A 56,282-nucleotide genomic window follows, 5' to 3' on the forward strand; every position below is an offset into this window, starting at 1 on the left:
GTTAGTAATACCTTTCTGATTGTGTCCACCTCATTTCTAAGTCATGAGGTTCTATTATAATATATGAACTACTAATTGGGACATAATCATTTGTGATACACTAGGACATTATCATAAATGAATCATACAAATTTATGTAAAATTTAAAACTATTTGACTTGTATTTTGATTTGACTTATAATGGATGGTATCTATGGCGAAAGAGAGGCATTTGTAATGATTAAGAGCATGACAGGTTTCGGTAGATACGAAACCGTCACGGAAGAGTATAAAATTTCCGTCGAGATGAAAGCTGTAAATCACAGATATTTGGATTTGAGCATAAAGATGCCGAAGAAATTTAGTTTTTTTGAAGCAGGAATTCGAACTTTATTAAAGAATGATATCCAGCGTGGAAAAGTTGACGTTTTTATCAGCTATGAAGATTATACTGAGAATAAATTATGTTTAAAGTATAACAGTGCGTTGGCTGCTGAATACATGGAATATTTCGCAAGTATGGAGAAACAATTCGGAATTCAGAATGACATTACCGTATCGGCACTTGCTAATTGTCCCGAAGTACTTAAAATGGCGGAAGAACCAGAAGATGAAGATCAGATGTGGATACTACTTTCTAAAACAGTGGAAGAAGCTGCGAAACGTTTTGTGGAAACACGAAAGACAGAAGGGGAAACTTTAAAGGTCGATCTTCTTTTGAAATTGAATTACATGTCTGAAATTTTAGATTTTATAGAAGAAAGATCTCCCAAAATACTGGCAGAATACCGGACAAAGCTAGAAGATAAGGTAAGAGAGATGTTGGAGAGTGCTTCCATTGATGATGGAAGAATTGCAACAGAAGTTACGATATTTGCTGATAAAATCTGTGTAGATGAAGAAACGGTCCGTTTAAGAAGCCATATTGAGAACACAATGACGGAACTAAAAAACGGTGGTATAGTAGGGAGAAAACTGGATTTTATTGCTCAGGAGATGAATCGGGAAGCCAACACAATCCTTTCTAAGGCAAACGACTTAGAGATCTCTGACAAGGCAATTATATTAAAAACTGAGATTGAGAAAGTTCGGGAACAGATTCAGAATATCGAGTAGGGAGAACGCAGAATGAATGAGCAAGGCATGCTGGTAGTTGTATCCGGCTTTTCGGGTGCCGGTAAGGGTACATTAATGAAAGAATTATTGAACCGGTATGAGAATTATGCGCTGTCTATTTCCGCAACCACCAGAACCCCAAGACAAGGGGAAGTGGATGGGAAGGAATATTTTTTCGTGACAGACAGATATTTTAAGGATATGATCGAACATAATGCGTTAATCGAATATGCTCAATATGTAAGTCATTTCTATGGTACCCCCAAAGAATATGTTTTAAACCAGATGAAAAAAGGGAAAGATGTGATTCTGGAGATTGAGATACAAGGAGCGTTAAAAGTAAAGGAACGTTTTCCAGAGGCGATTCTCGTTTTTGTAATGCCGCCAAGTGCAGAGGAATTAAAAAGACGTCTTGTAGGCAGAGGAACGGAAAGTATGGAAGTTATTAATGCCAGATTGCAAAGAGCAGCGGAAGAAGCTGATGGTATGGAAGCTTATGATTATATCCTGATTAATGACAAGATTGATACCTGTGTGGAACAAATGCATCGAATGATTCAGGTGCAGCACAATCGTGCCTCTAATAATATGGCATTTTTATCCCAGATCCGGGAAGAATTAAAGAATATATAAATTCGATTAAGAAAGGGGAATGGAAGATGTTACATCCATCTTATTCAGATTTGATTAAAATAGTAAATAGTGAGGTAGTGCCTGGTGATGCACCGGTTGTACAGAGCCGTTATTCAATTGTGATTGCCGCAGCCAAGAGAGCAAGACAGATTATTGCCAATTCAGAACTTGAGGGCTCTGAGGCTGGAAGAAAACCGCTTTCTGTTGCCGTAGAAGAATTATGGAACGGCGATGTAAAGATTTTAAGCGAAGCGGATGCTGCTGCAGAAGACGATAATTAGGAAGAGGGCCGTCTCCGTTTTGGTAGATGGCCTTTTCTTTCATTGAAAAAGAGTGACAGGAGTTTAAGGATGAAGTTATTATGCATATCACTGGGATGTGATAAGAATCTCGTTGATACAGAGATGATGTTAGGTCTGCTTAATAAAGACGGATATACGTTTACGGATGATGAATATGAGGCAGATGTGATTGTGATCAATACATGCTGCTTCATTGGTGATGCGAAAGAAGAAAGTGTAAATACGATTTTAGAGATGGCCCAAAGGAAAGTAGATGGGAACTGCAAGGCATTGATTGTAACGGGATGCCTTGCACAAAGATATAAGCAGGAAATTGTTGATGAAATTCCAGAAGTAGACGGAATATTAGGAACTTCTACCTACGACGAAATATCCAGTGTGTTAAAAGAAGCACTGGGAGGAAAAGAGCATGTAAAACGGTTCCATGAATTAGATCAGATTCCTGAGGTGTCTGTGGATCGTGTCCTTACAACTGGTGGGCATTATGCATTTTTAAAGATCGCTGAAGGTTGTGATAAACACTGCACTTATTGCATTATACCGACTTTGAGAGGGAACTATCGAAGTGTTCCGATGGAACGGCTCGTAAAAGAGGCAGAAACCCTAGCTGATAAAGGGGTGAAGGAACTGATCCTAGTTGCTCAGGAGACTACCTTATATGGTATGGATTTATATCAGAAAAAGGCTTTGCCGGAACTATTAAAAAAACTTTGCCGGATATCCGGGATTCAGTGGATTCGGGTCCAGTATTGCTATCCTGAGGAGATAACAGAAGAACTGATAGCCACCATTAAGGCGGAAGAAAAAATATGTCATTATTTAGATCTTCCCATTCAGCATGCCAGTGACCGTATCTTAAAACGGATGGGGCGTAAGACTACGAAATCGCAGCTGCGTCAAATAGTAAAAGCACTAAAAACTGAAATCCCAGATATGGCTCTTAGAACAACTCTAATTTCAGGATTTCCGGGAGAGACAGAGGAAGATCACGAAGAATTGATGGAATTTGTCAATGAAATGGAGTTTGAACGTCTTGGTGTATTTGCCTATTCGGCAGAAGAAGACACTCCGGCGGCTGAATTTGAAAATCAGGTTCCTGAAGAAGTGAAGGCAGAACGACGTGATGCTATTATGGAACTTCAGCAGGAAGTTTCAATGGAACATTCTCAGTCTATGATTGGTAAGACGCTGTTTGTTATGATAGAAGGAAAAGTTGCAGATGAGAATGCGTATGTAGGAAGAACTTATATGGATGGGCCCCGTGTGGATGGAATGATTTTCGTACAAACAGGGGAAGAACTGATGTCAGGTGATTTTGCCAAAGTCCGTGTAATTGGGGCGATGGAATATGATTTGATTGGAGAGTTAGAAGATGAATCTGCCAAATAAACTTACTATTTTAAGGGTTATTATGATTCCGTTCTTTGTTTTTTTCCTTTTAATGGAGGGCGGAAATAATCAGTTTTACCGTTTGATCGCAGCAGCTGTTTTTACCGCAGCAAGCTTTACGGATTTATTGGATGGAAAAATAGCCAGAAAATATGGACTGGTTACTAATTTTGGTAAATTTATGGATCCTCTGGCAGATAAGCTGCTTGTTAGCGCTGGACTAATCTGTTTTACTGCGTTGAATCAGCTTCCTGCTTGGATCGTGATCGTGATTATTAGCAGAGAGTTTATTATCAGCGGGTTTCGCCTGGTAGCCTCTGACAATGGTGTTGTGATCGCAGCAAGCTATTGGGGGAAATTTAAAACCGTTTCCCAGATGATTATGTCTGTACTTCTCATAGTTCATATTAATGTTTTATCTATTGTTACAACTGCTTTTGTCTGGATCGCTGTTGTCCTGACCATAATTTCACTTGTTGATTACATCGCGAAAAATTATCGCGTGCTTATAGAGGGGAGTATATAGCATGATTGTAGAACTGATATCAGTAGGAACCGAGCTTCTTTTGGGGAATATCGTTAATACCAATACGCAGTACCTGGCAGAACAATGTGCCAAGCTTGGACTTTCGATGTACCATCAAGTAACAGTGGGGGACAACAGAGAGCGCCTAAAGGATGCCTTTCAAATCGCTCTCAAACGTTCCGATGTAGTGATTCTTACAGGTGGACTTGGTCCAACAGAGGATGATTTGACCAAGGAAGTCTGTGCAGAAGTGTTGGACTGTTCCTTGGAAAAAGATGCTCACACCAAAGACCGGATCAAACAATATTTTGAAAACAGTATTTACAAAGAAATTCCAGAGAATAACTGGAAACAGGCAATGGTTCCACATGGAGCAAAGGTTCTTGACAATGACAACGGTACGGCACCTGGAATTATCATGGAAAAAGACGGAAAAGCTGCTATTTTACTTCCTGGGCCTCCCAATGAGTTAGAACCTCTTTTTCGTGATCAGGTATTTCCGTTTCTAAAAGAGAAGCAGCCAGAGGTGATTCGTTCCCAGATGATAAAAATCTGTGGACATGGGGAGAGCCAGGTGGAAGATAAACTGCTTGATCTAATTAATGGACAAACCAATCCAACCATTGCAACCTATGCAAAAACTGCGGAAGTTCATTTAAGAGTTACTGCAAAAGCGAAGAATGAAGAGGAAGCAAAGAACCTGTTAAAGCCACTTGTAAAAGAGATTAAAAGCCGGTTTGGTGATGATATATATACGACGAAAGAAGTAGATTCCTTGGAGATGACTTTGGTACGTCTGTTAAAGAAATACAATCTGACTGTAACCACAGCAGAATCTTGCACCGGAGGTCTGATTGCAGGTAGACTGGTGAATGTTTCTGGTGCGTCTGAGGTGTTTCGGGAAGGCTTTATTACTTATTCCAATAAGTCCAAAAGGAAACTTTTAGGTGTAAGCAAAAGCACTTTAAAAAAGCATGGTGCAGTTAGTGTGCAGACGGCAAAAGAGATGGCAACTGGAGGTGTTTTTGCAACGGATGCAGATGCTTGCCTTGCCGTTACTGGAATTGCAGGACCTGAATCAGAAGGAGAAAAACCCGTAGGACTTGTTTATATTGCTTGTTATATGAAAGATAAGGTAAAAGTAGAAGAATTCTTATTTAAAGGGGATCGGCAGAAGATCAGAGAGCAGACTGTAATAAAGGCTTTGGATCTGCTTCGTCGTTCCATTCTTTTAAACTATCATTCGTAACATTTGAGAGGGGGAGAGAAATGGATACTCGTTTACGAAAAAAGCAGATGACCGCTGCATATCAGTATTCTTATGTGAAACTTATATTGAATTACTATATGCTGCTTGAATCTACAAAAGAGGAAACCGTTGTTTCTGATCAGGGTATGCAATACATTCAAAGACTGAATAGCTTGATGAAGAAACGGTTTTGTGGAGACGATGTAACAGAAGATTTGTTAGAGCTGCGGCAGGATTTGACTCATGAAGTGGAAGTTCTAACCTCTTATACCGATTGCTTTCAAATTTACGAATATGTGATAAACAGGATAGAAAAAAAGTTTAATCCTAGTTTTGAAGTAGAGAATGAGGATGAAAAGCGAATCAAACAATTGATGGAATTTATAACTCAATCCGATGATTCTGCCATTATGAATGGGAGAATCAAAGAGATTATAGGACAGTTACCTATCCGACTGACGAAGCAGAAGTTTTTTAGTCTGGTGCTGGAAGGGCTATCGGTATACATCGGATCCCCAAAAGAAAATTTAAAGGATATGATGTATATTCTGCGAACGGAATCCATGGCAAAGCTGCCAGATGGGATGGGTGCAACGCAGAAAGAGCTTTTTGAAATACTAGAACAGTTTCGTCATGCAGACTATATTAATATAACCGCTCAAGGATATGAGGAAGCGGTGGCAAAACTTGCTTATGTCAGTGATAAGTTGATGGAAGAATCAGGATTATATGTGATGATTCAGGATATTATAAATGATTTTTGTGTTTTGGTGTTTGCTGGACCTGATGCCGTGATGGAAATAAGGGAAGAAGAACTTTATCGATCAATGATAGAAGGAGTACTACATCAATTTGATGCCGATGGAGATTCGTTTGAAAAAGACGGTGGTTATAATCAATTGGCTCAACTTGAAGGAAGACAAGAAGCATATTATGAGAAATATATTAGAGTAGAACTGCCTCAGAACGAAATTGATTGGGAAAAAGATCCAGATTATGTAAGAGCGCTTAATGTGGATCGGTTGTTATCTGGAAGTGGTTTTGTCCAATTGTTTGAAGTGCCATGTATCAAAAAGGAAGAAGAGACTGGTTTGGTAGATCGTATCTATCTAGAAAAAGAGACGGAACTCTTTTTTAAAGAACTTGAAGGCGTGTTTTCTCATGAATCCAAACTAGTTGTTCGGGCTGTTATGGCTAAAGTGTTATCGGATCTCCCTGTTTATTTTAATAACATCGATGAGATACAAAATTATATTAGAAAAAATTTGGAGAGTTGTCTAGATCTAGCAGAAAAAGTGACTTGTATGGAATTATTGGAAGAGCTGATGGATTATGAAAATAAATTGGTATAATCATCTCTACGTTGGTGAAAAAGCGAGAAAGAAACGGTACCGTATCATTCAGGAAATCAGAAAGGAAAAGTCTCATTCGAATATTTATGTGATTACACCAGCGACGAATGGGAATAATATACTTGATATCTATCCGACTACGTTTTTTGAATTCCCGTTTTTAAAAGAAGAAACGTTTCTGATTTTGGGAATTGCGGCCGATTATTTTGAAGCGCTTGAAGTAGCCGGACGTGTGATTCATGACTTGTACCGAAAAACAGGTGGCTTCGATCTGAAAATTTTTTTGGAAGAAGAGGCCGGTAAGGTGTGAGGTGTTCATGCTACCTATTATTTTATTACTATTAAAACTATTGGGGCTGTTGATTCTGATCGTTCTAGGTTTGCTTATTGCGGTTATACTGCTTGTATCTTTCGTTCCGGTAAGGTACCGGGCGGAAGGATCTTATATGGAAATGATAAAAGGGGATTTATGTCTATCCTGGTTGCTACATATCCTTTCCGTTAAGGTTTCCTATGCCGACGATGTAAGTATCAGGATCCGGTTGTTTGGCATTCGTATTTTAAAGCCAAAAAAGATAGATGAAGAATTAAAAGAAGCAAAAGAAATCCTGGTCCAGACCATGGAAGTGAAAGAACCGGAATCCGTGAAAGAAATACGGGAATTAAAGTCTGATATTAAAAAAGAGTTTAAAGACCAATCAAAGTACCAGCCGTCATCTGATAAAGAAGAAAATAAAGAAAAAGAATCTTGGCTGAAAAGAATCTGGAATAAAATCAGGAAAAAGATTAAGACTCTATTAAAGAAACTTCGGTTTATTTCTCGCAAAATTTGTGATACACTGAAACAGATAAAAGAGAAAAAAGAAGAGATTCAGTCATGGATTACGAACAAAGAAAACCAAAAAACATGGAAGCTTTTCATACGGCAGGGAAAAAAGCTTTTGATTCATATACTCCCGAGAAAAGGAACCTGCAATGTGACATTTGGTTTTGAAGACCCTTATTATACCGGACAAGTTCTTATGGCTGCTGGTTTATTTTATCCATTCTGCCATAAATACTTAAATCTTTATCCGGCTTTTGACCGGACGGTATTTACGATTGAGGGTAAATTACAAGGAAGAATTCGTTTGGGTACCGTGTTAATCATTGGAATCCGAATGTTCTTTGATCGGAATTTCAGAGTACTGTTAAAAAAATGGCTTCGATAAAGGAGGATTGGCTTTCGATGGCAGATAATTATTTTACATCTACGGTGGAAGCACTGTTTAAAGGGATGGATTCGTTTGTAGCAACAAAAACGGTAGTCGGAGAAGCGGTAAAGGTGGATGACACCATAATCCTGCCTCTCGTGGATGTAACCTGCGGGATGGCATCTGGTTCTTTTGCTGAGAATGCAAAGGAAAAAGGGGCTGGCGGGATGCATGCGAAGATGAGCCCGAGTGCTGTATTGATTATACAAAATGGTGTTACAAAGTTGGTAAATGTAAAACAACAGGATGCAGTCACTAAGATCCTTGATATGGTTCCCGATTTTGTAAATAAATTCGCAGGTGGAAACAAAGAGGTATCACCAGAAGCCATAAAAATGGCAGAAGAGATGGCAGCATCAAAAGAGAAAGAGCAAAAGGAAGACAATGGGGAAGAATAAGAAAGGGATAAGCCGCATAGGATGTCATATAGTCGAATGGATAGAGGGATGATATGAGAAGAGTATGCGGACTTATGCTGTTCTGTTTCGGAACAGGTATGGCAATCCTGTTATTTATCCCGGCAACAATTGTTACAATCCTATTTATAATTGGCTGTCTGGTACTGGGATATAATTTATTTTGTTGCTAGCGGAGCTTGCCGTTGTTATAGATGAGGTCCGGTTTTATTAACCGGATCTCTAATTTTGACATAAAAAATACTCCCAACTAATATCAGTCAGGAGTTTCCAGTGATTAAGCTCTTTCAACTAATCCGGATCTCAAACAGGAAGTACATACGTACATCTTTTTAGAGCCGCCTGTTACTTTAACTTTAACGGACTTTACATTTGCTTTCCACATCTTATTGGATCTTCTATGGGAATGGCTCACTGCATTGCCGAAGTGAGCAGCCTTTTCACAAATTGCACATTTAGCCATGATTGCACCTCCTTAAAAACTACTTGGATTTTTTGTTGATATAAAAACCCACAACAAGTGTATAATACCAGAAAATAAAATGCTTTGCAAGTGAAAAATAAAATTTTGTTTCTTTTTTTGGTAAAATAATGTATAATCAAATCAGACAGAAAGAATGGAGGTATAGATTATGAAGGGTTATATAAATAATAAACTGGGCGAAATCCAGGTAAGCCCCGATGTTATCGCCATGTATGCCGGTACTACGGCAGTAGAATGCTTTGGTATTGTCGGTATGGCGGCTGTCAGTATGAAAGATGGACTCGTAAAGCTCTTAAAACGGGAAGGACTGACTCACGGAATTAATGTGAACATACAGGACAACCATATCATTATTGATTTCCATGTGATTGTAGCATATGGGATTAGTATTTCTGCAGTAGCTGATAATTTGATTGAGAATGTAAAATACAAGGTAGAAGAATTCACAGGCATGACGGTAGATAAAATTAACATCTTTGTCGAAGGCGTAAGAGTGATTGATTAAGGAGGACATTACCCGTGGGTATGAAGTATATAGATGCTGAAAATCTGCAAAAAGCATTTTTGGCAGGTGCAAAAGGACTGGAAGCAAAAAAAGAATGGATTAATGAACTGAATGTGTTTCCCGTTCCGGATGGAGATACTGGAACCAATATGACGATGACCATCATGTCAGCAGCAAAAGAAGTTGCTGCAATTGAAGTTCCAACCATGGAGAATCTGGCGAAAGCAATTTCCTCTGGTTCATTGAGAGGTGCCAGAGGAAATTCTGGTGTAATCCTATCTCAATTATTCCGGGGATTCACAAAAGAAATCGAAGCGCACGAAAAAGTGACGGTTACCATATTGGCAAACTCATTTGTCAGAGCTACAGAGACAGCCTATAAGGCGGTTATGAAGCCCAAAGAGGGTACAATTCTTACGGTAGCTAAGGGAATGGCAGAAAAAGCGACGGAACTAGTTACAGAGATAGACGATATCATCGAATTTTCAAAGCAGGTGATCGAATACGGAGACTATGTATTAAGTCAGACCCCAGAGATGCTTCCAGTTTTAAAACAGGCAGGTGTGGTTGATTCCGGTGGTCAGGGACTGATGCAGGTTATGAAAGGCGCATTTGATGCTTTGACAGGAAAAAAAGTGAATTTTACCGTAGAAGCTGCTGGTGGATTCGTTCATTCTGGTCTGGAAGGCATAAAGCTGGAAGATATAGAGATTAAATTTGGTTATTGTACTGAATTTATTGTTAATCTTGAGAATTCGTATAATGAAAAGATGGAGCAGGAATTTAAAGGCTTTTTAGAATCCATTGGGGATTCCATTGTAGTGGTTTCCGATGAAGATCTGATTAAAGTTCATGTTCATACCAATGATCCGGGATTAGCAATTCAGAAGGCACTTACGTATGGTTCTCTTTCTCGTATGAAGATTGATAATATGAGGGAAGAACATCAGGAAAAACTAATCAAAGAGTCCGAGAAACTAGCTGCGCAGCAAAAGGCTGAAAGGGACCAAGAGAATATAAATGAGCAAGAACCAAGAAAAACATGTGGTTTTATTTCCGTTTCAGCAGGGGAAGGCCTTGATGAAATTTTCCGTGGAATCGGTGCAGATTACCTTATAGAAGGCGGTCAGACCATGAACCCTAGTACGGAGGATATGTTAAATGCCATTGAACGGGTGAATGCTGATACCATATACATCTTCCCGAATAATAAAAATATTATACTAGCTGCAGAACAAGCTAGAAGCTTGGTGGAAGATAAAAAGGTTATTGTCATACCTTCCAAAACAATCCCCCAGGGAATTACCGCTATTATTAACTTTACTCCTGATTTATCACCGGAGGACAACGAAACTTTTATGACACAAGAGATGTCACGGGTAAAGACAGGTCAAGTTACGTATGCGGTTCGCAATACCATGATTGATGATCATAAGATCCAGGAAGGCAACATCATGGTTTTAGGAGATGATGGAATTCTTGCGGTTGGTGATGAACTGGAAGCCACCGTAATAAAATCTCTGGAATCTATGATAGAAGAAGACTCTGAATTAATCACGATCTATTATGGAAAAGATGTAAGTGAAGAAGATGCTGTGAAGGTGAAAGAGAAGGCAGAAGAGAAATTTCAGGATTGTGAGATTGAACTTCATGCTGGAGGACAGCCGATTTATTATTATTTAATATCGGTAGAATAATAAGAAGCCAGATGGTTTCTTTGTTCCGGGCAGACAGTACTTCGTTTGCCCGGTTTTTATATAACAGGGGGTAAAGTCGATTGATGAATCAGGAACCCATAGAAACCTTAAAAGGAATTGGAGAGAAAACAGGAAAACTCTTAGGAAAGTTGGGGATCCGGACCGTAGATGATCTTCTGGAGTATTATCCAAGGGCATATGATATCTATGAAGAACCCTCTCTAATTGGAGATTTGAATCCCGAAACGATTATGTCGGTAGCAGGTCTGCTTCTTAAAACTCCATCTGTCAAACGATACAATCGAATTCAGGTTATAACAACGTCGTTAAAGGACACGACTGGGACATTGCAGCTTACTTGGTACAACATGCCATATCTTCATTCTACCTTAAAAGCCGGTACGCGTTTGGTATTTCGAGGTAAGGTTGTGAAAAAGAGCGGCCGGCTTTTGATGGAACAACCAGAAGTTTATACGGTGGAGGCTTATGAGCAGCTTGTTGATTCCATGCAGCCGATTTATGGACAAACAAAAGGATTAAGTAACAAAACCATTGTACGTGCCCAGAAGCAGGCGTTAAGCATTCGTCGTTTGAAAAAAGAATATCTGCCTCCTGAGTTAAGAAAAAAGCTAGAATTATCTGAGTATAATTTTGCAATGGACCATATCCATTTTCCAGAAAATAAAGAACAACTTTTGTTTGCAAGAAAACGGCTTGTATTTGATGAATTTTTCTTTTTTCTACTTGCCGTTAAATATTTAAAAGAGAAAAAAGAAGACCATCTAAGCACTTATAGAATCCAGCCTTCCCCAGAGGTGGAATCCTTAAAAAATCATCTGCCGTATAAGCTTACCACTGCTCAGGAAAAGGTTTATGGTGAAATTAACTCGGATCTGTTCCATGGACAGATTATGAACCGGCTGATTCAGGGAGACGTAGGTTCCGGTAAAACGATTCTAGCCATTCTTGCTCTTTTGCAGGTTGCATATAATGGATATCAAGGAGCATTGATGGTACCAACAGAGGTGTTGGCAAAGCAGCATTTCGAATCATTGTTTGAACTTTTTAAACAACAAGACATAAACAAAACTGCAATTTTATTAACTGGTTCCATGACAGCAAAGGAAAAAAGAATTGCTTATGAGAAAATCGGCTCTCACGAAGTGGATATCATTATAGGAACCCATGCGCTGATTCAGGAAAAGGTTGTATATGATAATCTGGCACTTATTATTACAGATGAGCAGCACCGGTTTGGTGTTGGGCAGAGGGAGATGCTTTCAAAGAAAGGGAAGGAACCTCATGTTTTAGTTATGAGTGCGACTCCTATCCCAAGAACCCTAGCCATTATTTTGTATGGTGATTTGGACATATCCGTCATTGATGAGATGCCAGCCAACCGACTTCCCATAAAAAATTGCGTTGTAGATACTGCATACCGGAAAAAGGCATATGAATTTATTCAAAAAGAGGTCTACGATGGTCGTCAGGCATATGTGATCTGTCCTATGGTGGAAGCCAGTGAGATGATTGAGGCAGAGAACGTAACGGATTATACAAAAAAACTAAAAAAAGAACTTCCGGATTGTTTGGTAGAATCACTTCATGGCAGAATGAAAGCAAAAGAAAAAAACCGCATTATGGAGCGATTTGCATCGGGAGAAATCGATGTACTTGTTTCCACGACTGTAATCGAAGTAGGGGTCAATGTACCAAATGCCACCGTAATGATGATTGAAAATGCAGAACGGTTTGGTTTAGCACAGCTACATCAGTTAAGGGGAAGGGTCGGCAGAGGGAAACATCAGTCGTACTGTATCATGGTCAATGGTTCTGCTCAAGATGCAACCATGAAACGGTTGGATATTCTAAACAAATCCAATGATGGTTTCTTTATCGCTTCCGAGGATCTAAAGCTGCGAGGTCCAGGCGATATTTTCGGGATTCGTCAAAGTGGAGACTTAGAGTTTAAACTTGGAGATATTTTCACGGATGCGAAATTGCTTCAGACAGCATCGGAGGAAACAAAACAGATATTTGCAGAAGATCCCTTCTTGAAAAAAGAGGATTATAAAGAACTTAGTAAAAAGCTTCAGGAATATTTAACGAAAAGTTATGATAAATTAAGTCTGTAAACCATGCAAGCAACAGCGATAGGGAGGTTATAATGAGTCGAGAAGTTTTGAAAATGGATGCAAAAGTAGCGATGAGTGCTGCACCTGTAAGTCCGTATATGGTGGCGATTATTCTTGGTGTGATTAATCTTGTTTTTTCCTCAATTCAGTTTTTTCTAGATACATGGGAAAGAATACTGACAAACAGCAACGCAGATTTAGCAGAATACAATCAATATTTCATTAGTTTTCTCGTATATATTCTTATTTATTTTATTGTTGAAAGTATTCTGCAGTATGGATTTCATGTTTTTTGCCTAAAGGTAGCGAACCGAGATGCATCGATGTCGTATGGAGATATATTTTCCGGCGTAAAGTATTTTTTTAAAGTTATTGGTCTGGCTTTTATGTCTGGTCTGTTTATTGCATTATGGACGCTTCTTTTAATTGTTCCGGGGATTATTGCTACATACCGATATTCACAGATATTTTTTATTTTAGCTGAAAACCCAGAAAAAGGAATTTTACAGTGCATTCGAGAAAGCAAGGAAATGATGGTTGGACACAAGTGGGAATACTTTGTATTGGAGATGTCATTTATCCTGTGGCATCTGCTGGCACTTGTTACTTGCTTTCTGTCCTACATCTATGTATATCCTTATACGATGGTTACGTTTGCCAATTACTACAATCGGATCAAACCTCAAAATAATAGAAAAGAAGAATCTGTGATTTTTGAATCATGAATTTTTTCAAGGAAGGCATGATATCTAGAAAATAAGTAACAATAAAAAGGGAGCAAAAGATGAATTGTATCATAATAGGAATTGCTGGAGGTACTGGATCCGGAAAATCAACCTTCACAAATCGGTTAAAGGAAGCTTTTTGCGATGATATCGCAGTCCTTTACCACGATAATTATTATAAAAAACAAGATGGAGTTCCATTTGAGGAAAGAAAGAAAATGAATTATGACCATCCGGAAGCTTTTGAGTCAGAACTTTTGTTGAAGCAGTTAGAGCAATTAAGAGCTGGCAAGTCAGTGGAATGTCCTGTGTATGATTATTCAAATCATAACCGTTCCGATCAAGTGGTTAAAGTGGAGCCTAAAAAAGTAATACTGGTAGAAGGGATTCTGGTTTTTTTAGATGATCGATTACGAAATATGTTTGATATAAAAATTTTTGTAGAGGCAGATGCAGATGAAAGAATCTTGCGCCGCGTGATTCGTGACGTAAAAGAAAGAGGCAGAGATATTGAAGGCGTTGTGGAACAATATTTGACAACTGTGAAACCGATGCACTACTTATATGTGGAACCCACGAAGCCTTTGGCAGACGTAATCATTAACAGTGGTATGAATGAAGTGGCATTTCAACTTGTAAAAACAAACATTGAAAAGATACTAAATATGCCTGAAACTTGATGTTGGTTAAGAATCTTTATTATGCAGTTAAAGAATTACCTGAATATGACATTTTGAGAAAAACCTTCTAGTGTATTTCGCTCTGATAATGCCATAATAGGAGTGTAGCACAAAACAAACCATGTAAAAGAAACACAAACACAAACATGGTGAATTGAAAAAAGGAGGTATTTGATTATGTCAGGAAATACTAACAGCACTAATGTACCAGAGGCAAAAGAGGCATTGAGCCGTTTTAAAATGGAAGTAGCAAATGAAATTGGTGTTCCGTTAACAAATGGTTACAACGGAAACTTAACTTCCGCACAGAATGGTTCCGTAGGCGGCTATATGGTTAAAAAGATGATTGAAGCACAGGAAAGACAGATGGCAGGTAAATAATCTGTAAAAGAAAAAGTGGCTGCAGCTCATAATCAGAAATGATTAGAAAGGGCTGCAGCCCTTTTTTTATGTAGGGAAACGTATCATGGAAAATGTAATTTACATAGATTTTTAAGATAATGTTGTGTAATTGAAAGATTCATACTATAATAATATGGAATAATAATGTGAGGAAACTATTTATGAGAGTAATTGCCGGTAAAGCCAAAAGGCTTATTTTAAAGACAATAGAAGGACATGAAACCAGACCTACAACAGATCGGGTAAAAGAAACGTTATTTAATATGATTGATGCACAGATGCCTGGTTGTAATTTTTTAGACCTGTTTTCTGGGAGTGGAGGAATTGGGATTGAAGCTTTAAGCCGTGGGGCGGAGCTTGCGGTTTTGATTGAACAAAATCCAAAAGCAGCAGAATGCATTCGGAAAAATCTAGAAACCACCAGACTTGCGGACGATGCAATCGTTCTAAATTGCGATGTATTGACCGGTCTAAAGAGATTAGAAGAAAAAAAATATGTGTTTGATGTGATATTTATGGATCCTCCGTATCGCATGGAATGGGAGAAACGCATCCTTGAACATCTGGTTCTTTCTTCTATTATGAATGAACATACGATGATAATCATAGAAGCGTCTCTTGATACAGATTTTTCCTATCTGGAGTCAATGGGATTTTCGATCCAAAGAGAAAAAAAATATAAGACAAATAAACATATTTTTGTGAAACAATAGAGAAGAAAGAAGATGATTCATATGAAAAAAGCGGTATATCCAGGAAGTTTTGATCCAGTGACATTTGGACATTTGGATATTATTGAACGATCTGCTCAGATGTCGGATCATTTGATCTTAGCAGTTTTAAATAATAATTCTAAAACTCCGTTGTTTTCTGTAGAAGAACGTGTTAATATGTTAAAGAACATAACCAGAGAATGGCCCAACGTGGAAGTGAAATCGTTTGGTGGTTTGCTGGTGGATTTTGTACGAGCCAATCAGGCAGATGTTGTGATACGCGGGCTTCGCGCTGTGACAGATTTTGAATATGAGATGCAGATTGCACAGACGAATCGGGTGATTGCACCAGAAGTCGATACTGTGTTTTTGACGACGAATTTGAAATATTCTTACTTGAGTTCCAGTATTGTGAAGGAAATAGCCGCTTATGGCGGAGAGATAAACGCATTTGTACCAGAGGTCATTGCGGAAATTATACAAAAAAAAATGGAAGATAGAAAGAAAGAAGAGTAAGGAGTGTTCGTATTATGATGAGCAGAATTGAACAGTTAATCGGTGAAATCGAAGAATATATTGACAGTTGTAAGTACCAGCCTCTTTCTAACAGTAAGATTGTGGTTAACCGAGATGAACTGGAAGAATTATTGGTGGAGTTAAGACTTCGTATACCAGATGAGATTAAGCAGTATCAGAAGATTATCAGCAACCGGGATGCGATATTAAATGAAGCACGCCAGCAGGCGGATTCTATTCTTGTACAGGCTAATGCGCAGACCAACGAATTGGTGAATGAGCATGAAATCATGCAAAAAGCATATGCCCAAGCCAATGAAATCGTGGAGCAGGCAGGTATTCAGGGACAGCAAATTGTAGAAAAAGCAGTAGCGGATGCCAATGGAATCAGACAGAGTTCGGTGCAATATACCGATGAGATGTTAAAAAGTCTTCAAACCATAGTGAGTCATTCGATGGAAGGAGCGCAAGGACGGTTTGATGCATTTATGACTTCTATGCAATCGAGTTATGATATTGTTTCCTCCAATCGTCAGGAGTTAACGGGCGCGGTTATGCAGCAGCAAGGAGTGCCTGAAAACGGGCCAACAGAATAAACAGGATGATTGTCAGGAGGGTGTGAAACACTTTCCATGCTACATAGTGCCGGATGGATAATCCGGCATTTTTTATAACACTCTTTGTCTGAAAGATTCCGGACAATCCGCCAAAGGCAGCTGCGGCACAAATCCAAAGTCCGCCAGCTAGATCAGGCAGGGTTTTGGAGATCGCTTTGATTCCCGTTGTAATTTCTACAAATCCAAGAAGAATTCCCTTGACTCTAGGTAGGTTTAAAGGAAGTTTTGTAATGGATAAAGCAAGAATGGAAAAAAGCATAATATAGCCGCCGATTTTGACCATAACTTCACAGGAATCCATAAGACTGTCATCAAAAGATGGAACGCTCTCTTTTTTGACAGACAGAGAATGAAATGGTTTATCGATTCCATAAAAAGCTCTGGCGGCTATAGAAATCAGAAAGATAGGCATATATAAGCTAAAAAATAGAACCCAGACTGGTACGGATTTCGGAAGGGCGACAGCAGCATAGCCTAAGAGAAACATAGGGCTTGGATGATTACAGATCGCCAGCAGATAATTTCCTTCTTTTTCAGAGATTCGTTCGCTGTCTAGAAAGTTGTTACAAGTTTTTGCACCCATCGGATAACCACAGAGTAGTCCGGAGATAAAAGTATAACTGCCGGCATCCGATAAAAAGAAAAAGCGACGAAGAATTATTTGAAATGGAAAAATTAAAAGATGAATGGCATCTAACGAAACAATGGCACTAGAACAGACCATAAAGGGCAAAAGTGTGGGGATGATAACGGATCCCCATAGAACCAGTCCATTTTTCGCACCCTCATATGCTGTTTTGTGAAAAAGCAACAGTAGAAGTAACGTGACGATGGAAAGCAGTCGGAATAAGGATTTTTTCATGTGCACCTGAATAGATTGTTTTATACAATTATATGAAAAGGGTGGATTGATATGTTGATGATTGTTTTTTTTATTCTCATTCTTTCTGTCTTCCACGTAACAATGATCGATTATCTCTACAATAATCCAACCTACTATCAGCTGAATGCCTATACGATAGAAAGCAGGGATTTTAGAAGTATGCAGCTGGGGAATCTAGTTGCAAACTGGAATGAAATTGATTATGAATCATTGACTTCTCTCATGGTAGACAATAATTATGACTTAAGAAAGGTAAAAGACACGAAGGCTCATACGCCTGGACTGAAAAAAGTAAAACCAGTGGAATACAAAAAATTGAAACAGTCGTATCAGGTAATTCTTGAAGATCTGAAGTTTTTTCCTATTCCAGATAATATCAATCAAGAGGCTCCAGATGTTTCGTTTGAGAATGGATGGATGCAGCCTCGTACTTATGGAGGAGAGCGAAAACATGAGGGCTGTGATATTATGGGGAACTTACGTCCAAGAGGTTATTATCCGGTGGTAAGCATGAGCGATGGCGTCATTGAAAAAGTTGGCTGGCTGGAAAAGGGGGGCTGGCGGATTGGAATTCGGGCGCCGAAAGGAGCCTATCTTTATTATGCTCATCTATATGGTTACAGCAAACCATGGAAAGAAGGAGAAACGGTACGTGCCGGGGAGTTATTGGGATTCATGGGAGATACCGGTTATAGTAAAGTGGAAGGAACAACAGGAAACTTTGATGTTCACCTTCATGTGGGAATTTATATCCGAACCGATCACAACGATGAAATGAGTGTAAATCCTTACTGGATTTTAAAATATCTGGAGAAATACCGGTTAAACTACCTTTATTAGAAGATTAGGATTTCTTACTTCGATAGAAACAGGAGCTCAAAACGTGAGAAAAACAAAAATATCAGAAGAATTTTTAAACAATATGAAAAACTTATTAGGAGAAGAAGACTATGTGGCTTACCGAAATAGTTTTGAGGAAGAACGGCTTTATGGACTTCGGGTCAATACTCAAAAAACTTCTCCAGATGAGTTTTTAAAAAAGACGAATTTAACGTTGCATTCGATCCCATGGATTAAGAACGGCTTTTATTATAATGGGGAAGAACGTCCAGCAAAAGACCCCTATTATTATGCAGGACTCTACTATTTACAAGAACCAAGTGCAATGACACCAGCAAACTTACTCCCCATTGTCCCGGGGGATCATGTTCTTGATCTTTGTGCTGCCCCTGGAGGGAAAAGCACAGAATTAGGAGTGAAATTAAAAGGGGAAGGAATACTTATCTCCAATGATATCAGCAGTTCAAGAGCCAAAGCACTTTTAAAGAATCTTGAGTTATGGGGAATTGAAAATATATGTGTCACCAGTGAAGAACCGGAAAAATTAAAAGATACGTTTGGATCTTATTTTAATAAAATTTTAGTGGATGCCCCCTGCTCCGGAGAGGGTATGTTCCGCAAAGATGAGGATATGGTTAAAAGTTATGAAATACATGGTCCAGAATACTATGCCCCCATCCAGAAAAACATTATGGAACAGGCAGTGGACATGCTGGTTCCTGGCGGGCTTATTTTGTATTCAACCTGTACGTTTTCCGTGTGTGAAAATGAAGAAGTGATACAAGGAATCCTTAACCGTCATGAGGACATGGAACTTCTTAAGCTGCCTTTATTTAAAGGCGCTTCCGGGGGGATAGGGCTATCTGGCTGCCTTCGGCTTTTTCCCCATAAGATAAAAGGGGAAGGACACTTCATGGCTTTGCTGCAAAAAAAGCAGTCTAAAAATGCAATTTCAGTCTCTTCCTCTTCGCAACAAAAAAAGCCTGCGCTGCCACCTTCGCTCTCTGAGTTTCTACTTCTGGTATCCAAGTCGTTTTCCGAATCTAGAATTCGGATCAAAAATGACTGTGTCTATTATTTACCGGAAGGATTTCCCGAGCAAGCAGGAAAACTACGCTTTTTAAGAACTGGGTTGTTGATTGGGGAACTGAAGAAAAACCGAATGGAACCTTCCCAGGCATTTGCTATGTCTTTAAAATTTGGAGAGTTTAAACAGACCCTTTCCTGGAAGAAAGAGGATGAACGGGTAATTCGGTATTTAAAGGGAGAAACCATATCACTAACGGAAGAAGAAGGAGAGATCAAAGGCTGGTGTCTCATATGCGTGGATGAATTTCCTCTTGGTTTTGCAAAAGGAGATGGAACTCGTTTGAAAAATAAATATTACCCAGGATGGCGGTGGCAATAATGAAAGAAATGCGGTTGGATAAATTTCTGGCTGAAATGGGAGAAGGTTCCCGAAGTCAGTTGAAAGTAATGGCTCGAAAAGGCCGGATTACAGTGGATGGAATTGTAGAAAAAAAGACAGACCGTAAGATCAAACCGGGAATGCAAGAGGTTACGGTTGATGATAGACCGATCGCTTATGCTGCGTATGAATATTATATGCTAAATAAACCAAGGGGGGTCGTGTCAGCAACAGAAGATTCCCGCTATCAAACAGTCATTGAATTGATTGAAGATAGAAAGCGAAAGGATTTATTCCCCGTAGGACGCCTGGATATCGACACCGAAGGACTTCTTTTAATCACCAATGACGGGGACCTTGCCCATCAGCTGCTTTCACCCAAAAAGCATGTGGATAAAGTGTATTATGCAAAGGTGGAGGGAAGTCTTCCTACGGATGCCGAGAAACAGTTTTTACAGGGGATAGTCCTATCAGATGGAACGAAAACCATGCCAGCGCAGTTAAAAGTGTTGGAGACAGAGGAACTTACGTCTGTTCAGCTGACCATTCATGAAGGAAAATTTCATCAGGTAAAACGGATGTTTGAAGTGATTGGTTGTGGTGTGGTATACTTAAAAAGGTTATCCATGGGGAGTCTGACCCTGGATGAGTCTTTAAAACCTGGAGAGTATCGTTGCTTAAGCGGGGAAGAAATTCAGAAGTTGCAGCATCATGGAAAGGAAGTTAAACATTAATATGCTAAATAAGAAAAAAGCGGTGATTTTTGATTTAGATGGAACACTAGTGGATTCCATGTGGATGTGGAAAACCATTGATATACAGTTTTTGGGTGATAGAGGGCTGGATTGTCCAGAGGATGTACAGATAGATATTGAAGGAATGAGTTTTACAGAAACTGCATTTTATTTTAAGGAACGCTTTAAGCTAACAGAATCCCTGGATGAGATAAAGAAGATCTGGACCAGCATGGCACTGGATAAATACAAGTGCGAAGTTCCTCTAAAGCCAGGAGTTGGCGAATTCCTGACTTATTTGTCCGATCAAGGAATAAAGGCAGGAATTGCAACTAGCAATGGAAGAGAGATGGTGGAAGGGGTGATTGAAGCCCTGCAAATCGGAAAATACTTTCAAGTAATTGCCACATCTTGTGAGGTGCCCGCAGGAAAACCTGCCCCTGATATTTATTTAAAAGTTGCAAATGAACTATCGGTATCTCCGGAACAGTGTCTGGTATTTGAAGATGTCCCTGCTGGAATTCTAGCAGGAAAAAGAGCTGGCATGACGGTTTGTGCCATTGATGACGAATTCTCTAGAGAGAGAGAAACGGAAAAGAGAGAACTGGCAGATTATTTCATCTATGATTATTATCAGTTATTAAACGGGAACGGAGCGATATCATGATACACGATTTTCTTCCCATCAGCCGGACGGATATGAAGATCCGGGGATGGAAACAATGTGATTTTATTTATGTGAATGGAGATGCCTATGTGGATCATCCTTCCTTTGGACATGCAATTATCAGCCGTCTGTTAGAAGCTCACGGATATAAGGTTGGGATTATCGCCCAGCCGGACTGGAAAGATCCAAAAAGTATTCAGATTTTAGGAGAACCGAAACTTGGTTTTCTGGTTTCTGGCGGAAATATGGATTCCATGGTGAATCATTATTCGGTTTCAAAGAAACGAAGAAAGCAGGATTCCTATACACCAGGAGGGATCATGGGCAAGCGTCCGGATTATGCGACTACGGTATACTGTAACTTGATTCGTTCTGTCTATAAGAAAGCACCGATTATTATTGGCGGCATTGAGGCAAGCTTAAGACGATTTGCTCATTATGATTACTGGTCGGATCGATTAAAACATTCCATCCTGATTGACTCTCAGGCGGATTTGATTTCTTATGGTATGGGAGAAAAATCAATCATAGAGATTGCAGATGCGCTTAAGAGCGGGATCGATATTAAAGATATTACGTTTATTGATGGGACTGTATTTAAGACCACCAGTTTAGACTCCGTCTATGATGCAACAACCCTTCCATCTTACGAAAGTATGAAAAAAGATCGTATGGAATATGCCAAAAGTTACTTTGTCCAGTATAACAATACGGATCCTTATTTGGGAAAACGTTTGGTGGAACCGTACAATGAACATTTATATGTTGTTCAAAATCCCCCTTCAAAGCCTCTTACTATGGACGAGATGGATGAAGTGTATGCGCTTCCCTATATGAGAAATTACCATCCGTCTTATGAGGAGCTGGGAGGAGTACCGGCGATTCGGGAGATAAAATTTAGTTTAATCAGCAACCGGGGGTGCTTTGGAGCTTGCAGTTTTTGTGCACTTACGTTTCATCAGGGACGAATCATACAGGCTAGAAGCCATGATTCTCTGATTGAAGAGGCCAAATGGCTGATCGAGGAGCCTGATTTTAAAGGATATATTCATGACGTAGGTGGCCCTACCGCAGACTTTCGTTCACCAGCATGTGAAAAACAGATCGGAAAAGGTGCCTGTCCAAATAAACAGTGTCTATTCCCAGAACCGTGTAAAAATTTACGTGCAGATCATACGGATTATATTCAATTATTAAGAAAATTACGCAACCTTCCAAAAGTGAAGAAAGTATTTATCCGTTCCGGAATCCGGTTTGATTATGTTCTTGCGGATAAGGGAGGCAAATTTTTAAAAGAACTTTGTGAGTTTCATGTAAGTGGCCAGTTAAAGGTGGCACCAGAGCATGTGGCGGATAACGTACTTACAAAGATGGGAAAACCCCAGAATAAGATTTACAGACAGTTTGTAAAGGAATACAATGAAATGAACGGACGTTTGGGGAAAAAGCAGTATTTGGTTCCTTACTTAATGTCCTCCCACCCAGGTTCTGGATTAAAAGAAGCCATTGAGCTGGCGGAATATTTAAGAGATCTTGGCTATATGCCGGAGCAGGTTCAGGATTTCTATCCTACTCCATCTACCATATCCACTTGTATGTATTATACTGGATATGATCCAAGAACCATGGAGAAGGTTTATGTACCGACTAATCCTCATGAGAAAGCAATGCAGAGAGCTTTGATTCAATATCGCAATCCGAAAAATTATGATTTGGTTTTAGAGGCTCTTTTAAAGGCTGGACGCCCCGATTTGATTGGGTTTGAGAAAAAATGTCTGATACGACCGAGAAATGGAGCAAAACCTGGTTTTACGAACTCCAAAGAGGGTAAAATGTATAAGAGTGGAACCTATTCCGATACCCCGGCAGAGAAACGGACGCATAAGAAAAAAACCATACGGAATGTCCACAAAAAATCAGTGAAAAAATAAAAAATCAAAAAAAAGAAGGGATCGAATATGAAAATTGCGATTGTAACAGGTGCTTCTTCTGGATTGGGAAGGGAATTCGTTCTTCAGATTGCGGATCGTTTTAGTGGAATCGAAGAGATTTGGGCGATTGCTCGAAGAAAAGAGAGGATCGAGGAATTATCTCCGTTGGTTCCAGTAAAGGTGCGGTCCTTTGCCATAGACTTAACGGATAAAAACAAACTGTTGAAGTTACAGGAAACATTGTCTCAGGAAAAACCGGAAGTGAAATGGTTAATCAATGCAGCAGGATATGGAAAAATAGGTGCAGTAGGGTCCGTCAATTTAGAAGACGAGATGGGAATGGTGGATTTAAATAATAGAGGATTGGTTGCAATGACCCATTTGGTGCTTCCGTACATGTCAAAGAACAGCAGGATCATTCAATTCTCATCGGCGGCTTCCTTTTTACCCCAGCCGGATTTTGCCATTTACGCAGCCTCAAAATCCTTTGTTTTAAGTTATAGCAGAGCATTGAATGAAGAGCTGAAACCAAAGGGGATCTATGTAACAGCAGTATGTCCTGGACCGGTGAGAACGGAATTTTTTAAGATCGCAGAGACTACGGGGCACATATCCCTCTATAAAAAAATTCTCATGGCGGATCCCAAAAAGGTAGTTCGCCTGGCCATTCGTGACAGTATGATGGGACGTCCGGTTTCGGTATACGGATCAACGATGAAGGCGTTTCGATTTATAACCAAGCTATTGCCTCATACGTTGCTTTTACAATTTGTAATTGGACTTATGAAAACCGAATAAACACTACTGATGCGGGAAGAAGGATACAAAAGTGAAACGATATACCAAGGGACAGTATGGATACCGGGACTACCATAGAAACAAAGAGCTGATTAAGATTATCATCGGTGCTTTTCTGATTGCTATTCAGTTACTGCTTCGTGAATTTACAAACAACGATTCGGCAAAAAACATTTTAACCGTTATGGCGGTACTTTCCGTTCTTCCGGTTGCCAATATAGCGGTTCCTATATTGGCTGCTTTTAAGTACCGCACCTCATCGAAGGATTTTTATAACCAAGTCACTGCTTTTAACAATCGGGGAGAGTTTTTATATGACCTGGTTCTTACATCTAAAGAGCAAGTAATCCCTCTTGAGGCAGTTGTGATTCATGAAACTGGAATTTATGCCTATTGCGCTTACAAAAAGACAGATACGGTAAAAGCAGAACGTTTCCTGACCCAGATGTTACTGCGTCATAAGTTGGATCGAGAAATAAAAATCTTTTTGGACGAAAAAATCTTTTTTAATCGGATCCGTTCCCTAAAGACAGATGCATGGGATGAAGGAAGCAGCAATTTGGATCAAACGGTAAGTTTGTTAAAAAGTCTGTCCATATAGAGGGCAGAAATAGAAAGGAAATATCATGCAGTCATTGATTGTATCCAACAACGAAGCAGGACAACGTATGGATAAGCTGCTTATAAAATATTTAAACCTTGCAGGAAAAAGTTTTCTCTACAAGATGATGAGAAAAAAGAACATTGTATTAAATGGGAAAAAATGCGATGGTTCGGAAAGGCTGGTTCAAGGGGATGAGATTAAACTATTTCTTTCCGATGAAACAATAGCTAAATTTTCCGAAATAAAGATACCTGTTGTGAAGAAGGTGAGCTTAGACATTATTTATGAGGATGATCATATCATTTTGCTAAATAAGCCGGCTGGTATGCTATCCCAGAAAGCAAAAGACACCGATGAGTCCCTTGTCGAATATATGATAGACAATCTAATTACGAGAGGACAGTTAAAGAAAGAACAGTTAAGGAGTTTTCGTCCCTCTATCTGCAACCGCCTGGATCGGAATACCAGTGGTCTTGTGGTGGGAGGAAAATCTCTGAAAGGACTTCAGGTGATGTCTGCGGTATTTAAGGACAGAAGCATACACAAATATTATCAGTGTGTGGTAAAGGGAAAGGTATTAGAAAAACAGGTCATTCGAGGTTTTTTATTAAAAGACGAGTCCACGAATCAAGTAACGGTTTATACCAATGAATTACCAGGCAGTGTACCGATTATAACAGAGTATGAAGCAAAGGGTTATTTTGAGGGTTACACGTTATTAAATGTGACTTTAGTAACTGGCCGGACACACCAGATCAGAGCCCACCTTGCTTCTATCGGGCATCCAATTGTTGGAGATTATAAATATGGGGATCCGTCCGTCAATGAAGAGGCAAAAAAGCGGTTTTCTATCCACTCACAGCTCCTTCATTCGTTTCAGATCGTATTTCCTGATCTGCCGCACCCCCTTACCTATCTGTCTGGTAAAACCTTTTATGCACCATTGCCAAAATCATTTTCGAATGTATGTGCAGAATGGAGGAAGTAGGGGGATATGGGAACATGGAAAACGAGAGGGCTGCGAGGTTCAACTTTAGAAGAGTTGATTAACCGCAGCAACGAAAGCTATCGGGAAAAGGGGTTGGCTTTGATTCAGAAAATTCCAACTCCGATTACTCCCATTGCCATCGATAAAACCAGCCGCCACATTACCATGGCATATTTTGATCAGAAAAGTACGGTGGATTTTATCGGTGCCGTGCAGGGGATACCTGTATGTTTTGATGCAAAGGAATGTCAGACGAATACATTTCCTTTGCAAAACATCCATGATCATCAGGTTGCTTTTATGGACGCATTTGAAACACAGGGAGGCATTTCTTTTATTCTTTTATCCTATACGCAAAAAAACGAAGTCTATTATCTGCCTTTTGATCAGATCAGGGCTTTTTTTCAAAGGATGAAAGATGGAGGGCGCAAAAGCTTTACTTATGACGAAATAGATAAATCATGGCTGGTTAAAAGTCACAGAGATATACTCGTTCATTATCTTGAGCTGGTTCAAAAAGATTTAGAACGAAGAGATTGACAAGATCCGATTTCTCGCCTATAATTAACTACACGTTATCGTGCTATCGAATTATCACTTTACCTTTAGAAAGTGGATGAGGAAAGTTTTAGGAAGAGAGTAAACCCTTTTAAGGACGGAGGTAGTTATGGCAAATAAACAATTACATACACCGGATGGAGTCCGGGATATTTATGGAGCGGAATGTACTAGAAAATTGATTGTGCAGGATAAAATGTTGAAAATATTCCATTTGTTTGGTTATCAGGACATAGAAACCCCCACTTTTGAATTTTTTGATATCTTTAATGAATCAAAGGGAAGTGTAAAGGCGAAAGAGATGTTTAAATTTTTCGACCGGGATAATCATACTTTGGTATTGCGGCCAGATGTAACTCCAGCCATTGCCAGATGTGCAGCAAAATATTTTCTAGATGAAGCCATGCCCATTCGCCTTTGCTATATGGAAAGAACTTTTATCAATCATTCCAGCTATCAGGGGAGATTAAAAGAAGTCAGCCAGACTGGAAGTGAGTTAATTGGAGATGATTCCCCGGAAGGGGATGCAGAAATTCTTGTTATGACAATTGAAGCATTAAAAGCAGCAGGCCTTACAGAGTTCCAGATTGAACTTGGCGAGGTGGATTTCTTTAAAGGGTTGTTAGAAGAAGCCGGTATGGATGGGGAGATGGAAGAAGCACTCAAGGAGTTAATTGAGAATAAAAATTTCTCTGGTGTGGAAGAACTGGTAACGGCTCAATCGATATCAGAAGAGCTAAAGCAGGTGTTTTTAAAACTGCCGGAGCTGTTTGGTTCACTAGAACAGATTCAGGCGGCGAAAGACCTGACCAATAATCAAAGAGCGCATCGAGCCATTGAACGACTTTTAGAAGTCCACCGGATTTTACAGTGTTACGGCGTAGAGGATTACGTTTCTTATGATCTGGGGATGATTAGCCAGTACCAGTATTACACCGGAATTATCTTTAAGGCCTATACGTATGGAACTGGGGATTATATTGTAAATGGAGGCAGATATGATGGACTTTTAAAGCAGTTTGGAAAAGATGCTCCTGCCGTTGGATTTGGAATTTCTGTTGATGATTTGTTACTTGCACTTAATAGACAAAATATTGAGACTGAAGTGTCTATGGCTCATACTATCATTCTCTATGAACCAGAATCCAGAGATCAGGCAATTGCCCTTGCAGGTCATTTTCGCCACTATAATGAAGCGGTTGAACTCCAGACAAAGATACCGGATCGATCGGTGGATTCCTATGGAGAGTATGCCATACATAGGAATTTAAAGAATCTGCTTTATTTGGATAATACTGGAAATAAGGTCACGGCAATCAATCTTTTGCTTGGAACTACAGATGAACTGCCGTTATCGGAGTATTTACAAGAAACGGGGGGGAATCCATGAGATATTTAACATTTGCACTGGCAAAAGGACGATTGGCGAATCAGACTTTAAGGATGTTTGAACGGATTGGTATCACATGTGAAGAGATGAAAGAAAAAGATTCCAGAAAACTTATATTTACCAATGATAAACTGGGCTTTAAGTTTTTCCTTGCAAAAGCAAGTGACGTGCCTACCTACGTGGAATATGGAGCTGCTGATATAGGGGTGGTGGGAAAAGATACTATTCTGGAAGAAGGAAGAAAGCTTTATGAAGTAATGGACCTGGGAATAGGCAGATGCCGCATGTGCGTATGCGGTCCTCCCTCTGCAAAAAAGTATCTAAAACATCATGAAAGAATTCGTGTGGCGACCAAATATCCAGAGATAGCCAAGGATTATTTTTATAATAAAAAACATCAAACGGTGGAAATTATTAAATTGAATGGTTCCATAGAACTGGCACCCATTGTAGGACTCTCTGAGGTCATTGTGGATATTGTGGAGACAGGTTCTACGTTAAGAGAGAACGGACTAACCGTTTTAGAAGAAATTTGCCCTCTGTCTGCCTGTATGGTAGTCAATCAAATCAGTATGAAGCGGGAGAATGATAGGATCACGAAACTAATCATGGATTTAAGACTTTTGCTGCAGGAGGAGAACCAATGAGAATTGTAAAACTAGAGGAGACATCCAAGAAAAACATTCTTTCTGATTTGTTAAAACGAGATCCCAATCAATACACGGATTATGCGGATGCAGTTCAAAAAATTGTGAATTGTGTTAAGGCAGATGGGGACTCCGCTGTATTTCGTTATACCAAGGAATTTGACAAAGCAGATCTAAATAAAGATACCCTCCGGGTGACGGATGAGGAAATAAAAGAAGCACTTAATCAGGTGGATGAGGCACTTCTTACGGTTATGAAAAAATCTATGAAAAACATCCGGACTTTCCACGAAAAGCAGAGACAGTATAGTTGGTTTGACAGCAAACCAGATGGTACCATACTTGGACAGAAGGTAACGTCTCTTGAACGGGTGGGGGTTTATGTTCCCGGAGGGAAAGCTGCCTATCCGTCTTCGGTTCTTATGAACATTATACCTGCGGAGGTTGCTGGGGTAGATGAGATCGTTATGGTGACGCCTCCGGGAGTGGATGGAACAGTCAATCCGGTTACGTTAGCGGCGGCGCATCTTGCTGGTGTCACTGAAGTCTATAAGGTGGGTGGAGCGCAGGCGATTGCCGCACTTGCATTTGGTACGGAATCCATTCCACGGGTTGATAAGATTGTAGGACCCGGTAATATCTTTGTAGCTTTGGCAAAGAAAGCGGTTTATGGGCATACCAGTATTGATAGTATCGCAGGTCCCAGTGAAATCCTGGTTCTTGCAGACGAAAGTGCCAATCCTCGTTTCGTGGCTGCGGATCTCTTATCTCAGGCAGAACATGACGAACTAGCTTCTGCGATTTTAGTGACTACCAGTATGGAATTGGCTGAAAAAGTTTCAAAAGAAGCAGAGGCATTTGTCGATGAATTATCCCGTTCTCAAATTATAAAAAAATCTCTGACTCATTATGGCTATCTTCTAGTTGTAGATTCGATGAAGGTTGCCATCGAAGTGGTCAATGAAATCGCTCCGGAGCATTTAGAAATCGTGACAAAAAATCCATTTGAAGATATGACTAAAATTCGAAATGCAGGTGCCATATTTCTCGGTGAATACAGTTCAGAACCATTGGGTGATTATTTTGCAGGTCCCAACCATGTTCTTCCTACCAATGGTACTGCTCGCTTTTTCTCGGCTCTCAGTGTGGATGATTTTATCAAAAAATCAAGCATTGTCTATTATTCCAAAGATGCTTTGATGAAAGTACATGAGGACATTGAAACGTTTGCACAGGCGGAGCAGTTAACGGCTCATGCGAATTCTGTGAAGGTACGTTTTTCAGAATAATAGAGAGAAAAGAGGAATAAGATGGGACGTAGCGCAGATATAGTAAGAAACACCAAAGAAACCAAAATTCAGTTAAAATTAGATCTCGACGGAAGTGGAAACGCAAAGGTAAACACAGGAATCGGATTTTTTGACCATATGTTAACCAGCTTCGCTCGTCATGGATTCTTTGATCTTGAATTAGACGTGATCGGGGATCTGGATGTAGATACGCATCATACCATAGAAGACACGGGAATTGTCTTAGGAACGGCAATCAAAGAAGCCCTGGGAGACAAGCAATCCATCCGGCGCTATGGCAATATGATTCTGCCTATGGATGATGCGTTAATTCTTTGTGCAATTGATTTATCCGGCAGACCGTATCTCGGTTATGACGTTTCCTTGTCAGCGGAGCGCGTGGGTGATTTTGAAACCGAAATGTGCAAGGAGTTCTTTTATGCCCTATCTTATGCAGGAGAAATGAACATTCATATCAAAAAACTAGCAGGTGAGAATAACCACCATATTCTGGAAGGGACATTTAAGGCATTTGCAAAAGCTCTTAGTGAAGCGGTGTTAAGAGATTTAAGAATCACCGGAGTTTTATCGACCAAAGGAATATTGTAAAGGAGAAACCATATGCAGCTCTATCCAGCGATTGATTTAAAAGATGGACAATGCGTCCGTTTAAGGCAAGGGGAATTCAAAGACATTACGGTGTATTCCAAACAACCGGAAGAAATTGCCGCACTCTGGCAGTCGAAGGGAGCTACCTATCTCCATCTGGTTGATTTAGACGGAGCCAAGGCCGGTCATTCGGTGAATCGGCCGGTGATTCAAAAAATTGCAGAAACAGTTACCATTCCCATACAAATAGGGGGAGGGATTCGAAGCGTAGAGGGAATTGAGTCCATGCTTTCTCTTGGAATTTCCCGGGTAATTATTGGAACAAAGGCGGTGGAACAGCCCTTGTTTATCAGGGACGTGGTAAAAAGATTCGGAGCGGAAAGAATTGTGGTAGGCGTAGACGCAAAAAATGGCATGGCAGCAGTCGATGGCTGGGAGAAAGTAAGCAGCATAACAGCCTTGGATCTATGCCTCCAATTGAAGGAATATGGAATCCGTCATGTTGTTTATACAGATATAGCGAGAGATGGAATGTTAAGCGGACCCAATGTCGCATATACAAGAATGCTGACCCTTGAGACAAGTCTTGATGTCATTGCTTCTGGAGGAATGTCCTCAGTGGAAGATTTAAGACAGCTTGATGAAGCGGGTGTTAAGGGTGCAATTATTGGAAAAGCTCTTTACGAAGATAAGATTGATCTTTCTGAGGCAATTAATACATTTGAAGGTAAGAACTATGGGAGGGAGAATCCATGAATTATAAAAAAATAATAGCTGGCTTTGGAATCAAGGAAGGCAAAGCGGTCAGACTAGACGACTTTACCACCTATTATGAGGAGTCATTGTTATCTCTTGCTGCTTTTTACGGAGATAGTGGTGCCGATGAACTATTGTTATATGATCTTTCGGAAACAGAGGAGGATCATGAAAAAACCATCGGTCTGATGAAGGAGATTGGGCGGACCTCTGATATTGCTTTTCTTGCTGGTGGAAGAGTCAAACGACTGGAAGATGTGAAAAAGTATTTGTATACAGGAGCAAAAGCCACCTTTCTTACCGTTAACTTAGATGAAAATGTGGATATTATGAAAGAAGCATCCGATCGTTTTGGTGATGATAAGATTTATGCTTATCTTCCTGGTATTTCTTATCTTGCCCAAACAAAAGAGTACTCACAGCTTGGAGCAACGGTTATGATTCTAGGTGGTGAGGTGCTTAAAGAGAAGGAACTGGATGCGGTATCCTCTTGTAGTCAGCCATTTCTGATTATGGGCCAAATGAAAGACAATGGTTTGCTTCTATCGGTATTTAAAAAAGAGAATGTCGCAGGGATTATTGGTATCTTTGATGAAAAAACAAGCTGTATGAATTGGAAGCAGGAATTAAAAGCACAGGGGATTGGAGTAGATACCTTTGAAAGTTCTGTAAATTTTTCTGAATTTCAGTTGAATGAACGGGGACTCATTCCAGTAATCACTCAGGATTACCGTACAGGGGAGGTATTAATGCTTGCCTATATGAATGAAGAGGCATTCAATGAAACTATAAAAACCGGATTGATGACGTATTATAGCAGAAGTAGGAAGTGTCTCTGGATCAAAGGAGAAACCTCTGGGCATCATCAGTATGTAAAGTCCTTGTCTCTGGATTGTGACAATGACACACTGCTTGCAAAAGTAAATCAAGTTGGAGCTGCGTGTCATACAGGAGCAAAAAGTTGCTTTTTTCAGGAACTGGTTAAGAAAGAGTACCAGGAATCCAATCCTTTAAAGGTATTTCTAGAAGTCTTTTCTGTGATCCAGGACCGAAAGGAAAACCCAAAAGAAGGTTCCTATACCAATTACCTTTTTGATAAAGGCATTGATAAAATTCTGAAGAAGCTAGGAGAAGAGGCGACAGAAATTGTGATCGCAGCAAAAAATCCAAATTCTGAAGAAGTTAAATACGAGATATCTGATTTTCTATACCATATGATGGTGCTAATGGCTCAGAAAGGGATTTCATGGGAAGATATTACCAGAGAACTAGCAAATCGGTGAACAAAGGATTTCTAAGAGGTGAATGGCAATGACATTGTTTTCCTGTCAGGTGATGGAACAATTTGGGGAACTGGACTACGAGGTTTATAATTATATATTAAAAAACAGTGAGAAAATACCGTATATGACGATCCGGGAGGTGGCGAAGGAAGCTCATGTGTCCACCACTACCATTACCCGGTTCAGCAGAAAAGTCATGTGCAGCGGTTTTTCCGAATTTAAGGTGCGGTTTAAGCTGGAGAAGGAAAAGAAAGTGTCTGTGAAAAAAAGATATGATTTATCTTCCATCACGGATTTTTTGGAACGGGTCAATACGGAGACCTTTCAAAAACAGCTGGACACAATCGCCGGAGTGATTGCAGGCAAACGGCAGATTATATTTATTGGTACTGGTAATTCGGGGATTATGGCTGAGTACGCAAGCCGCTATTTCTGCAATATTGGAATCTTTTCCACGGGGATTAACGGTCCCATGTTTCCGATTAATCTGGAATTCCCGGAGGAAAGCATCATAATTGTTTTGTCTGTGGAGGGGGAGACGAATCTTCTGATAGAAAATTCTTCTATTCTAAAGGAAAGTAGCAGCACTCTGGTATCTATTACAAACAGCAGGAACAGCACTCTGGCTAGAATTTCAGACTACAACATTTCCTACTACATTCAAAAAGAGAGAAAAGAGACGGATGAGATGAAGGTTGATATCACTTCTCAGATTCCGGCAGTTTATATTGTGGAAGCCTTAGCAAGGCTGACTATGGAAAAGAAACAGGGATAAAACACTCTGTTTTTTTTATGGTACAAATGCCAAAACATCATTGATTGTGCCCAAAGAAGGCGAATTCGTTCCCTTTCAATGTTTTTTGGAGTATGCTTTTTCTATCAAATACCAGGAGGTAAGTAGATGAAAGAGAAAATTAAAATAGTAACCATTGGTGGCGGGTCCAGTTATACCCCCGAATTAATAGAAGGATTTATTAAGCGAAAGGGTCAGCTTCCCATCGGGGAGATCTGGCTGGTGGATATTGAAGAAGGAAGAGAGAAGCTGGAAATTGTAGGGAACCTTGCAAAGCGGATGGTGAAAGCGGCAGGTCTTGACTGGGAAGTACATTTAACTCTGGATCGGAGAGCGGCTTTAAAGGATGCAGATTTTGTTTCCACTCAGTTTCGGGTAGGACTTTTGGAGGCACGGATTAAGGATGAACGGATTCCTTTATCACATGGCGTGATCGGTCAGGAGACCAACGGTGCAGGCGGTATGCTTAAGGCACTGCGTACAGTTCCAGTCATTCTGGAAATTGTGGAAGATATGAAGGAGCTTTGTCCCGATGCCTGGCTTGTAAACTTTACCAATCCGTCCGGTATGGTAACGGAAGCGGTAATGCGTTACGGCAAATGGAATAAGGTAGTGGGACTGTGCAATGTTCCTATCATGTGCAGAAAGATTGCAGCAGGTGCCTTAAAGGAAAAGGAAGAAGACTTGTTTTTCCGGTTTGGAGGCTTAAACCACTTCCATTGGCACAGAGTGTGGAATCATGAGGGTATAGAAAAAACAGGAGAGGTTCTTGAGTCTGTATACACAAAGCCAGATGGTCTTAAAAATGCCATGCAGGGACTGAAAAGCTCTGGCGTGCAGAATATCCCCAATATCGCTTTTTTATCAGACCAGATCCGTAATCTTGGAATCATTCCTTGTATGTATCACCGATACTATTATATTACAGATGATATGCTGAAGGAAGAACTGGAGGCGTTTGCAAAAGGGGAAACCAGAGCGGAGCTTGTAAAGAAAACGGAAGCAGAGCTTTTTGAACTTTATAAAGACCCTGACTTAAATAGTAAACCAGTCCAGCTTGAAAAGCGGGGAGGAGCATTCTATTCCGATGCGGCCTGTGAGCTGATTGCCTCCATTTATAACGACAAGAAGACAACCATGGTTGTGAGTACCAGAAACAACGGTGCCATCTCCGATCTGCCGGATGATGTAGTTGTTGAAGTCAGCAGTATTATTACAGCAGGCGGTCCTGTTCCCATCTCCTGGGGCGGCTTTGATTCCTCTACCAGAGGCTTGCTGCAGCTGATGAAGGATATGGAGCTGACTACCATAAAAGCAGCAGTCAACGGGGACTATGGGACTGCCCTACAGGCATTTACACTAAATCCGCTGGTTCCAAGCGGGAATATAGCAGGGACGATTCTTGATGAGCTATTAGTGGCTCACAAGAAGTATCTTCCTCAGTTTCAGGAAAAGATCGCCCAGCTGGAAGCAGAAAGTAAATAATCTTTCCAGTCAGGCTTTAACATACTCGGTTGATAGACATAGGTTTTCATCGTTCCCTGTCCATAGACAGAAAAAAAGGGATATGGTATAATAAGGAATTGAATTATTCTTTTGGAGTATACTATTTAGATACTTGATAAGGATAAGATTCATAAATATAGGATTAATTTTATAGAAATGAGGCGATGATACCATGTCAGATGTTTTAAGTCATTTTTTAAAGTATGTTTCTTTTGACACACAGTCAAAGGATGATGTAGAAGCGGTGCCCAGCACGGAAAAACAAAGAATTCTTGCCAACGAACTGGCATTAGAATTAAAGCAGATGCACGCACAAGAGGTAACAGTGGACGAGCATAGTTATGTGTATGCAACCATTCCTGCGACCATAGATAAAAAAGGTCCTGTTCTTGGGTTGGTAGCCCATATGGATACGTCTCCAGCCTTTTCAGGGACTTATGTGAAACCTCAGATCATAAAAAACTATGACGGCGGCGATATCCTTTTAAACAAGGAAACAGGGCTGCTTTTAAAACCAAGCGATTTTCCAGATCTTTTAAAATATAAGGGACAGGATTTAGTCACCACGGACGGAACTACTTTGCTGGGAGCCGATGACAAAGCTGGGGTCGCTGAAATCATGACTATGGCTGAATATTTGCTATCCCATCCAGAAATCCCCCATGGAACCATACGCATCGGATTTACACCAGACGAAGAGGTGGGACGAGGTGCTGACTTTTTCGATGTAAAGGGATTTGGTGCAGATGTTGCCTATACAGTCGATGGAGGAGGACTTGGAGAGCTGGAATATGAAAACTTTAACGCAGCATCTGCAAAAGTACAGATTAATGGCTCAAGCATTCACCCAGGATCTTCCAAGGGAAGGATGAAAAACGCTTTGCTCATTGCGATGGAATTTCAGAGTATGCTTCCAGTGGCGGAAAATCCGATGTATACAGAAGGGTATGAAGGTTTCTTTCACCTGGATGGTATGAGTGGAACCGTGGAAGAAGCTCACTTGAATTATATTATCCGGGATCATAGCAAAGAAAAGTTTGAAGAAAAAAAAGAGATTATTACTCGTGTAGCAGAGTATTTAAACCAGCGTTATCGTGACAAAACAGTAGAACTTGCATTAAAAGATAGTTATTATAACATGAAGGAAAAGATTGAACCGCATATGTACTTGATTGATATTGCAAAAGAGTCCATGGAAGAGATTGGGATTGAACCTCTGGTGACTCCAATTCGTGGAGGAACGGATGGTGCCCGACTTTCCTATGAAGGACTTCCTTGCCCCAACCTATGTACCGGCGGTTATAATTACCATGGTAAATTCGAATTCATTCCAGTTCAGTCCCTGGAAAAAGTAGTGGAATTGCTTCTTAAAATCGTCGAGAAATTCTCCAAACGGAATTTAAAAAAAACAGACAACGTATCATGCCTCATCTCCAGATAAAACGGGATGAGGCATTTTGCGTTGTCTGTCCTTTTATGACTGGGGATTCTCCAGTATATTTTTTAACGTGTGCCAGGCTAGAACGGCACATTTCACCCGTCCTGGCATATGGGAGATTCCCTGCAAAGCAACTGCATCTTCCAGCGGTTCTAGTTGATCCTCGTCTGAGATATCACCTTTTATCATTCCAAGAAAGGTTTCTAAAAGGGCTTGAGCTTCCAAAACAGTTTTCCCTCTGATTAAATCAATCATTAAGGAAGTGGAAGCCTGAGAGATGGCACATCCTTCTCCGGTGAAACCCGCCTCCTCAATCCTTCCTTGATTGATCCGAACTTCTAGAACAATGTCATCCCCACAACTAGGATTAACACCTTCTAAGGCATCCGTTGCGCCTTCTACTTTATGACGATGTTCACAGGCTCTGCTGTTTTCAACAATGATTTGGTTATATAAAGAATTAAGATCCAAAAAGCCACCTCCTGACCTGCTTTAAGCTGTTTAAAAATATGTCAACGTCTTCCTCCGTATTATAGATTGCCAGACTGGCACGGACACAGGCAGTAATTCCTAAGTATTCCATTAAGGGCTGTGCGCAGTGATGTCCGGCACGAACTGCAATGCCATCAGAATCCAGAATGGTTGCGGTATCATGGGGATGGACCCCGTCTACTTGGAAGGAGATGACTCCGTATCTTTCTTGGTTTTTTAAATCCCCGAATACTGTGATATGGGGAATGGTTAAAAGTCCGTTTTGTAACCGATTCATTAATTTTTGCTCGTGGGCTTGGATTTCATTAAAACCAATGGAGTCTAAATACCGAATGGCAGCAGCCAGACCAACTTCTCCCCCTACGTTTCTGGTTCCGGCTTCAAATTTGCGTGGAATTTCGGCATAGGAAGCAGTTTGTTCTTTAACACTTGCAATCATATCCCCTCCACTTAGAAAAGGAGGCATTTTTTCCAAAAGTTCTTTTCGTCCGTATAGCACTCCGATACCCATTGGAGCATACAGTTTGTGCCCAGAAAAAGCGGCGAAATCCACATCCAGTTCTTTGACATTCACTGGGATATGGGGAATGCTCTGAGCACAGTCTAGTATAACAACCGCGGATACCTTATGTGCCCGTTTCACAATGGAAGCAACGGGAGCTTTTATGCCCAGTACATTGGAGATATGAGCAATGGTGATGATTTTAGTACGAGTTGTGATTTTCTTGTCTAATTCCTCCTCTTTTAGAGCACCATCTGAATCTGGATAGAGATAGACAAGCCTGGCTCCCGTCTGTTTGGCAACTCTTTGCCAAGGGACTAGATTGCTGTGGTGTTCGGCCACCGAAAGAACAATTTCATCCCCTTCTTTTAAAAATTCCATTCCATAACTGTATGCAAGGAGATTGAGTCCTTCTGTAGTATTTTGAGTAAAAATAATTTCTTCTGGATTGGCATTGATAAATCTGGCAACGGTTTGCCGGGCATCTTCCTGGGCATTGGTGGCTCTAACACCCAACTCATATACCCCTCTGTGTGGATTTGCATTGTCGAAACGATAATAGTCATCCACGGCCTTCAATACAGAAAGGGGCTTAAATGTCGTAGCTGCGTTATCCAGATAGACCAGTCTTTTTCCGTTTTCCAGTACATTAAGGTTTGGAAAATCATCTCGGATTATTGTCATATTGATTCAGCCTCCTTTCTATGATTAAAAGGATCTCACTGCGCAGTTCTTCATTTTCCAACTGGTTAAGAACGGGTGAAAAACGGGCTTCTACCAGCATTCGTTTGGCCTGTAAAGGACTTAGCCCTCTGGAGCAGAGGTAATAGAGCTGTTTCTCATCAAAACGTCCTAGTGTAGCCGCATGCTGTCCTTCCACCGATTCTTCGCCACAAAGGATCAAAGGAACGGTTCGGTTTCTTGCCTTAGGACTTAACAGGAGAACGGTTTCATTTTCATGACCACGGGAATGGACTGCACCGTTTCTAAAATCAATGGTTCCTCTTAGGATTTTTTTACTGTTTCCTCCTAAAATCCCTGCAGCATTCATGTTGCTTACGGTATTCGTACCAACATGCTTCGCGATATCATTAAAATCAAAAATTTGATCTTTATCCGCATAGTAAGCAGTGCTTAATTCATAGATCCCGTCTGTATCATCTAGATAGGCATAGGAACCGCTGGCTGATGTTTTTCCTCCAATTATTGCACGAATTAGTTCTACCTTTGCGCCTTTCCCAATCCGAGCACCAACCGCATCAAATCCCTGACTTTTATCCCCTAGCAGTTGAATCTGAATTAAGCGAACCTTAGCGTCTTTCTTTGCATCAATCTGCGTGAGGTTAGCAAGAATGCCGTTTTCTGCATCGCCCCGGTTGACCTGAATGACTGTAATTTGGCTCCCTTCCCTTGCTTCGATCCCAAAGTGTGTCCGGCAGACAGGTTCTGTTTCGTCTAAATTTTGTATTATGGTTACTGATTCTGGTGTTTCTCCTTCCGCTCTTAGGTAACAGGTTTTATCTGCCCCTGAAAGAACAAATTTATCAATAGGATCTCCCATAGCGCTTTTGATCGCCAAAATATCTTCCGGAAGCTGTTCCATAAGAGTGACATGTGGTGGGAGAGTGGCATGAAAGGGTTCTTTCTTTCCTTTCTCCAGTTTCCTTTGGGGAAGGGATGCATCTCCATCGATCCAGTTAACGCCAGTACGATTCCAAGTTGGAACCGGAAGACGGTTAATTTGTGTATTCATATAGGTTCCTCCTTTCAGCCGATGCTGCCTTTCATTTCAAGATGGATTAAATTGTTCATTTCTACGGCATATTCTAAGGGAAGTTCCTTTGCGATTGGCTCTGCAAACCCACCGACAATCAAGGCACGAGCGTCTTCCTCTGAAATCCCCCTGCTCATCATATAGAAGATGGCTGATTCACTGATTCGTCCAATTTTTGCCTCGTGCCCCACATCCACCTGATCACATTGAATATCCATCACTGGTATGGTGTCGGATCTTGAAATGCTGTCTAGCATCAATGATTCACAGGAGACAGAAGATTTGCTGCCGACTGCATTGGGGGCAACCGTTACTGCACTTCGAAATGTGGAAACACCTCCATCTCTGGAGATAGACTTGGTGGAGATGTGAGAGGTGGTATCTGGTGCAGCATGAAGGACCTTGGCACCTGTGTCTAAGTTCTGTCCTTCTCCTGCAAAGGTAATCCCTGTAAATTCCATTCTGGAATGTTTCCCTTTTAAGATGCTCATAGGATACAAATAAGAAGTATGGGAACCGAAAGATCCAGAAATCCACTCCACGGTACCTCCCTCTTCAACTTTCGCTCGCTTTGTATTTAAGTTGTACATGTTTTTGGACCAGTTCTCAATGGTGGAATATCGAAGTCTTGCATTTTTTCCCACAAATAATTCCACACATCCAGCATGAAGATTCGCTACATTATACCTGGGGGCAGAACATCCCTCAATGAAGTGAAGATAAGCACCTTCATCTACAATAATAAGGGTATGCTCAAACTGACCGGCGCCTGGAGCGTTTAGACGGAAATAGGACTGCAGCGGAATTTCAACAGAGACACCGGGAGGGACGTATACAAAAGACCCTCCAGACCATACAGCTCCGTGTAGTGCTGCAAATTTATGGTCTGTTGGTGGAACCAGTTTCATAAAGTGACTGCGAACCATATCGGAATAGGGACCAGTCAATGCACTTTCCATATCGGTATAAACAACGCCTCTGGCCTCTACCTCTCTTCGTACATTATGATACACGACTTCGGAGTCGTATTGGGCCCCCACTCCTGCAAGAGATTTTCTCTCGGCTTTAGGAATTCCCAACCGTTCAAATGTATTTTTGATATCGTCAGGGACATCCGACCATTTTGCTTTCATATTTGTTTTTGGACGGACATATGTAACGATATTAGCGATATCAAGATCGTTAAGGGGAGGTCCCCAGGAAGGGAGCGGAATTTCGTTGTATGTTTTTAATGCTTTATGACGGAAAAGACGCATCCATTCAGGGTCTTGTTTTTCATGAGATATTTTCTCAATAATTTCAGCGGTAAGTCCTAAATCCACCAGAGTGGTGGGATCGGACTGATCTTTGATGTCATAAATACTTCGATCAATTTCGTCTATATGTGTTTTTTGGGGATTAAGTTCATTCATCTGAGTCCCTCCTTATCCAAAGTGGAAAAACCAGTCTGTGTAATCTGTTCGATCAATTCCTTTCCACCGGTATATGCAATGCTTCCGCCTTCCAAAACATGGACCTGATCTACGTCAAGGCCATTTAAAATTTTAGCATTGTGTGTAATAATTAGAAGACCGTTTTTCCGGTTGCGATAGGCTTTGATTCCTTCGGTAACGGTACGGACAGCGTCTACATCCAGACCAGAATCTGTTTCATCAAGAAGTGCAAGTTTTGGGTTGAGCATAAGTAGCTGCAGGATTTCTGCCTTTTTCTTTTCTCCTCCAGAGAAGCCAACATTTAGATAACGTTGAGCATAGGATGGGTCCATATCCAGAGCTTTCATCTGTTCCTTTAGTTCTTTCCTGAATTTCAGGATTTTAGGGGACTTCTGATCCAAGGATCCACGAGCGGTACGAAGAAAGTCTTCTAGTGTAATTCCTGGTATTTCCTCTGGTGCCTGGAAGGATAGAAAAATTCCGGCTCTGGCTCTGGCATCAGCAGAATCTTCGGTCATGTCTTTTCCGTCCAGGAGTAACTGTCCCTTTTTTATGGTATACTTCGGATCTCCCATAATAGAAGAGACCAATGTGGATTTTCCTGTTCCGTTTTGTCCCATCAGTACGTGTAGTTCTCCCTGTTTTATGGTTAGGTTAATACCAGTGAGTATGGTCTTTTCTTCTACAGAAACACTCAAATCTTTAATTTCTAATAATGTATGATTCATAATAAACAACCTCCTTACCCTCTTTTCAAAAGGGATTAATGGTTAGTATTTGCTAACTTGTCTTTCAATTTTAATACTATACTAATTTAGTATGAATTGCAAGTGTGAATTTCCTTTTCTATAAACATAATGCGTAAAATTTTAGATTCAGAACCAGTGTTGGTGAAATTTTATCATTTTGACTCATAGAAAAAAGGGCCTTATTTAAGCCCTTTTTTCGTCAATTCATCCAGAGAAAGCTCGTTTCCCATACGGAGATTCTGCCTTGCAGTTTGTATAATAGAATCCAACTCTTCCAATTTGACCAGCAGTTTTTTTTCTTCTTTGCTGGTGTCTATTATTTTGTGGATTCCACCATTCTTAATAATTATCCGTTTATCTGCCATCAAGGCCAGAAGAGGATCATGGGTTGCCATTAGTACAATTTTATCAGACGTCACCAGTAAATCCAGTGCTTTTTTGCGATCAATACCGGCATTCTCAATTTCATCAATCAATACAATCGGAGACGAGCTTAATATGGCAGTGTCCGCAATCATAAGCGCTCGTGACTGCCCGCCGCTTAAACTGGTGACCGGAGTCGTAAGTTCAAAGGCTTCCCCAGCTAGATGATTGGCGGCTTCAAGGATACGGGTTGTTACCGAATCGGGATCTTCGACGAGACGGCTTTTGGCATGCATGTTTAGAAATTCCTTAACGGTAAGATCCATAACAAAATTCATGTTTTGCGATAGCTGTGCCACCAGTTTGTTATTGGAGGAAAAACGCCACTTTTTATCTGGGGTTTCTCCATTGATGCGTATGGTTCGTCCAGTGGGAGTATCATTTTGGGCAGCCCATTCAATGTCTGCTAAAAGACGGCTTTTCCCAGATCCGGTTGGCCCAACGATAGATATTATCTGCGATGTGTTTGCGGTAAGTGCTTCAAACCCCTCAGGATTCCCGGATTTATCATGCCCGGCAAGAATGGTTAAAGAGCGTACCTGATTCTCCTTTTCTAAGCCAAGAAAGGAGCACATCTGTTCAATATAGACAGGCAGGTCTGATAACACTTTATCTTTATCTAACGCCAGTTCTTCTAGTTCCTCTTCGGTAAAGTGATTTAAGTATTCGTCTAATGTTTGGTCTTCATATCCGTTTATATTAAGCTTGTTTTGTTCCAGATATTCGGCAGCAAAGGGATATTCTTCTAACAATTTCTTTAAACTTGTGTGTGTCATTTTTTATCAGCCCCCAATTCCATTTTTTTCACATTTCCCATCTGATAATCTTCTCCGATTCTGGTTTCACCTAGACAATACGAGCAAAGAGCAGAGGGCATGGGAAACCGCAGGCGCATTCCTTTTACTGTTTCAATATTCTGATCTTCATCGTATAAAAGGGATGCCAGTTCATAAGCACCTTGTCCAGTAAGACCGTTTACATGCATCGTAACTGCACGGGGATTGACAGAACTTACGCAGGAAGCAAATACTTCCCGTTCTGCCTGTGAAACAATATCGCCTTTGGTGATAATAACAAAATCTGCATTTTTTAACATGGGGCCAATTTTTTTCGGCGTATTGATTCCAGAAAGGTTATCTATGACACAAACTCCTTTGATTTCTTTTAAATAAGGAGAGCAGCGATTACATAGTCCAGCGGATTCTGTAATCAGCAGATCCAGTTTATTTTCGTTTCCCCAGTTTACCACTTCTTCAATATTAGAAGCAAAGAAGTGATCGGGGCATAAGGCACCGGAGAGCCCTTTTTTGACGGGTATTCCAGCTTTTTCATAGGCAACATCATCATCGGTATAAAGACAGTCAAATTTCACGACACCAACTTTTATATTCCTTTGCTGAAAAGCCTGGCTGGCTTTTAATATAACAGATGTTTTTCCTGACGAAGGCGGGCCCGAAAAGATAATTAGATTCATGACAGCTCCTTTTTTGCAGCATTGAAAAACTGCTCTTCGATTGTTTTAATAAGTTCTCCGATGTCGTTACTGTGGATATAGTCCCAGCCTAACCACATAAACTTCTGATCAGGAGACAATCGGTTATCAACCACAGGGTTTGTAGATGGGAATTTGCCGTTGGAGGAAAGTACATCCCCGATTTCTTTGGAATAAAGGAAATCAACAAATGGCTTTACTTTCTCCTTGTTTTTGGATTTTGCAAGTAGAAATATAGGACTAATAATGGCTCCATCTTTCGGCCAAACCGCACGCATTGGGCTTTTCTCGTCTGCCATACTTGCAAAGAAATATGGAGCAACTGTGATTGCGGGAACCGGATTCCCATTCTTTGCTGCATGAGATTTTACCATTTGTGCTGGATGCATGCTTTGTAAAAGTGCTTTTCCCATCTTATGAACCCCTTCTTCTCCATAAAAGCGGTGGATATGGAGTAAAAATGCGTTAAATAGATCCAGATCCTTCATAGGTAAGTTTATGCTGTTTTCAAATTCTGGCTTCATTAAGTCTTCCCAGCTCTCTGGAAATGGACGATCCCCCAATGCGTTACTATTAACCATAAAAACGGCTGGAACGATGCCGATGATCGCATACTGTTTTTTGGGGTCCTTTAAAGAGATTGCTTCATTGTCAAGATCAGAGTTTAGTTTTTCAAGACCAGATAGATCTTCAAAAACACCTAGATCCTGATACTGTCCAATCAGTTCCTGATCAAAGAACAAATCAAATCCGGCAGATAGATATAAATCGGAAATGAGATCTGGATTTCCGTTTGCAGACAGAATTCTCTCTTTTATATCATCAAGTCCTAAATTGGCGGATTTTAAATGATACTCTGTTTCAAAATCAAACGTGTCCTTTTTTGATTCCAAAAAGGATTCAAATTTCTCCATTAATGGAAGACGGACAGGGCAGGGGAGAACTCCTTCCACACGAATGGCCTCTTTGCTGCCCGAAGCAGCTTGTGTATGAGCTTTCGATTCGTTGCTTTTATTTTGCTCAATTAAATCATTCAGCTTTTCAATGAAAAGTTCCTGGTTTATTTTTTTCATGGTTAAGGCTGTTCCCAGACGAATGGATTTCCCTAGAGTTTCTCGCATGGCTTGATTCTTTAAATTCTCAAAACCATTGGCAGCAAATAAGTCAATGGTCTCCGGAAAGTGATTGGTAATATGATAAATGGTATCAGTAACGTTGAAATATTTAGACATTTTTTATCCTTTCTATTGATTCCATGTGTTATACTAAATTTTGTATATGGCTATCATACCATAGGATGTCGAAAATATTTGTTGTAAATACAACGGATTTGAAATACTTTACAATTTTAAAAAGCGCATCCATGGAATAGTGTTGCTTAATCCTATAAAATATCATATAATTATGCATTGTGACGTTTTGTGCGGATGATACAACCGCTACTTTAACAACCTCACGGCTTCTATAAAATATGTGTCTATCATAGATTAAAAAAAGGAATTGACATGAAAAAATTAGCTTTATCAGATGAAATTTTATTAAAAATTGAAAAACCGGCTAGATACATCGGCAACGAAGTAAATATGGCAGTAAAAGATCCATCTGCAGTAGACATTCGTTTTGCGATGTGTTTTCCTGATGTTTATGAAATCGGGATGTCCCATTTGGGAATGCAGATTTTATATGATATGTTTAACCGAAGAGATGATATCTACTGTGAAAGAATCTTCTCTCCCTGGACAGATTTAGATCAAATTATGAGGGAAGAGAATATCCCTCTTTTTGCATTGGAGAGCCAGGACCCAATTCGTGATTTTGATTTTATTGGAATCACGCTTCAATATGAAATGTGCTATACAAATATATTACAGGTTCTTGATTTGGGAAAGATCCCTCTTCATGCGGCTGACCGTACAGAGTCAGACCCTATTATAATAGGTGGTGGTCCCTGCGCTTACAATCCAGAGCCACTTGCAACGTTTTTTGATCTGTTTTACATTGGAGAAGGGGAGACTGTTTATTTCGATCTGATGGACCGATACAAAGAGAATAAAAAGAGGGGCGGAAGCCGAAAAGAATTTTTAGAACAAGCCGCCGAGATTGAAGGGATCTATGTGCCTGCTTTCTACGATGTGTTCTATCATGAGGATGGAACGATAAAAGCCATGACTGCGAACAACTCCCATGCGAAAGAAAAAATAACAAAACAGCTGGTTGTTGATATGGATGAAGCCTATTTTATTGAAAAACCTCTAGTTCCCTTTATTAAAGTAACCCAGGATCGAGTGGTTCTTGAAATTCAGAGAGGATGCATTCGTGGGTGCCGGTTCTGTCAGGCTGGGAATGTTTACCGCCCACTGCGAGAGCATAGCCTGGATTATTTAAAAGAATATGCGGACAAGATGTTAAAAAGCACAGGTCAGGAAGAAATATCGTTGAGTTCTTTAAGCTCCAGTGATTACAGCCAGTTAGAGGGAATTGTTAATTTCCTGATTGATTACAAAGAAAAAGGAGTTAATATCTCCCTACCCTCTCTCCGCATCGATGCTTTTTCTTTGGATGTTATGAGTAAGGTTCAGGATATAAAAAAGAGCAGCCTGACATTTGCACCAGAAGCAGGATCTCAGAGGCTTCGGGATGTGATTAATAAGGGACTTACAGAAGAAACAATTTTAAAAGGGGCCAGTGATGCTTTTATTGGCGGATGGAACCGAGTGAAACTGTACTTTATGCTAGGTCTTCCAACTGAAACCGTGGAGGATATGGAAGGAATCGCTGAACTATCTGAAAAAGTTGCAGAAGCTTATTATGAGATTCCAAAGGATCAAAGGAATGGAAAGGTTCAGATTGTAGCAAGTTCCTCTTTCTTTGTGCCAAAGCCATTTACGCCATTTCAGTGGGCTAGGATGTGCACCAGAGATGAATTTTTACAAAGAGCTTATATTGTAAAGGATAAATTTAGAACGATGCTGAACCAGAAAAGCTTAAAATATAATTATCATGAAGCGGATCTTACTGTTTTGGAGGGAGTTTTAGCGAGAGGGGATCGGAAGATCTCAGCCCTTGTAGAAGAGGCATATAAAAACGGAGCGATCTATGACTCTTGGTCCGAGCATTTTAAGAATGAAATCTGGATGGAGGCATTTAAAACCTGTGCACTAAATGAGGAGTTTTATACAACCAGAGAACGAGCTTTGGACGAATTATTCCCATGGGACTTTATTGATGCAGGTGTAACAAAGGAGTTCTTAACCAGGGAATGGCTCACTGCCATTGGGGAGTCTGTAACTCCCAACTGCCGCCAACAGTGCTCTAACTGCGGTGCAATACGTTTCCATGGAGGTGTCTGCTATGAAAATAAGAATTAAATTTACCAAACAGGGACCGATTCGATTCGTTGGCCATTTGGATGTGATGCGCTATTTCCAAAAAGCCATTCGTAGAGCTGACATTGATATTAAGTATAGCGAAGGATTCAGCCCACATCAGATCATGTCTTTCGCGGCGCCTCTAGGGGTTGGTCTTACAAGCAATGGCGAATACATGGATATAGAAGTAAATTCCATGGAAAGCTGTGAAACTTTGAAGAATGAGTTGAAAGAAACGATGGTGGAGGGGGTTTTAATAACCGAATGCCACATGCTAGAGGAACGGGCTAAAAATGCCATGTCTTTGGTTGCTGCAGCGGACTATACCGTTACATTTCGGGAAGAAAAAGAGCTACAGGACATGGAGGAATATTTCCGTGGTCTAATGGAGTTTTTTACTCAGCCAACGATTCTGATTACCAAAAAGACCAAAAAAGGGGAACGGGAATTAGATCTAAAGCAATTTATCTATGAGTTATCGGTTTTAGATAACCGTATTTTCATGAAATTATCTGCTGGAAGTGTAAACAATATAAAACCAGAACTGGTGTTAGATGCTTACGACCAGTGGAGAGGGATTACTTCCTCTGAATTTACCTTCTGCATCCAGAGGGAAGAAATCTATGGAAATACTGGAGATGAGGAAAAGTCGGTTCTGGTTCCATTGGGGCTGATAGGAGAATCCATTGAATAAATTGATTATAACAAGATGGAATGGTTCCATTTTTACTCTTCTGCAATCCGGTAAGAATACGATTCAATTGGATATTGATCCCAGTGGAAACCAATCTATTCTAGGAAATATTTATATAGGAAAAGTAAATAATATAGTAAAAAACATTAATGCGGCCTTTGTTGATATTGGGAATGGACAGATGGGGTATTTAAGCCTATCTGATCCATTTCTCCATTTTGCGAATCAGCGCCCTTATGAAGGGAAACTAAAGCAAGGGGATGAAATTATCGTTCAGGTTGAACGAGAGGCTGTGAAAACAAAGGCTCCGGTATTATCTGGGAATTTAAATATAACAGGACGCTATTTTGTGCTTACATCTGGAAAAAAGCAAATTGGTTTTTCGGGTAAAATTACTGATCAGACTTGGAAGTCTAAGATGAAATCCGATCTAGAGATGAAAAAAAAAGAAAATTATGGAATGATTGTAAGAACCAATGCGTATGGAGCTTCCCAGGAGGAACTAGAAGCAGAATTTTCTGATTTAGAAGATTCTCTAGTAAGAATTCTTGACAACGGGAAGCATCGAACTTGCTATAGTCTTTTATACAGTTGTGAACCTTCCTATCTTTTGGGATTGAGAGACAGCTTTAAATCTACGTTAGAGGCTGTGATTACCGATGAACGTGATATCTATGATACCGTTAAGGCGTATTTAGACCGTTATCAGCCGGAGAATTTACAACTTCTTACTTGGTATGAGGATCCGTTACTTCCGCTGAGGAAGTTGTATCGGATAGAAAAAACGATGGAAGAGGCATTGGGGAAAAAAGTATGGCTCAAATCAGGGGGCTATCTTGTTATTGAGCCAACAGAAGCACTCGTTGTCATTGATGTAAACACAGGGAAATATTCTGGGCGTAAAGCGCCTCGTGATACAATCATGAAAGTGAATCTGGAGGCTTCGAAGGAAATCGGTCATCAGCTAAGATTAAGAAATTTATCTGGTATTATTATCATTGATTTTATTGATATGGAAGAAGAGGAAGACCGAGTCCTTTTGGTGAATACTTTAGAACAAATTCTATCAAAGGATCCGATAAAAACAACCGTTGTTGAAATAACGAAGTTAAATCTGGTGGAAGTGACAAGAAAAAAAATAAAAAAACCCATTTATGAACAGGCAGCGCAGTTGAAGGAGAATGTTTCAATATGAAATCATTGTAGTGGGTTGTGGCAAGGTGGGAACAACCCTGGCAGAGCAATTATATAAAGAAAATCATGATATTGTTCTGATCGACAAAAATCCCGACGTAATCCAATCCATATCGGAACGATTCGATGTGATGGGGGTGGTTGGAAATGGTACAGTAAATAAAGTTCAAATGGAGGCAGGAATTTACATGCTTTGCTGCTTAATTGCAAAAAAAGCTGGAAACTGTCATATCATGCTTTTTGCACCGTCTACCTGGAAAAAATATTAATAAAAAAACTCCCCTTACATCGCCAATTAAGATACGTGGCTTTTGCAAGGGGAGTTTTAGCTTTTATGTTTCCTCTAGCTTTATAACATGCCAGTTCCGGAAATTTATAGCGGATAGTACAATCATAAATCCTACGTTAATGACTAAGATGCTAATTGCAGCAACGATTCCAATGTGATCTGCAATTCCACCAATTAATTGAGGGGTCAGGATTCCACCCATCGCTGATATAGCCGTTAAAAGTGACATTCCCAGTGTAGAACCCTGTATTAATGGTCCGGCATTTGCAATACACGTAGGATAAATACCGGAGAGAAATAAACCGAATCCAAGAAGAGCAATGGTTACCATAGGTAAACTTTTCACTGAAATCAAAAGGAAAAAACAAAGGGCGCTGCCTAAGACATTTACCAGTATAAGTGTACTTCCATTCCACTTTTTAGACAATTTGGCGCAGAGCAATCGTCCGCCCATAATAACAAGCCAGGTAAAGGATACCAGTGTAGTAGCGTATTCTTCGGACATAACCCCTATATTCTGCAAATAAGTAACAAACCATCCGTTGATACAATTTTCAACACCCAAATAAAAAAACAAAATAAATGCGATACAGTAAAAACGAAAGGATCGAAGAAATCCCTGATTCTTCGCATTACCATTTGTTTTTGCTTTCTTCTTAAGATCATTGGATGACTGATTGATTCGTGAGTCATCAAGTGTACCGTAAGAGATTGCGGATGTTGCTGTCAAAAATAGGATAAGGTAGAGTGTGACTCTCCAGCTAAATCCAAATTTCATAAGCAAAGCGGTTAACAAAGGAGCGAGAAATGCACCGATGGCAAAGCAGCAGTGGAGCAGGTTCAATTTGCTGGCGGCTTCTTCTTTGTAGATATCGTTGACTGCAGCGTTATTTAAGATGGTGATGCAGCCTCTTATCATACCATACAGAAACATGATTCCGTACATGATTGGAAGCGGTGGTAAAAAGCTTAAGATCAAAAGACAAATTGGAGCTAATAATGTCATAAGGAAGATTGCTTTTTTTCTACCCATATAAGAGACCATAAGTGGAAATACAAAACTGGCTGCAAGATTACCGGCAGCCATCGCCGACAAAAGTCCTCCGGCAGCCAGAAAGCTGATTCCAGCTTCCCTTATAATAGATGGCAAGATTGCGCCTATTATAAGAACAGCCATGCCGCTGACCGCATACCCATAACAGCAGCGAATAAAAATGTGATTTCGTTTATCAGTATTCATTTATACACTCCTTTTATTTAATCACAAAGCATCATTATACTAAGAGACTCAGTATAATACAAGCGATACCTGCATTTTACAAAGAAATTGCTTGTTATTTTCATGAAAATATATTGACATAATTGTTTGAGAGTGATATATTAATACAGTATGCCGCACAATGAGGTTCAAAAGATTCTGTTTTAACAGAGCACCGTATTTGGCGAGTAATGATAATAGGAGGTGCCATATGTACGCGATTATTGCAACAGGTGGTAAGCAATACAAAGTAGCGGAAGGCGATATCATTAAAGTGGAAAAGCTTGGTGTTGACGCTGGCGAAGCTGTCACATTTGACCAAGTACTTGTTGTAAACAATGGTGAATTAGCTGTTGGATGCCCAACTGTAGCAGGTGCTACCGTAACTGGTTCAGTTGTTAAAGAAGGCAAAGCAAAAAAAGTTATTGTTTACAAGTATAAGAGAAAATCTGGATACCACAAAAAGAATGGTCACAGACAAACTTATACACAGGTTAAGATCGAAAAGATCAATGCTTAATCATGATAAGTGTAACCGTATTCGTTGATTCAGAACAACACTATAGTGGGATTCAGTTATTGGGACATGCTGGGCTGGCAGATAATCCACAGGATGGACAGGATCTTGTCTGTGCTGCAGTATCGGCTCTTACATTCAACATGGTAAACAGTGTGGAACAATTTACAGAAGATTCCTTTGAAGTAGAGGAAGAAGAGTCAGGCTCTTTGAAAATTCGTTTTACTTCAGATATTAGTTCAGAGTCGCAACTCCTTATGAACTCTCTTATATTTGGATTACAGGATATAGAGGAAGAGTATGGAGAACCATATATTAAAATCCGATTTAGGGAGGTGTAAGTTATGTTAAAGATGAACCTTCAATTTTTCGCTCATAAAAAGGGTGTTGGTTCTACCAAGAACGGTAGAGATTCCGAGTCTAAGAGATTAGGTGCCAAAAGAGCTGATGGTCAATTCGTATTAGCAGGTAATATACTTTATAGACAGCGTGGAACTCATATTCACCCAGGCATCAACGTAGGCCGTGGTGGTGATGATACATTATTCGCTTTAGTGAATGGCGTTGTTAAATTTGAGAGAAAAGGCAGAGACAAAAAGCAGGTTTCTGTTTATCCAAAAGTAATCAATGAATAATTGGACCGGCTTCATACCTTAACGTATGGAGCCGTTTTTTGCGATAACGGCTATTTTGCAAAAAATGGAATGATTTGGTTTCAATTATTTCGCATTAGAAAGGGAACAGGTGAATGAATGTTTGCCGATAGAGCAAAGATATACATTAGATCTGGAAAAGGCGGGGATGGACATATCAGCTTCCGCAGAGAACTCTATGTACCGTGTGGCGGTCCGGATGGCGGTGATGGCGGCAGAGGCGGCAATATTATTTTTGAGGTGAATGAGGGGCTTAATACATTAACAGACTTCAGACACATTCATAAATATAATGCACAAGATGGACAGCCAGGTAATAAAAAAAGATGCCATGGAAAAGATGGAGAAGATTTAATAATTAAAGTGCCAGAGGGAACCATTATTAAGGACTTTGAATCTGGCAAGGTAATTGCAGATATGTCAGGTGAGAACCGTCGCGAAGTTATTTTAAAGGGCGGAAAAGGTGGTCAAGGTAATATGCACTTTGCCACGCCTACGATGCAGGCACCCAAGTATGCACAGCCTGGACAGTCTGCACAAGAATTATGGGTGCAGTTAGAGTTAAAGGTAATCGCAGACATTGGATTAATTGGATTTCCTAATGTAGGAAAATCCACCTTGCTTTCTAGAGTCAGCAACGCTAGACCTAAAATTGCAAATTATCATTTTACAACATTGAATCCTCATTTGGGAGTAGTAGATATTGACGGTGAAAAGGGTTTTGTTATGGCCGACATACCTGGACTGATTGAGGGTGCTTCTCAGGGAGTTGGATTAGGACATGATTTTTTGCGTCATATCGAACGTACCAGAGTGTTGGTTCATGTAGTTGATGCTGCTTCTACTGAAGGGCGGGACCCGGTTGCTGATATTAAGGCGATTAATAAGGAACTTGAAGCTTACAATGAGGACCTTTTAAAGCGTCCGCAGATTATAGCAGCCAATAAAGTAGATGTGATTTATTCTGAAGATGAAGATCCTGTTTTGAAGTTGAAAGCTGAGTTTGAACCCAAAGGGATGAAGGTATATCCAATCTCTGCAGTCAGTGGACAAGGCGTGAAGGAACTTCTTTATGCTATCTTTGAACAGCTTAAGAATACAGATTTAAGTCCAGTCGTATTTGAGAAGGAATTTGATTTAACCAGACTAGCAACTTCACTACTTCCATATAGCGTGGAAGTTACAGAAGATGGGGTTTATGTTGTGGAAGGACCTCGTATTGAAAAGATGTTAGGATACACGAATCTGGAATCCGAAAAAGGTTTCAGCTTTTTCCAGAAGTTTTTAAAGGATAACGATATATTAGAAAAATTGGAAGAAGCAGGAATTCAAGAAGGGGATACCGTTCGCATGTATGGTCTGGAATTTGACTATTACAAGTAACAAGGAGAATATTATGACAAGTAAGCAAAGATCCTATTTAAAGGGTTTGGCGATGAATATAGATCCTGTATTTCAGATTGGTAAATCCAGTTTAACCCCTGAGATTACAACTGCAATTACAGAAGCGCTAGAAGCAAGGGAATTAATTAAGATTACAGTACTAAAAAATTGCATGGATGGTGCTGGAAGTATTGCCTCCATATTGTCTGAACGCTCTCATTCGGAGGTAGTTCAGGTGATTGGAAGAAAGATCATACTTTATAGGCAGGCAAAAGAGGAAGCGAAAAGAAAGATTGTACTTCCAAAATAATCCTGCATTTCTACGGTCAGGAGTTAAATATTATGGGAAAAATCGGTATTATGGGTGGAACGTTTGATCCCATCCATAATGGACACTTAATGCTTGGAGAACAGGCACATAGAGAATATGATTTAGATGAAGTCTGGTTTATGCCCTCGGGGCATCCACCTCATAAAGAGGAGGATCGTGTAACAGTTCCAGCCTTACGTCTTGCTATGACAGAGGAAGCTGTGAAAAATCGACCGGGATTGTTCTGTTCAAATTTCGAAGTGAAAAGAAAAGGGAATACGTATACGGCTCAGACGCTAACAAATCTTCATAAAATTTATCCAGAGCATACGTTTTACTTTATTATCGGAGCGGATTCTCTTTATGAAATAGAAAAATGGTATGAACCGGAGCAGGTAATGATTCAGGCAGTGATCCTTGTGGCAAGCCGAGAATATGAGGATGCGGACCGATCGATGGAACGACAAATAGCCCATCTATCAACCCAATATAATGCTGATATTCGTATCCTTCATTGTAGCGAAATGGATATTTCATCTGCTGAAATACGTCAAAAAATTGCGAAGGGGCTGTCCGTTGCGGCGGACCTCCCGGAGACGGTTCTGGCGTATATTAAGAACCATGGCTTGTATCAGGAGATGGAGGATTCATGAAGAGTAGCATTATAGACTTGAGAAATGATTTAAAGGTTCGATTGAGTCCTTTTCGATATGAACACACAATTAGTGTTTCATTTATGTGTTCTGCATTAGCAATGTGTTATGATTATGATCTGGACAGAGCTGAATTGGCTGGGTTACTCCATGACTGTGCCAAATGCTACGGGAACGATGAAATTATTATAAAATGTAAGAAACGAGATATAGATATAACGGATGAAGAACAAAAAGCCCCAGCTGTGTTGCATGCAAAATATGGTGCATGGCTGGCAAAGCATAAATATAGCGTAGAGGAACCAGAGGTTCTAGAGGCGATTCGTTGGCATACGACTGGCAAGCCTAATATGACAATGCTGGATAAGATAGTTTTTACTGCAGACTATATAGAACCAAGAAGAGATCAAGCACCAGATCTGTCTTTTGTTCGTTCTTTGGCATTCTTAGATTTGGATGAAGCAGTCTATCAGATCTTAAAAGACACTCTGGGATATCTAGATAAAAAAGGAAGTTCAGTGGACTCTATGTCAAAGCAGGCATATGCTTATTATAAGCAGGTTCACATGGAAAAGAAGGGAGAATAACGATGAATCAATCTGTTGATATGGTAAAAACAGCTTACACTGCTTTATCAGACAAAAAGGGAGAGGAAATAAGCATCATTGATATACGCAATGTATCTGTTGTAGCCGACTATTTTATCATTGCAAGTGGTTTAAATGCAAATCAGGTTCAAGCTATGGTAGACAATGTGGAAGCAGCACTTGAAGGGAAGGGCTATGTTTGCAAACAAATAGAAGGATATCAAACTGCGAACTGGATCCTTATGGATTATGGCGATATTATTGTTCATGTTTTTGACCGTGACAACCGTCTGTTTTATGATTTGGAACGAATCTGGAGAGATGGAAAAACGATGCAGCTAGAAGATTTGGAAGTGTAATCTACAGCTAAGAGTATTAGTTACTAGATATAAGGTTCCTTTTAAATCTTAATATAAGAATGAGTACCAGGCGGCTTAAGACAATTGTTGAAAGCCGTTTTTTAGGCTAGTGTTAACATAATTGTTTTATGTTAACACTAGCCTAAATTTGTTTAAAATCAATGGATTCCCAATCGAAACAATCCAATTACTTTTCCGAGTATATCTACATGATCTACAATGATAGGATCCAAAGAATCGTTCTCAGGTTGTAGGCGGTAATGGCCATCCTCTTTAAAGAATCTTTTTACAGTAGCAGAATCATCAACTAAAGCTACAACAATCTCTCCATTTTGCGCTGTCGGACATTGTTCAATGATAATCTGATCGCCTTCTAAGATACCTGCATTAATCATAGAATTACCCTTTACTTTTAACATGAACGTCTCTGCATTTGGTAAAAGATCAGAAGGAATAGGGTAATAATTCTCAATATTCTCTTCTGCATAGAGTGGTTGACCAGCCGCAACCGTTCCAAGAACAGGAACATTCACGACTTCTCTGCGAGTTAAATTAAAACAATCATCAATAATCTCAATAGTTCGCGGCTTTGTCGGATCTCTTCTGATATACCCTTTTTCTTCCAGTGTTTCCAGATGAGAGTGTACGGAGGATGTTGACTTTAAATGAACAGCTTCACAAATCTCTCTAACTGCAGGTGGATACCCCTTTTTTAAAATCGTTTCTTTTATATATGCTAAAATTTCTTGCTGTTTTGGTGTTATCTTTTCTTGCGCCATACTACAGCCTCCTCAATCCTTTTCATTAGAACTATAGTAACATATGTTCGATAAAAATGCAAACCTTTGTTCGAAAAACCATTGACAAACTTATATTTGCAGTGCTATCATAGAATTAGAAAAAGAACATATGTTTGTGAGTGGCTTGTAATTTTTTGGAGGGGTTTATTATGATAAAACAGTTCATAAGTTTAGTATTGGTAGTTGTTATTGGATCCTATGTATGTGGATATTCCCTAGTGAAGGCTCTTGCAGGAGAAGCGGAAGCTCAATTGTTAGAAACTTATTATACCAGTATTCTGATACAAGACGGGGACAGCCTATGGAGCATTGCAGAAAAATACGGCAGGAATAGCGGGATGAATAAAGCTGAATATGTAAAGGAATTAAAAAACATGAATGGTATAAAAGAAGATGTAATTCACAGTGGCAAGTATTTAACCGTGGCATACTATGTACCGTATATAGAAGAGTAAGAGAATGTGAATTTCTTAAGGTGTTAATGTCTAATATAAGAAATCACTTTAATGTGTAATTACTATGGATTAACGAGTGGTAAGAGTGCTGCATAAGATTGAAAACTCATAAGGGGTTCCGTCTTAGCAGCATTACCTAAAGCATTAAAAAAAGCAATATAACCTAATCCTCTCGTAATTTGACCTTATTCCGAGCACTTCTCCGGCGTTCATCCTCCATGGCTGCATAATGTTTCTTCGTTGTATTAACATCAGCATGCCCCAGTACATCAGCGACTAGGTAGATGTCACCGGTTTCTTTATAGAGACTTGTACCATAGGTGCTTCGGAGTTTATGTGGAGTTATTTTTTTTAATGGTGTTACGGGTTTGGAATATTTCTTAACTAGGTTTTCTACACTCCGGACTGATATTCTTTTTTTCTGCATGGATAGGAAAAGAGCGTTTTCATTCCCGTTTGCTGCTATAACCTCATTTCGTTCCTCAAGATAGTCTAGTAGTGCATGCTCAACTTCAGTTCCAAAGTAAATGGTAACTTCTTTACCTCCTTTTCTATGTATTCGAATACCTCCATTTTTAAAATCAATATCATCAATATCTAATCCAATACATTCCGAAACACGAATGCCTGTTCCAAGCAGAAGAGTCAGTATTGCCAGGTCTCGAAGTTTTGTTTTTACATGATAGGTTTTTTGTTTTACGGTTAAGGATTCTCCTGACTCAACCTCATCCAGTAAAAGTGCCACTTCATCGATATCCAATCGAATAATCTCTTTTTCATGTAATTTAGGTAGTTGTACCAAAGCAGCTGGATTATTCTGAAGACGTTCATTCCGATAATAATAATTATAAAAACTTTTCAAAGTGGAAATTTTACGCATGATGCCACGTTCATTATTAGTGATTTCCTGGTTTTTGTCATTGAATCTATATTTTAAATACTCCATATATTCTTCAATATCCACAACGCGAAGAGTATCAAGTGAATCGATATGAATATCTTTCATACTAATTTTACCAATTACAGGATTTTCTTTCATAAGAAAGTCAAAAAACACTTTCAAATCATATGCATAGGCGATTCGGG

Annotated in this window: 64 protein-coding genes (1 of these 64 running past the window's edge); 51 read left to right on the plus strand and 13 right to left on the minus strand. The window is 40.0% G+C overall.

Features of this window, described 5'->3' with window-relative positions; genetic code table 11:
- Positions 1 to 216 precede the first annotated feature (216 nt).
- The 11 genes from EFT72_RS07950 (at position 217) to EFT72_RS19255 (ending at position 8,388) form a co-directional block, all read left to right on the plus strand.
- Positions 217 to 1,095 carry a YicC/YloC family endoribonuclease gene (locus EFT72_RS07950; protein ID WP_124066381.1) on the plus strand — a complete coding sequence of 293 codons (879 nt, stop codon included), beginning with the start codon at positions 217 to 219 and terminating at the stop codon, positions 1,093 to 1,095.
- Between the two features lie 12 nt (positions 1,096 to 1,107).
- Positions 1,108 to 1,728 (plus strand): guanylate kinase, encoded by a 621-nt coding sequence (gmk, locus tag EFT72_RS07955; RefSeq protein ID WP_124066382.1) that lies wholly within the window; start codon positions 1,108 to 1,110, stop codon positions 1,726 to 1,728.
- 26 nt (positions 1,729 to 1,754) lie between these two features.
- Entirely contained in the window at positions 1,755 to 2,009 is a 255-nt protein-coding gene (gene rpoZ, locus EFT72_RS07960) for a DNA-directed RNA polymerase subunit omega (RefSeq protein ID WP_124066383.1), read from the plus strand.
- Positions 2,010 to 2,078: 69 nt separating this feature from the next.
- Positions 2,079 to 3,419 carry a 30S ribosomal protein S12 methylthiotransferase RimO gene (gene rimO, locus EFT72_RS07965; protein ID WP_124066384.1) on the plus strand — a complete coding sequence of 447 codons (1,341 nt, stop codon included), beginning with the start codon at positions 2,079 to 2,081 and terminating at the stop codon, positions 3,417 to 3,419.
- Entirely contained in the window at positions 3,403 to 3,945 is a 543-nt protein-coding gene (gene pgsA, locus EFT72_RS07970; RefSeq protein ID WP_124066385.1) for a CDP-diacylglycerol--glycerol-3-phosphate 3-phosphatidyltransferase, read from the plus strand. The genes rimO and pgsA overlap by 17 nt, the downstream gene beginning before the upstream one ends.
- Before the next feature lies 1 nt (position 3,946).
- Positions 3,947 to 5,194: a competence/damage-inducible protein A gene (locus EFT72_RS07975; RefSeq protein WP_124066386.1), complete on the plus strand. Its 1,248-nt coding sequence runs from the start codon at positions 3,947 to 3,949 to the stop codon at positions 5,192 to 5,194.
- A 20-nt stretch (positions 5,195 to 5,214) separates the two neighbouring features.
- A complete protein-coding gene (locus EFT72_RS07980; protein WP_124066387.1) occupies positions 5,215 to 6,546 on the plus strand; it encodes a hypothetical protein in 1,332 nt (443 codons plus the stop codon).
- Positions 6,527 to 6,856: a hypothetical protein gene (locus EFT72_RS07985; RefSeq protein ID WP_124066388.1), complete on the plus strand. Its 330-nt coding sequence runs from the start codon at positions 6,527 to 6,529 to the stop codon at positions 6,854 to 6,856. The genes EFT72_RS07980 and EFT72_RS07985 overlap by 20 nt, the downstream gene beginning before the upstream one ends.
- A gap of 7 nt (positions 6,857 to 6,863) precedes the next feature.
- Positions 6,864 to 7,757: a DUF2953 domain-containing protein gene (locus EFT72_RS07990; RefSeq protein WP_124066389.1), complete on the plus strand. Its 894-nt coding sequence runs from the start codon at positions 6,864 to 6,866 to the stop codon at positions 7,755 to 7,757.
- Positions 7,758 to 7,774: 17 nt separating this feature from the next.
- Positions 7,775 to 8,197 carry a GerW family sporulation protein gene (locus EFT72_RS07995; RefSeq protein ID WP_124066390.1) on the plus strand — a complete coding sequence of 141 codons (423 nt, stop codon included), beginning with the start codon at positions 7,775 to 7,777 and terminating at the stop codon, positions 8,195 to 8,197.
- A gap of 53 nt (positions 8,198 to 8,250) precedes the next feature.
- The gene (locus tag EFT72_RS19255) at positions 8,251 to 8,388 is read left to right on the plus strand and encodes a hypothetical protein (protein WP_164473116.1); all 138 of its coding nucleotides are present in this window, start codon (positions 8,251 to 8,253) and stop codon (positions 8,386 to 8,388) included.
- 104 nt (positions 8,389 to 8,492) lie between these two features.
- On the opposite strand, the gene rpmB is transcribed toward EFT72_RS19255, so the two are convergent.
- Positions 8,493 to 8,678: a 50S ribosomal protein L28 gene (gene rpmB / locus EFT72_RS08000; protein ID WP_124066391.1), complete on the minus strand. Its 186-nt coding sequence runs from the start codon at positions 8,676 to 8,678 to the stop codon at positions 8,493 to 8,495.
- Positions 8,679 to 8,847: 169 nt separating this feature from the next.
- On the opposite strand from rpmB, the gene EFT72_RS08005 reads away from it, so the two are divergent.
- From EFT72_RS08005 to EFT72_RS08045, 9 genes are all read left to right on the plus strand, one after another.
- Entirely contained in the window at positions 8,848 to 9,204 is a 357-nt protein-coding gene (locus EFT72_RS08005; RefSeq protein WP_124066392.1) for an Asp23/Gls24 family envelope stress response protein, read from the plus strand.
- A 14-nt stretch (positions 9,205 to 9,218) separates the two neighbouring features.
- On the plus strand, positions 9,219 to 10,901 hold the full coding sequence (locus EFT72_RS08010) for a DAK2 domain-containing protein (RefSeq protein ID WP_124066393.1): 1,683 nt from the start codon (positions 9,219 to 9,221) through the stop codon (positions 10,899 to 10,901).
- 80 nt (positions 10,902 to 10,981) lie between these two features.
- Positions 10,982 to 13,036: an ATP-dependent DNA helicase RecG gene (gene recG, locus EFT72_RS08015; RefSeq protein WP_124066394.1), complete on the plus strand. Its 2,055-nt coding sequence runs from the start codon at positions 10,982 to 10,984 to the stop codon at positions 13,034 to 13,036.
- Between the two features lie 32 nt (positions 13,037 to 13,068).
- The gene (locus EFT72_RS08020; protein ID WP_124066395.1) at positions 13,069 to 13,761 is read left to right on the plus strand and encodes a DUF975 family protein; all 693 of its coding nucleotides are present in this window, start codon (positions 13,069 to 13,071) and stop codon (positions 13,759 to 13,761) included.
- Between the two features lie 59 nt (positions 13,762 to 13,820).
- Positions 13,821 to 14,441, plus strand: coding sequence for a uridine kinase (gene udk, locus EFT72_RS08025; RefSeq protein WP_124066396.1), 621 nt, complete (start codon positions 13,821 to 13,823; stop codon positions 14,439 to 14,441).
- Positions 14,442 to 14,618: 177 nt separating this feature from the next.
- On the plus strand, positions 14,619 to 14,822 hold the full coding sequence (locus EFT72_RS08030) for an alpha/beta-type small acid-soluble spore protein (RefSeq protein ID WP_124066397.1): 204 nt from the start codon (positions 14,619 to 14,621) through the stop codon (positions 14,820 to 14,822).
- A gap of 182 nt (positions 14,823 to 15,004) precedes the next feature.
- Positions 15,005 to 15,556, plus strand: coding sequence for a 16S rRNA (guanine(966)-N(2))-methyltransferase RsmD (rsmD, locus tag EFT72_RS08035; protein WP_124066398.1), 552 nt, complete (start codon positions 15,005 to 15,007; stop codon positions 15,554 to 15,556).
- Positions 15,557 to 15,577: 21 nt separating this feature from the next.
- Positions 15,578 to 16,072: a pantetheine-phosphate adenylyltransferase gene (coaD, locus tag EFT72_RS08040; RefSeq protein ID WP_124066399.1), complete on the plus strand. Its 495-nt coding sequence runs from the start codon at positions 15,578 to 15,580 to the stop codon at positions 16,070 to 16,072.
- Between the two features lie 17 nt (positions 16,073 to 16,089).
- On the plus strand, positions 16,090 to 16,668 hold the full coding sequence (locus EFT72_RS08045; RefSeq protein WP_347561860.1) for a vacuolar family H+-ATPase subunit H: 579 nt from the start codon (positions 16,090 to 16,092) through the stop codon (positions 16,666 to 16,668).
- Here the strand turns inward: EFT72_RS08045 and EFT72_RS08050 are convergent.
- A complete protein-coding gene (locus EFT72_RS08050) occupies positions 16,625 to 17,551 on the minus strand; it encodes a nucleoside recognition protein (protein WP_124066401.1) in 927 nt (308 codons plus the stop codon). The two genes, EFT72_RS08045 and EFT72_RS08050, sit on opposite strands and share 44 nt — an antisense overlap.
- 51 nt (positions 17,552 to 17,602) lie before the next feature.
- Here EFT72_RS08050 and EFT72_RS08055 point away from each other — a divergent pair, with 51 nt between their 5' ends.
- The 18 genes from EFT72_RS08055 to pepT all read left to right on the plus strand — a co-directional run bounded on the left by EFT72_RS08055 (position 17,603) and on the right by pepT (position 35,814).
- Entirely contained in the window at positions 17,603 to 18,412 is an 810-nt protein-coding gene (locus tag EFT72_RS08055) for a M23 family metallopeptidase (protein ID WP_124066402.1), read from the plus strand.
- Between the two features lie 43 nt (positions 18,413 to 18,455).
- Positions 18,456 to 19,820 carry an RsmB/NOP family class I SAM-dependent RNA methyltransferase gene (locus tag EFT72_RS08060; protein WP_124066403.1) on the plus strand — a complete coding sequence of 455 codons (1,365 nt, stop codon included), beginning with the start codon at positions 18,456 to 18,458 and terminating at the stop codon, positions 19,818 to 19,820.
- On the plus strand, positions 19,820 to 20,554 hold the full coding sequence (locus tag EFT72_RS08065) for a pseudouridine synthase (RefSeq protein WP_124066404.1): 735 nt from the start codon (positions 19,820 to 19,822) through the stop codon (positions 20,552 to 20,554). The genes EFT72_RS08060 and EFT72_RS08065 overlap by 1 nt, the downstream gene beginning before the upstream one ends.
- 1 nt (position 20,555) lies before the next feature.
- Entirely contained in the window at positions 20,556 to 21,221 is a 666-nt protein-coding gene (locus EFT72_RS08070; protein ID WP_124066405.1) for an HAD family phosphatase, read from the plus strand.
- Entirely contained in the window at positions 21,218 to 23,152 is a 1,935-nt protein-coding gene (locus EFT72_RS08075; RefSeq protein WP_124066406.1) for a YgiQ family radical SAM protein, read from the plus strand. The genes EFT72_RS08070 and EFT72_RS08075 overlap by 4 nt, the downstream gene beginning before the upstream one ends.
- A 27-nt stretch (positions 23,153 to 23,179) precedes the next feature.
- The gene (locus EFT72_RS08080) at positions 23,180 to 23,950 is read left to right on the plus strand and encodes an SDR family NAD(P)-dependent oxidoreductase (protein ID WP_124066407.1); all 771 of its coding nucleotides are present in this window, start codon (positions 23,180 to 23,182) and stop codon (positions 23,948 to 23,950) included.
- 31 nt (positions 23,951 to 23,981) lie between these two features.
- A complete protein-coding gene (locus EFT72_RS08085; RefSeq protein ID WP_124066408.1) occupies positions 23,982 to 24,551 on the plus strand; it encodes an O-linked GlcNAc transferase-like protein in 570 nt (189 codons plus the stop codon).
- A gap of 25 nt (positions 24,552 to 24,576) precedes the next feature.
- The gene (locus EFT72_RS08090) at positions 24,577 to 25,542 is read left to right on the plus strand and encodes an RluA family pseudouridine synthase (protein ID WP_124066409.1); all 966 of its coding nucleotides are present in this window, start codon (positions 24,577 to 24,579) and stop codon (positions 25,540 to 25,542) included.
- Positions 25,543 to 25,548: 6 nt separating this feature from the next.
- Positions 25,549 to 26,082 carry a Holliday junction resolvase RecU gene (locus tag EFT72_RS08095; RefSeq protein ID WP_124066410.1) on the plus strand — a complete coding sequence of 178 codons (534 nt, stop codon included), beginning with the start codon at positions 25,549 to 25,551 and terminating at the stop codon, positions 26,080 to 26,082.
- A gap of 127 nt (positions 26,083 to 26,209) precedes the next feature.
- Positions 26,210 to 27,490, plus strand: coding sequence for an ATP phosphoribosyltransferase regulatory subunit (hisZ, locus tag EFT72_RS08100; RefSeq protein ID WP_124066411.1), 1,281 nt, complete (start codon positions 26,210 to 26,212; stop codon positions 27,488 to 27,490).
- On the plus strand, positions 27,487 to 28,137 hold the full coding sequence (hisG, locus tag EFT72_RS08105; protein ID WP_124066412.1) for an ATP phosphoribosyltransferase: 651 nt from the start codon (positions 27,487 to 27,489) through the stop codon (positions 28,135 to 28,137). Before hisZ ends, hisG begins: the two co-directional genes overlap by 4 nt.
- Entirely contained in the window at positions 28,134 to 29,426 is a 1,293-nt protein-coding gene (gene hisD / locus EFT72_RS08110) for a histidinol dehydrogenase (protein WP_124066413.1), read from the plus strand. The genes hisG and hisD overlap by 4 nt, the downstream gene beginning before the upstream one ends.
- Before the next feature lie 21 nt (positions 29,427 to 29,447).
- Positions 29,448 to 30,035 (plus strand): imidazoleglycerol-phosphate dehydratase HisB, encoded by a 588-nt coding sequence (gene hisB, locus EFT72_RS08115; RefSeq protein WP_124066414.1) that lies wholly within the window; start codon positions 29,448 to 29,450, stop codon positions 30,033 to 30,035.
- Positions 30,036 to 30,047: 12 nt separating this feature from the next.
- Positions 30,048 to 30,791 carry a 1-(5-phosphoribosyl)-5-[(5-phosphoribosylamino)methylideneamino]imidazole-4-carboxamide isomerase gene (hisA, locus tag EFT72_RS08120; RefSeq protein ID WP_124066415.1) on the plus strand — a complete coding sequence of 248 codons (744 nt, stop codon included), beginning with the start codon at positions 30,048 to 30,050 and terminating at the stop codon, positions 30,789 to 30,791.
- Positions 30,788 to 32,074 carry a bifunctional phosphoribosyl-AMP cyclohydrolase/phosphoribosyl-ATP diphosphatase HisIE gene (hisIE, locus tag EFT72_RS08125; RefSeq protein ID WP_124066416.1) on the plus strand — a complete coding sequence of 429 codons (1,287 nt, stop codon included), beginning with the start codon at positions 30,788 to 30,790 and terminating at the stop codon, positions 32,072 to 32,074. The genes hisA and hisIE overlap by 4 nt, the downstream gene beginning before the upstream one ends.
- 22 nt (positions 32,075 to 32,096) lie before the next feature.
- Entirely contained in the window at positions 32,097 to 32,849 is a 753-nt protein-coding gene (locus EFT72_RS08130) for a MurR/RpiR family transcriptional regulator (protein ID WP_124066417.1), read from the plus strand.
- Between the two features lie 126 nt (positions 32,850 to 32,975).
- Complete coding sequence (locus tag EFT72_RS08135) at positions 32,976 to 34,352, plus strand: 6-phospho-beta-glucosidase (protein WP_124066418.1); 1,377 nt, start codon at positions 32,976 to 32,978, stop codon at positions 34,350 to 34,352.
- Positions 34,353 to 34,545: 193 nt separating this feature from the next.
- Entirely contained in the window at positions 34,546 to 35,814 is a 1,269-nt protein-coding gene (gene pepT, locus EFT72_RS08140) for a peptidase T (protein WP_124066419.1), read from the plus strand.
- A gap of 33 nt (positions 35,815 to 35,847) precedes the next feature.
- On the opposite strand, the gene sufU is transcribed toward pepT, so the two are convergent.
- From sufU to EFT72_RS08180, 8 genes are all read right to left on the minus strand, one after another.
- Complete coding sequence (gene sufU / locus EFT72_RS08145; protein ID WP_124066420.1) at positions 35,848 to 36,282, minus strand: Fe-S cluster assembly sulfur transfer protein SufU; 435 nt, start codon at positions 36,280 to 36,282, stop codon at positions 35,848 to 35,850.
- Positions 36,272 to 37,489, minus strand: coding sequence for a cysteine desulfurase (locus EFT72_RS08150; protein WP_124066421.1), 1,218 nt, complete (start codon positions 37,487 to 37,489; stop codon positions 36,272 to 36,274). The genes sufU and EFT72_RS08150 overlap by 11 nt, the downstream gene beginning before the upstream one ends.
- Entirely contained in the window at positions 37,470 to 38,558 is a 1,089-nt protein-coding gene (locus tag EFT72_RS08155; protein WP_124066422.1) for a SufD family Fe-S cluster assembly protein, read from the minus strand. Before EFT72_RS08155 ends, EFT72_RS08150 begins: the two co-directional genes overlap by 20 nt.
- 14 nt (positions 38,559 to 38,572) lie before the next feature.
- Entirely contained in the window at positions 38,573 to 39,991 is a 1,419-nt protein-coding gene (sufB, locus tag EFT72_RS08160; RefSeq protein ID WP_124066423.1) for a Fe-S cluster assembly protein SufB, read from the minus strand.
- Entirely contained in the window at positions 39,988 to 40,740 is a 753-nt protein-coding gene (sufC, locus tag EFT72_RS08165) for a Fe-S cluster assembly ATPase SufC (RefSeq protein WP_124066424.1), read from the minus strand. Before sufC ends, sufB begins: the two co-directional genes overlap by 4 nt.
- Positions 40,741 to 40,940: 200 nt before the next feature.
- Complete coding sequence (locus EFT72_RS08170; protein ID WP_124066425.1) at positions 40,941 to 41,960, minus strand: ATP-binding cassette domain-containing protein; 1,020 nt, start codon at positions 41,958 to 41,960, stop codon at positions 40,941 to 40,943.
- Complete coding sequence (locus EFT72_RS08175) at positions 41,957 to 42,658, minus strand: GTP-binding protein (protein ID WP_124066426.1); 702 nt, start codon at positions 42,656 to 42,658, stop codon at positions 41,957 to 41,959. Before EFT72_RS08175 ends, EFT72_RS08170 begins: the two co-directional genes overlap by 4 nt.
- Entirely contained in the window at positions 42,655 to 43,908 is a 1,254-nt protein-coding gene (locus EFT72_RS08180; protein WP_124066427.1) for an ABC transporter substrate-binding protein, read from the minus strand. The genes EFT72_RS08175 and EFT72_RS08180 overlap by 4 nt, the downstream gene beginning before the upstream one ends.
- Before the next feature lie 273 nt (positions 43,909 to 44,181).
- Here EFT72_RS08180 and EFT72_RS08185 point away from each other — a divergent pair, with 273 nt between their 5' ends.
- Genes EFT72_RS08185 through EFT72_RS08200 form a run of 4 tightly spaced genes read left to right on the plus strand, consistent with a single transcriptional unit; the run spans position 44,182 to position 48,201 of the window.
- Positions 44,182 to 46,044, plus strand: a complete 1,863-nt coding sequence (locus EFT72_RS08185) for a TIGR03960 family B12-binding radical SAM protein (RefSeq protein WP_124066428.1) — start codon at positions 44,182 to 44,184, stop codon at positions 46,042 to 46,044.
- Positions 46,028 to 46,738: a TIGR03936 family radical SAM-associated protein gene (locus EFT72_RS08190; RefSeq protein ID WP_124066429.1), complete on the plus strand. Its 711-nt coding sequence runs from the start codon at positions 46,028 to 46,030 to the stop codon at positions 46,736 to 46,738. The genes EFT72_RS08185 and EFT72_RS08190 overlap by 17 nt, the downstream gene beginning before the upstream one ends.
- Positions 46,731 to 47,933, plus strand: coding sequence for a ribonuclease E/G (locus tag EFT72_RS08195; protein ID WP_124066430.1), 1,203 nt, complete (start codon positions 46,731 to 46,733; stop codon positions 47,931 to 47,933). Before EFT72_RS08190 ends, EFT72_RS08195 begins: the two co-directional genes overlap by 8 nt.
- The gene (locus EFT72_RS08200; RefSeq protein WP_124066431.1) at positions 47,920 to 48,201 is read left to right on the plus strand and encodes an NAD-binding protein; all 282 of its coding nucleotides are present in this window, start codon (positions 47,920 to 47,922) and stop codon (positions 48,199 to 48,201) included. Before EFT72_RS08195 ends, EFT72_RS08200 begins: the two co-directional genes overlap by 14 nt.
- Positions 48,202 to 48,264: 63 nt before the next feature.
- Here the strand turns inward: EFT72_RS08200 and EFT72_RS08205 are convergent, their stop codons facing one another.
- Positions 48,265 to 49,461, minus strand: coding sequence for an MFS transporter (locus EFT72_RS08205; protein WP_124066432.1), 1,197 nt, complete (start codon positions 49,459 to 49,461; stop codon positions 48,265 to 48,267).
- 229 nt (positions 49,462 to 49,690) lie between these two features.
- Between EFT72_RS08205 and rplU the strand changes: the two genes are divergently transcribed.
- The 8 genes from rplU to rsfS all read left to right on the plus strand — a co-directional run bounded on the left by rplU (position 49,691) and on the right by rsfS (position 53,941).
- On the plus strand, positions 49,691 to 49,999 hold the full coding sequence (gene rplU / locus EFT72_RS08210) for a 50S ribosomal protein L21 (protein ID WP_124066433.1): 309 nt from the start codon (positions 49,691 to 49,693) through the stop codon (positions 49,997 to 49,999).
- Between the two features lie 2 nt (positions 50,000 to 50,001).
- Entirely contained in the window at positions 50,002 to 50,337 is a 336-nt protein-coding gene (locus tag EFT72_RS08215; protein ID WP_124066434.1) for a ribosomal-processing cysteine protease Prp, read from the plus strand.
- A 3-nt stretch (positions 50,338 to 50,340) separates the two neighbouring features.
- A complete protein-coding gene (gene rpmA, locus EFT72_RS08220) occupies positions 50,341 to 50,631 on the plus strand; it encodes a 50S ribosomal protein L27 (protein WP_124066435.1) in 291 nt (96 codons plus the stop codon).
- A 117-nt stretch (positions 50,632 to 50,748) separates the two neighbouring features.
- The gene (obgE, locus tag EFT72_RS08225) at positions 50,749 to 52,032 is read left to right on the plus strand and encodes a GTPase ObgE (protein ID WP_124066436.1); all 1,284 of its coding nucleotides are present in this window, start codon (positions 50,749 to 50,751) and stop codon (positions 52,030 to 52,032) included.
- 13 nt (positions 52,033 to 52,045) lie between these two features.
- On the plus strand, positions 52,046 to 52,342 hold the full coding sequence (gene yhbY / locus EFT72_RS08230; RefSeq protein WP_124066437.1) for a ribosome assembly RNA-binding protein YhbY: 297 nt from the start codon (positions 52,046 to 52,048) through the stop codon (positions 52,340 to 52,342).
- A 32-nt stretch (positions 52,343 to 52,374) separates the two neighbouring features.
- The gene (gene nadD / locus EFT72_RS08235) at positions 52,375 to 52,995 is read left to right on the plus strand and encodes a nicotinate-nucleotide adenylyltransferase (RefSeq protein ID WP_124066438.1); all 621 of its coding nucleotides are present in this window, start codon (positions 52,375 to 52,377) and stop codon (positions 52,993 to 52,995) included.
- Positions 52,992 to 53,582, plus strand: a complete 591-nt coding sequence (gene yqeK / locus EFT72_RS08240; RefSeq protein ID WP_124066439.1) for a bis(5'-nucleosyl)-tetraphosphatase (symmetrical) YqeK — start codon at positions 52,992 to 52,994, stop codon at positions 53,580 to 53,582. The genes nadD and yqeK overlap by 4 nt, the downstream gene beginning before the upstream one ends.
- 2 nt (positions 53,583 to 53,584) lie before the next feature.
- On the plus strand, positions 53,585 to 53,941 hold the full coding sequence (gene rsfS, locus EFT72_RS08245) for a ribosome silencing factor (protein WP_124066440.1): 357 nt from the start codon (positions 53,585 to 53,587) through the stop codon (positions 53,939 to 53,941).
- 158 nt (positions 53,942 to 54,099) lie between these two features.
- Here rsfS and lexA read toward each other — a convergent pair whose 3' ends face one another.
- On the minus strand, positions 54,100 to 54,720 hold the full coding sequence (lexA, locus tag EFT72_RS08250; RefSeq protein ID WP_124066441.1) for a transcriptional repressor LexA: 621 nt from the start codon (positions 54,718 to 54,720) through the stop codon (positions 54,100 to 54,102).
- Between the two features lie 170 nt (positions 54,721 to 54,890).
- Between lexA and EFT72_RS08255 the strand changes: the two genes are divergently transcribed.
- On the plus strand, positions 54,891 to 55,196 hold the full coding sequence (locus EFT72_RS08255) for a LysM peptidoglycan-binding domain-containing protein (RefSeq protein ID WP_124066442.1): 306 nt from the start codon (positions 54,891 to 54,893) through the stop codon (positions 55,194 to 55,196).
- A 163-nt stretch (positions 55,197 to 55,359) separates the two neighbouring features.
- Here the strand turns inward: EFT72_RS08255 and EFT72_RS08260 are convergent, their stop codons facing one another.
- Positions 55,360 to 56,282, minus strand: the 3' portion of a protein-coding gene (locus EFT72_RS08260) for a tyrosine-type recombinase/integrase (protein WP_124066443.1). It continues 133 nt past the right edge of the window; the window shows 923 of its 1,056 coding nt (coding positions 134–1,056); its start codon lies off the right edge, out of view; the stop codon is at positions 55,360 to 55,362.

The organism is Clostridium sp. E02 (genome assembly GCF_003833015.1).
Lineage (GTDB): Bacteria > Bacillota > Clostridia > Lachnospirales > Lachnospiraceae > Lacrimispora.

What these genes read in the sequence shown, in the direction of transcription:
- EFT72_RS07995 (WP_124066390.1), top strand. Translation starts at nt 7,775, where the DNA reads ATGGCAGATAATTATTTTACATCTACGGTGGAAGCACTGTTTAAAGGG.
- EFT72_RS08175 (WP_124066426.1), bottom strand. Translation starts at nt 42,658, where the DNA reads ATGAATCTAATTATCTTTTCGGGCCCGCCTTCGTCAGGAAAAACATCT.
- EFT72_RS08095 (WP_124066410.1), top strand. Translation starts at nt 25,549, where the DNA reads ATGGGAACATGGAAAACGAGAGGGCTGCGAGGTTCAACTTTAGAAGAG.
- hisG (WP_124066412.1), top strand. Translation starts at nt 27,487, where the DNA reads ATGAGATATTTAACATTTGCACTGGCAAAAGGACGATTGGCGAATCAG.
- EFT72_RS08045 (WP_347561860.1), top strand. Translation starts at nt 16,090, where the DNA reads ATGAGCAGAATTGAACAGTTAATCGGTGAAATCGAAGAATATATTGAC.
- lexA (WP_124066441.1), bottom strand. Translation starts at nt 54,720, where the DNA reads ATGGCGCAAGAAAAGATAACACCAAAACAGCAAGAAATTTTAGCATAT.
- sufB (WP_124066423.1), bottom strand. Translation starts at nt 39,991, where the DNA reads ATGAATGAACTTAATCCCCAAAAAACACATATAGACGAAATTGATCGA.
- EFT72_RS07950 (WP_124066381.1), top strand. Translation starts at nt 217, where the DNA reads ATGATTAAGAGCATGACAGGTTTCGGTAGATACGAAACCGTCACGGAA.
- hisIE (WP_124066416.1), top strand. Translation starts at nt 30,788, where the DNA reads ATGAATTATAAAAAAATAATAGCTGGCTTTGGAATCAAGGAAGGCAAA.
- EFT72_RS08065 (WP_124066404.1), top strand. Translation starts at nt 19,820, where the DNA reads ATGAAAGAAATGCGGTTGGATAAATTTCTGGCTGAAATGGGAGAAGGT.
- gmk (WP_124066382.1), top strand. Translation starts at nt 1,108, where the DNA reads ATGAATGAGCAAGGCATGCTGGTAGTTGTATCCGGCTTTTCGGGTGCC.
- rimO (WP_124066384.1), top strand. Translation starts at nt 2,079, where the DNA reads ATGAAGTTATTATGCATATCACTGGGATGTGATAAGAATCTCGTTGAT.
- rpoZ (WP_124066383.1), top strand. Translation starts at nt 1,755, where the DNA reads ATGTTACATCCATCTTATTCAGATTTGATTAAAATAGTAAATAGTGAG.
- rsmD (WP_124066398.1), top strand. Translation starts at nt 15,005, where the DNA reads ATGAGAGTAATTGCCGGTAAAGCCAAAAGGCTTATTTTAAAGACAATA.
- rsfS (WP_124066440.1), top strand. Translation starts at nt 53,585, where the DNA reads ATGAATCAATCTGTTGATATGGTAAAAACAGCTTACACTGCTTTATCA.
- udk (WP_124066396.1), top strand. Translation starts at nt 13,821, where the DNA reads ATGAATTGTATCATAATAGGAATTGCTGGAGGTACTGGATCCGGAAAA.
- EFT72_RS08030 (WP_124066397.1), top strand. Translation starts at nt 14,619, where the DNA reads ATGTCAGGAAATACTAACAGCACTAATGTACCAGAGGCAAAAGAGGCA.
- EFT72_RS07980 (WP_124066387.1), top strand. Translation starts at nt 5,215, where the DNA reads ATGGATACTCGTTTACGAAAAAAGCAGATGACCGCTGCATATCAGTAT.
- EFT72_RS08170 (WP_124066425.1), bottom strand. Translation starts at nt 41,960, where the DNA reads ATGACACACACAAGTTTAAAGAAATTGTTAGAAGAATATCCCTTTGCT.
- yhbY (WP_124066437.1), top strand. Translation starts at nt 52,046, where the DNA reads ATGACAAGTAAGCAAAGATCCTATTTAAAGGGTTTGGCGATGAATATA.
- EFT72_RS08150 (WP_124066421.1), bottom strand. Translation starts at nt 37,489, where the DNA reads ATGACAATAATCCGAGATGATTTTCCAAACCTTAATGTACTGGAAAAC.
- EFT72_RS19255 (WP_164473116.1), top strand. Translation starts at nt 8,251, where the DNA reads ATGAGAAGAGTATGCGGACTTATGCTGTTCTGTTTCGGAACAGGTATG.
- EFT72_RS08080 (WP_124066407.1), top strand. Translation starts at nt 23,180, where the DNA reads ATGAAAATTGCGATTGTAACAGGTGCTTCTTCTGGATTGGGAAGGGAA.
- EFT72_RS08055 (WP_124066402.1), top strand. Translation starts at nt 17,603, where the DNA reads ATGTTGATGATTGTTTTTTTTATTCTCATTCTTTCTGTCTTCCACGTA.
- EFT72_RS08130 (WP_124066417.1), top strand. Translation starts at nt 32,097, where the DNA reads ATGGCAATGACATTGTTTTCCTGTCAGGTGATGGAACAATTTGGGGAA.
- EFT72_RS07985 (WP_124066388.1), top strand. Translation starts at nt 6,527, where the DNA reads ATGAAAATAAATTGGTATAATCATCTCTACGTTGGTGAAAAAGCGAGA.
- hisB (WP_124066414.1), top strand. Translation starts at nt 29,448, where the DNA reads ATGGGACGTAGCGCAGATATAGTAAGAAACACCAAAGAAACCAAAATT.
- coaD (WP_124066399.1), top strand. Translation starts at nt 15,578, where the DNA reads ATGAAAAAAGCGGTATATCCAGGAAGTTTTGATCCAGTGACATTTGGA.
- EFT72_RS08190 (WP_124066429.1), top strand. Translation starts at nt 46,028, where the DNA reads ATGAAAATAAGAATTAAATTTACCAAACAGGGACCGATTCGATTCGTT.
- EFT72_RS08180 (WP_124066427.1), bottom strand. Translation starts at nt 43,908, where the DNA reads ATGTCTAAATATTTCAACGTTACTGATACCATTTATCATATTACCAAT.
- yqeK (WP_124066439.1), top strand. Translation starts at nt 52,992, where the DNA reads ATGAAGAGTAGCATTATAGACTTGAGAAATGATTTAAAGGTTCGATTG.
- hisZ (WP_124066411.1), top strand. Translation starts at nt 26,210, where the DNA reads ATGGCAAATAAACAATTACATACACCGGATGGAGTCCGGGATATTTAT.
- obgE (WP_124066436.1), top strand. Translation starts at nt 50,749, where the DNA reads ATGTTTGCCGATAGAGCAAAGATATACATTAGATCTGGAAAAGGCGGG.
- sufC (WP_124066424.1), bottom strand. Translation starts at nt 40,740, where the DNA reads ATGAATCATACATTATTAGAAATTAAAGATTTGAGTGTTTCTGTAGAA.
- rpmA (WP_124066435.1), top strand. Translation starts at nt 50,341, where the DNA reads ATGTTAAAGATGAACCTTCAATTTTTCGCTCATAAAAAGGGTGTTGGT.
- EFT72_RS08205 (WP_124066432.1), bottom strand. Translation starts at nt 49,461, where the DNA reads ATGAATACTGATAAACGAAATCACATTTTTATTCGCTGCTGTTATGGG.
- EFT72_RS08090 (WP_124066409.1), top strand. Translation starts at nt 24,577, where the DNA reads ATGCAGTCATTGATTGTATCCAACAACGAAGCAGGACAACGTATGGAT.
- EFT72_RS08070 (WP_124066405.1), top strand. Translation starts at nt 20,556, where the DNA reads ATGCTAAATAAGAAAAAAGCGGTGATTTTTGATTTAGATGGAACACTA.
- EFT72_RS08020 (WP_124066395.1), top strand. Translation starts at nt 13,069, where the DNA reads ATGAGTCGAGAAGTTTTGAAAATGGATGCAAAAGTAGCGATGAGTGCT.
- EFT72_RS08255 (WP_124066442.1), top strand. Translation starts at nt 54,891, where the DNA reads ATGATAAAACAGTTCATAAGTTTAGTATTGGTAGTTGTTATTGGATCC.
- hisD (WP_124066413.1), top strand. Translation starts at nt 28,134, where the DNA reads ATGAGAATTGTAAAACTAGAGGAGACATCCAAGAAAAACATTCTTTCT.
- rplU (WP_124066433.1), top strand. Translation starts at nt 49,691, where the DNA reads ATGTACGCGATTATTGCAACAGGTGGTAAGCAATACAAAGTAGCGGAA.
- pgsA (WP_124066385.1), top strand. Translation starts at nt 3,403, where the DNA reads ATGAATCTGCCAAATAAACTTACTATTTTAAGGGTTATTATGATTCCG.
- EFT72_RS08155 (WP_124066422.1), bottom strand. Translation starts at nt 38,558, where the DNA reads ATGAATACACAAATTAACCGTCTTCCGGTTCCAACTTGGAATCGTACT.
- EFT72_RS08215 (WP_124066434.1), top strand. Translation starts at nt 50,002, where the DNA reads ATGATAAGTGTAACCGTATTCGTTGATTCAGAACAACACTATAGTGGG.
- EFT72_RS08005 (WP_124066392.1), top strand. Translation starts at nt 8,848, where the DNA reads ATGAAGGGTTATATAAATAATAAACTGGGCGAAATCCAGGTAAGCCCC.
- EFT72_RS08200 (WP_124066431.1), top strand. Translation starts at nt 47,920, where the DNA reads ATGTTTCAATATGAAATCATTGTAGTGGGTTGTGGCAAGGTGGGAACA.
- EFT72_RS08075 (WP_124066406.1), top strand. Translation starts at nt 21,218, where the DNA reads ATGATACACGATTTTCTTCCCATCAGCCGGACGGATATGAAGATCCGG.
- nadD (WP_124066438.1), top strand. Translation starts at nt 52,375, where the DNA reads ATGGGAAAAATCGGTATTATGGGTGGAACGTTTGATCCCATCCATAAT.
- EFT72_RS07975 (WP_124066386.1), top strand. Translation starts at nt 3,947, where the DNA reads ATGATTGTAGAACTGATATCAGTAGGAACCGAGCTTCTTTTGGGGAAT.
- EFT72_RS08050 (WP_124066401.1), bottom strand. Translation starts at nt 17,551, where the DNA reads ATGAAAAAATCCTTATTCCGACTGCTTTCCATCGTCACGTTACTTCTA.
- EFT72_RS07990 (WP_124066389.1), top strand. Translation starts at nt 6,864, where the DNA reads ATGCTACCTATTATTTTATTACTATTAAAACTATTGGGGCTGTTGATT.
- EFT72_RS08135 (WP_124066418.1), top strand. Translation starts at nt 32,976, where the DNA reads ATGAAAGAGAAAATTAAAATAGTAACCATTGGTGGCGGGTCCAGTTAT.
- hisA (WP_124066415.1), top strand. Translation starts at nt 30,048, where the DNA reads ATGCAGCTCTATCCAGCGATTGATTTAAAAGATGGACAATGCGTCCGT.
- rpmB (WP_124066391.1), bottom strand. Translation starts at nt 8,678, where the DNA reads ATGGCTAAATGTGCAATTTGTGAAAAGGCTGCTCACTTCGGCAATGCA.
- pepT (WP_124066419.1), top strand. Translation starts at nt 34,546, where the DNA reads ATGTCAGATGTTTTAAGTCATTTTTTAAAGTATGTTTCTTTTGACACA.
- EFT72_RS08185 (WP_124066428.1), top strand. Translation starts at nt 44,182, where the DNA reads ATGAAAAAATTAGCTTTATCAGATGAAATTTTATTAAAAATTGAAAAA.